This is a genomic window from Streptomyces sp. NPDC002588 (genome assembly GCF_040295925.1).
Classification (GTDB): Bacteria; Actinomycetota; Actinomycetes; order Streptomycetales; family Streptomycetaceae; genus Streptomyces.
Map to the genome: position 1 here is coordinate 229594 of NZ_JBEOWF010000005.1, position 54739 is coordinate 284332.

Consider the following 54739-nt stretch of genomic DNA (forward strand, 5'->3'; position numbering starts at 1 on the left):
GAAGGTGAACGCCTGCGCGAAGCGGGCCTCACGCACCACGTGCAGCGTCTGCTCGAAGTCCTCTTCGGTCTCGCCGGGGAAGCCCACGATGATGTCGGTGGTGATCGCGGCGTGCGGGATGGCGGCGCGGACCTTCTCGATGATCCCGAGGTAACGGTCCTGCCGGTAGGAGCGGCGCATCGCCTTGAGGACCGTGTCCGAGCCGGACTGCAGGGGCATGTGCAGCTGCGGCATCACGTTCGGGGTCTCGGCCATGGCGGCGATCACGTCGTCCGTGAAGTCCCGCGGGTGCGGGGAGGTGAAGCGGACGCGCTCCAGGCCGTCGATCGAACCGCACGCGCGCAGCAGCTTCCCGAAGGCCTCGCGGTCGCCGATGTCGGAGCCGTAGGCGTTGACGTTCTGGCCGAGCAGGGTGATCTCGGAGACGCCCTCGCCGACCAGGGCCTCGATCTCGGCGAGGATGTCGCCGGTGCGGCGGTCCTTCTCCTTGCCTCGCAGGGCCGGGACGATGCAGAAGGTGCAGGTGTTGTTGCAGCCGACGGAGATCGACACCCATGCCGCGTAGGCGCTCTCGCGGCGCGTCGGCAGGGTGGAGGGGAAGGCCTCCAGGGACTCGGCGATCTCGACCTGGGCCTCTTCCTGCACGCGCGCGCGTTCCAGCAGGACTGGGAGTTTGCCGATGTTGTGGGTGCCGAAGACGACGTCCACCCAGGGCGCCTTCTTCACGATGGTGTCGCGGTCCTTCTGCGCGAGACAGCCGCCGACCGCGATCTGCATGCCCGGACGGGAGGCCTTCCTCGGCGCCAGCCGGCCGAGGTTGCCGTACAGCCGGTTGTCCGCGTTCTCCCGGACGGCGCAGGTGTTGAAGACGACGACGTCCGCGTCGCCGTCCGAGCCCTCGGGGGCGCGCACGTAACCGGCCTCTTCGAGCAGTCCGGACAACCGCTCGGAGTCGTGGACGTTCATCTGGCACCCGTAGGTGCGGATCTCGTAGCTCTTGGGTGCGTGAACGTCCACTGCCGGGCTCCGGTCGCTGCTGCTGGTCATGGCTCAAGGGTAGGCGGTCGCGGGCGAGCCCCTGCCCGGGCTCCCGCGGCACGAGACGCCGCTTGCTCCGGGAACACCGGGGCACGCGGCTGCCTGGGCGGTCGCGAGCGTGCACGGTCCATCCGGTGGTCCGGGAGTCGTCGGGAGTCACCGCCCCGCCCCAGCGTTCGACGACGGTGTGGACGGCCGCTTCGAAGCCTCCGTCAGGAGCCGGCTCGCCCTGGTCCAGGCCGTCTCCGTCGCACCCCGCGCCGACGTCGAGGCGATCGAGAACTCTGCGAGCCCTACACCCCCGGCGCTCACATCCGCGGGACGCGTTCGGGCTCGCATCGACCCCGCATGCCCAGGTGGGCGCAGGTCTGACGGGCCTCGACGATCGCCGGGCCCGTGGTCCGCATGTGCGCCGCGGCCTCAGACCGCCGCGGTTCGCCCCTCCCGGGACCTCATCAGCGGCTGGATGCGGGTGCCGAAGTTCTCCAGCCCCTCGATGAAGTCGTCGAAGACCAGCATGATCCCCTTGGTCCCGGGCACCCCGGCGATCTCGTCGAGCATCCCCGCGACGGTCTCGTAGGAGCCGACGAGCGTGCCCATGTTGAAGTTCACCGCACCCTCGGGCAGCACGATGGTCCGGGCCGTGGAGGAGTCGTCGGCCGTGGTGTCCGTGGCCGACTCTCCCGCCATGTACGCGAGTGCCGCGCGGTCGGCGTTGTCGTGGTAGTCCTGCCACTTGGCGCGGGCGGCGGCGTCGGTCTCGTCGGCGATCACCATGAACAACGACAGTGCACCGACGTCACGGCCGCTCTCCCGCGCCGCCTCCATCAGAGAGGATGTGGTGTCGGCGAACGCGAGCGGGGTGTTCACGCCACTGCCCAGGACGAAGTTGTAGTCGGCGTGCTCGGCGGCGAACCGTATGCCGGTGCCGCTCTGCCCCGCGGCGACGATGTCGATGTGCCCGTCCGCCGGGCGCGGGGACAGCACGCAGTCGTCCATCTCGTAGAACTCGCCCTTGAAATTGCTGACGCCCTCGCGCCACAGCTCCTTCATGACGGTGACGTACTCGACGGCCCGGGCGTAGCGGTTGCCGAAGTGGTCGTCGCCGGGCCACAGGTCCATCTGCGCGTACTCGCCCGGTGCCCAGCCGGTGACGATGTTGACGCCGAAGCGGCCGGGGGCGATGGAGTCGACCGTGACCGCCATGCGCGCGACGATCGCCGGCGGCAGGGCCAGGATCGGTGTGGAGGCGTAGAGCTTGATCCGCTCCGTCACCGCGGCCAGGCCCGCCATCAGGGTGAACGATTCGAGGCAGTGGTCCCAGAACTCCGTGTCGCCGCCGAAGCCCTTCAGTTTGATCATCGAGAGAGCGAAATCGAGTCCGTGCTCCTCGGCCTTCTGCACGACGGCCTTGTTCAGTTCGAAGGTCGGCATGTACTGCGGGGCGCTCTTGGAGATGAGCCAGCCGTTGTTGCCGATGGGGATGAAGACACCGATGTCCATGCCGCTCCTCGTGACGTCATGAGCTCATGACGTCATGACCTCATGACCTCATGATCGGAACCTGTCCGTGCGACGGCACGGTACACGGACCGACTTTGATCAATTCACCTCCGCTTTCCGGCCGTTGACGAACAGAAGTGGCAGGAAACCATCGGAGAGAATGCATGAAAAAGGTTTCCTACGAGAACGGGAACGATAGGTTCCCGGTATGAACGCACGGCTCGCTCTGCTCGGCACGGTGGCCCCCGGAGTCACGGAGAGCGAGGTGTTCCGCCTGGCGCTGCAACACGCGGTGGGCGAGTTGGGCGCGCTCGGCGCCGCCGTGCATCTGCGCGGCCCGATGTCCGCGTTACGCCTGGTCTCGACCGTCGGCCTGCCCCCCGCCCTCACCCGTTCCTGGGAGATCATCGACCAGGAGGGCCCCTTGGCCCCCGCCCGCGCGCTCCACCAGGGCAGCGGCGTCTGGATGCCACTGAGCTCCACCGGACCCGCACCGTCCGCCGCCCCCGCGCCATCCGCCGACGCCGCGCCGCGCACCTGTGCCGGTCCGTCCCCCGGACCCGAGTGTTCGACCCGGCCCACGGAATCCCCGGCCCCCGCCCCGGCCTCCTCCCCCGACCCCGATGCCGGCCCGGTCCCGTGGCCCGGCACCGGCCTCGCCGCCCTCCCCGTGTTCAGCGGCCGACGCAGCATCGGCGCGCTGACCGTGCTGGCCGGTGAGCGGGGCGAACCCACGCCGGAGCACTGGGAGTTCCTGCGGGCGGTCGTCGACTGGACCGAGGACCGGATCGCCCAGGCACCCCTGCCGGCCGGCCCCGCGCAGACTGAGCTGAGCGGACAGCGGCTGCGGCAGGCGCTGAAGGAGGTCAGGGTCGGCTCCTGGGACTGGGACGTCCGCAACGGAGACCTGATCTGGGACGAAGCGGCACTGGAGCTGTACGGCACCAGGCCGGCCGACTTCACCGGCAAGATCGAGAACTGGATGCGGATCGTCCACCCCGACGACCTGGCGCCCACACTGGCGGCGGCGCAGCGGGCCATCGTCGACCGCTCCGTCTACGAGGCGGAGTACCGGGTGCGGCGTCTGGACGGCACGTACGGCTGGACGCAGGCCCGAGGCCGGGCCACCTACGACGAGCAGGGCGAACCGCTCCGGATGATCGGCGTGGGCTGGGAGAGCAACGAGTCGCGCACCGCCCGGGACGCGCTCAGCCGGGCTCTGCGGCACATGAGCGACGGCTTCCTGGCAGTGGACGAGGAGTGGCGCATCACCTTCGCCAACCTGGAGGCGGAGCGTTTCCTCGGCTTCTCGGAGGAGGAGCTGTTCGGGCGGCTGCTGTGGGACCTGCCCGCCGCACGGCAGGTGACCGGCCTGGCGGACCGGTGCCGGCAGGCCGCGGCGGAGGAACGCCCCGCGGGTTTCGACGTGGTGATGCCGGACTCCGGTCGGCGTTACCACCTGCGGCTGGTGCCGGGGCCCGACGGACGCACCCTCTACTTCACCGACGTCACCGAGAAGCGGCGTCTGGAGGAGGAGCGGCAGGCGGGCGAGCGGGCGGCGGCCGAGCGGTCGGCGCGGATCGCGGAGCTGGCCGCCGAGCTCGCCAAGGCCACCACCGCGCAGGACGTGGTGGACTCGGTCGCCCGGCGGGTGCTGCCGCCGTTCGCCGCCACCGGCGTCGTGGTCCAGGTCATCGAGGACGAACGGCTCCACTGTGTCGGAGCGGTCGGCTACCGCGACGACTTCGTGGACCTGATCGACCGTCGCCGCAGGGCGGAGGGCGGCCCGGCGTGGGACGCCATCACGACCGGCACCCCGCTGTTCTTCTGTTCGCCGCAGGAGCTGATCGCGTCCTCACCCGAGCTGGCCCACCTGTCCGAACGCTCCGGCAAACAGTCCTGGGCGTTTCTGCCGCTGACCGCGTCCGGACGCACGTTCGGGGTGTGTGTGGTGGCCTTCGACCGCCTTCGGCTGCTCAGCGCCGAAGAGCGCGCCCTGCTCACCACCATCAGCGCCCTCGTCGCCCAGTCCCTGGAACGGGCCCGGCTCTACGACGCCGAGTACACCCGGTCCCGCGAACTCCAGCGCAGTCTGCTCCCCCAGGCGCTGCCGGACCTGCCCGCGTGCACGGCCGCCGCCCGCTATCTGCCGGCCGGGCAGGGTGCGGCCGTGGGCGGCGACTGGTACGACATCATCCCGCTGTCCGGCGGACAGGTCGCGCTCGTCGTCGGCGACGTCATGGGCCACGGCCTGCCGGAGGCGGCCACCATGGGCCGGCTGCGCACCGCTGTCCACACCCTGGCCGACCTCGAACTGCCGCCCGGCGAGATCATGAGCCATCTCAACGACATCGTCGGCGGCATGGGCGAAGGGTCGTACGCCACCTGTCTTTACGCGCTCTACGACTCCACCACCCGGGTCTGTTCCCTCGTCCGGGCCGGTCACCCGCCACCCGCGCTGGTCCGTCCCGACGGCACCGTGCACTTCCCGGAGCCGGACGCGGATCCTCCGCTCGGCGCGGCCGAACCGCCGTTCGAGACGGTCGAGCTGCACGTGCCCGAGGGCAGCCTGCTGGTGCTCTACACCGACGGCCTGGTCGAGTCGGCGAAACGGGACATCGACGAGGGCATGGCGGAGCTGGCCCGGCTGCTGGCCGGCGCGCAGGAGGCCGGCGCCCTCGACACCGCGGCGGATCTGGACGCCCTGTGCGACACGCTGACGGCGGGTCTGCTGCCCACCGGCCAGCAGGCGGCCGACGACGCGGCGTTCCTCGTCGCCCGGCTCCACCCCCTGCCCAGCGACCGGATGGCCTCCTGGTCGCTGTCCGAGGACCCGAAGGCGGCCGGCCAGGCCCGTCGCCATGTGCGCGAACAACTCGCCTCCTGGGGCCTGGACGACCTGGTCCCCACCACGGAACTGCTGGTCAGCGAACTCGTGGGCAATGTCGTCCGGCATGCAAGGGGCCCGGTCCGGCTGCGTCTGCTGCACAGCGCGGAACTGGTCTGCGAGGTCTACGACGGCAGCCAGACGATGCCCCGGATCCGCCGTGCGACGGAGACCGACGAGGGCGGCCGCGGACTACAGCTGATCACGGCGCTGTCCGGGCGGTGGGGGGCGCGCTTCACCCCGACGGGCAAGTGCATCTGGACCGAACAGCCGCTCCCCGGTCCGGACGGCCCCCGGGGCGGGTCGGACGACGCGCCGGAGCCGATGTTCCTGACCACGGCGGACTTCGGCCAGGACTGGGACGCCGTCCTGTGAACTCCGGGGCTGCGGAGCCCTTCACGGGTCGACGAGGCCGGCCCGGACGGCATGGCGCGTGAGTTCCAGGCGGTCACGCATGCCGAGCTTCTGGAGAAGGTTGGCGTGGTGCCGTTCGACCGTCCTGGCGCTGATGAAGAGCAGAGCACCGAGTTCCCGCGAGGTGTGGCCCTCGGCGACGAGCTCGAGGATCTCCTCCTCGCGCTCGGTGACGGGCCGCTCGGGCAGCCCGTCGGCCCCGTCCCCGCGGGCCCTTTCCGCGCCCGGGTAGATGAACGGCTCGTCGCGCGCCACCGCCCGGCAGGCCTCGACCAGGTCACGGTCGGCGGCCGACTTCAGGACGTAGCCGCCCGCTCCGGCCCTTGAGGGCCTCGAAGAAGTACTGCTCGTGGCCTGCATCGTGAGGATGAGGATGCGCCGGTCCGGCAACCGCCTGGAGAGTTCCCGGGCCGCCTCGGTCCGGTCATCCGCGGCATGGCCACGTCGAGCACGGCCAGGTCGACATCCCCGGCCCAGGCCCGCTCGACCGCCTCGGCCCCGTCCCCGGCCTCCAGACCGGGTTCCCCGATCAGCAGCGCCCCGTCGGCATCGCAGGCGGCGCAGACGCGCGCGGGCGACTGAACGCAGGCGCCCGCGGGCGGCGGCCGGGTGCGGGGCGGCGGGGCGCACGAGGGACGGCCGGGACGGCACAACTGCCCGGCCCCCTCCGAGAGCCCCGCCGCCCTCACTCGCATCCGTCCCGTCCGGCCTCCGCGCCCGGTGGCGCACGTCACATCGCACCGTGGCCGAATCGTGGAGCACCGGCGGGGGCACTCATGGCATGCTCATGGCTCGTTACCGGCCAGTAGGATTCAGCTGCCCGGCCGGTCCCCCTTTCTCACCCCCCACCTCCAGGACTGACCTTGCGCAGACGCACGAGGCACACCCGTGCCCTCATGCCCGCCTTAGCCGCATCCGCCCTCCTCTTCGCCGCGGGCTGCTCCTCCGCCCCATCGCAGGCCGAATCCCCCGCCGCCGCCACCAGCCGGCAGGCCGAGGCCTCGGCCTCCTCCGCCGGCCGCTCCCTCGCCGTCGCCGCCGCTCCGGCCGGCACCGCGACCGCCGCCGCCCACCCGGGCACCGCCGACGGCAAGGCCCGGCGGACGAAGCTCAGCGTCGCCTCCTACGACAGCAGGACCCGACGGGCCGTCATCGCCTCGACGGACTCCAACGGCTCCAATGGCGGCTCCGGTACGGCGAGTTCCACACCATCCCCGAGCCTCTCCGCCGCGAGTCCGACCGCCCCGTCGTCCTCCCCGTCCTCCCCCGCCCCGAGCGCCTCGGCGACCGCGCACCGCACCGTCGTCGGCGACGTCATCGCCAGCGCCCCCGCCCCCGGCGCCCCACAGGGGCTCCTCGCCAAGGTCACCAAGGTGATCGGCGAGACCACCGAGGGCACGGAGGTGCAGACCGAACCGGCACAGCTCAACGCCCTGCTCGGCGACGACACCGCCAACGGCAGCGTGCCGGTCGACCCGTCCGCCTTCGACGTCGACAAACTACTGCCCGACGTCGACGTCTCCTGGTCACGCACGGGCGACGTGCACGTCGGGCCGGAGGGCGCGACGGTCCCGCTCGGCAGTCTGCGGCTCGACGTCCGCGCCGCGCTGCCGACCGTGAGCCGGGGAACCGCCTCGGCGGACGCGTCCGTCGAGGGCTTCGTCCAGGTCGCGCCGCAGGTGGACTTCCGCTACGGCGGCGAAGGCGCCGACGCCGCACCCGCCTCGGCCTACCTCGGCGTGTCCGGCGACTGGACCTCGGGCTGGTCGCTCAAGGGCCGGGCAGGCGCCTCCGCCACCCCCCTGCGCATCCCCTTCGCGACCCTGCACGCCGACCCCGTCCTCCAGGTCGGCCCCGTGCCCGTCGTGGTCAACCTCGACCTCACCTGCTATGTCGAGATCAGCGGCGACGGCAGGATCACCGTCGACGTGGAGCAGAGCCTCAAGGGCGACTTCAAGGCCGGCGGCACCTTCGGCCCCGCCCAGGGCTGGACCCCCGTGAGCTCCTCCGACATGACGAGCACTCCGGTCCGCACCACCGTCTCCACCGCGGGAAGCGTGAAGGCGGCCCTGGGCGCCCAGGCCACCGTCGGCCTGTACGGCAGTGTCGGCGTCGTCGCCGACCTGGCTCCGTACGTCCGCGGCGAGGGCACCGGCACGATCACCGGCACCGACGACGCGTTCGAAGCCGACGGCTCCTGGGCCGTCTACGGCGGTGTCGACCTCAGCGGCACCCTGCGACTACAGCTGACGATCTTCGGCACCCCGGTGCTCCAGAAGGACATCCCGCTGGGTGCGCTGCACCGCGAGTGGAAGCTCGCGGGCGGCCAGGCGCCGTAGCCCACCGCCCCCGCGTCACGCTGCGCCGCCGCCCCCGGGTATCCACCCCTGGCGGCGCAGCACCGCCGACACGTCCGGCGCCTCGTAGTGCTCCCCCTTGAGGACCTTGCCGTCGTCGCGGCGGGCCACCTGGCCGTCGGGGCCGATCTTGGTCATGTTGGAGCGGTGGATCTCGGCGATCACCGCGTCGAGGTCGATCCCGTGCACGAGCGCCGTGCCGTACGCGACGTAGACGACGTCGGCCAGTTCGTGCGCCAGTCTGTCCAGCGGGCCGCTCACCGAGACCTCGGCGACCTCCGCGGCCTCCTCGGCGAGCAGCTCACCGCGGTGTGCCGCGAGGCGGGGCGACACCTCCGTCGGCGTACTGCGGGTGTCCAGCCCGAAGGCACGGTGGAACTCACGGACCAGGTCGGCGGGCGAGGAAGAACTCATGCACCGACTGTAACGACGGCCACTGACAGTCCCGCCCGCGAGCGGCCTCCGGGCCCCACACTGGTCAGCACCGCGCGCCGGCTGGCAGGATCGCGGACATGTCCAAGGTCTTGGCCCGTATCGGCAGGCGCCGGGCCCTGCAGGGCGCGGCCGCCGGTGTCGTCGCCCTCGGGTTGTCGCTGTGGTGGCTGCTGCCGCTGGGCGAGGACCCGCCGAGCGGCTCGATCAACTTCAGCACGGGCAGCCCCGGGGGTGTCTACCAGGACTACGGCGAGAGGCTCCACCACGAGCTGGCCAAGGACATGCCGAACCTGAAGGTGACGCTGAAGCCCAGTCACGGCTCGCAGGACAACGTCAAAAGCGTGGCGGACGGCACCTCCGACTTCACCATCGCCGCGGCGGACGCGGTTCAGACGTACGAGTCGCAGCACAAGTGCTCCTCGGCCCGGTTGCGCGGCGTGGCCCGCCTCTACGACGACTACGTGCAGTTGGTGGTGCCGAGAGACTCGGACATCAGTTCCCTGAAGGACCTGCGAGACAGGAAGGTGGGGACCGGGCTGTCCGGCTCGGGCGTGCGGCTGATAGCGGAACGGGTGCTCAAGGCGGCCGGCCTGGACCCGGCCAAGGACATCACAGCCGTGGAGGCGGGCATCAACACCGCTCCCCAGCAGCTGAAGGACGGGAAGATCGACGCGTTCTTCTGGTCCGGCGGGTTGCCGACGGGCGGTCTGACCGCGCTGGCGAAAACCTTCGACTTCCGGTTCGTGCCCATCGACGCCTCCCTGGTCGCGAAAATGCACAACCAGGACAGTTCCACCGGCTACTACCGGGCCACGAACATGCCCGAGTCCGCGTATCCGAGCATCCAGCACGGCAGGACCGTACCGACGATCGCGGTGGCGAACCTGCTGATGACCCGCACCGACATGGACCCCCGGCTCACCGAGTGGCTGACCCGGACCGTGATCAAGAGCCGGGACACCATCGGCCATGAGGTCCACTCCGCCCAGCTGGTGGACCTGCGCACGGCCATCTACACCGACCCGCTCCCCCTGCACGAGGGCGCCCGCCGCTACTACCGCTCGGTCAAACCGTAGAGACGCGAAACGGGGCCGGAGGCGCCCAGGTCAGGCCGTGGGCCGCGACCTCGGCACCGACACCGTCACCGTCAGACCGGTCGGCTCGTGACGGTCGTACGACAGTGAGCCGCCGCCCGCCGCGAGCAGGGTGCGGGAGATGGACAGCCCGAGGCCGGAGCCCTTGATGTTCTGGTGGCGGCCGCTGCGCCAGAAACGGTCGCCCACGCGCGCGAGTTCCTCGTCGGTGAGGCCGGGGCCGTTGTCGGTGACGACGACGGTGGAGGTCGCGCCGTCCACCGCGACCGTCACCCCGACGCTCTCCCCCTCCGGGGTGAACTTCACGGCGTTGTCGATCACCGCGTCCAGCGCGCTGGACAGCGTGACCGGATCGGCCCACGCTGTGGTCGGCGGGCAGTCGCCCACCAGCCGTACCCCCTTGGCCTCGGCGGTGGGCGCCCAGGCGGCGACCCGCTCGGCGGCCAGCGCGCCGATGTCGGTGACCCTCAGATCGGCCTCGGTGTGCTCGGCCAGGGCCAGGTCGAGCAGGTCGTCCAGGACCTGGGCCAGGCGTTTGCCCTCGCTCTGGACGGAGGCGATCTCCTCGTTGCCCTCCGGCAGCTCGTAGGCCAGCAGTTCGATGCGCAGCAGCAATGCGGCGAGTGGATTGCGCAGTTGGTGCGAGGCGTCGGCGACGAAGGCGCGCTGCTGCTCCAGGACGTCTTCGACGTTGTCCGCCATCTCGTTGAACGACCGGGCCAGCCGTCTGAGTTCCGGCGGCCCGCCGGAACTGGCGACCCGGGACTTCAGGCGCCCGCTCGCGATCGCGTGCGTGACGAAGTCCAGGACCCGGACCGGCTTGAGCACCCAGCCGGTCAGCCTGAGCGCGGCGCCGATGGCCAGCAGCATCGCGGCGATCTCACCCGCGCCGATGAGCACCCAGCCGTGCAGGATCCGCGACCGCATCGGCCCGGTGGGCGAGTCGGTGACGACGACCGCGACGACGTCACCGTCGCGGATGACCGGCGACGCGACGACGAGGCGATGGCGCTGCCACGGCCATACCTGCTGCGGGTCGTGGCTGCGCCGGCTGAGCAGCGCCTCCTGGAAGGCGTCCCGCATCTCGCCCTCCTGGGGGACGGTCCAGTCCTTCGGCGCCACGGCCAGAGCGGCGCGCGTGGGGTAGAAGACCCCGGCACGAATGTCGTAGACGTCGTGGTAGTTGGTGAGTTCGCGCTCCAGGGTCTCCAACTGCTCGTCCGCGGACGAGGACAGGGAACCGTCCGTCTGCGACGAGACGGTGACGAACTGGGCGAGCGCCGCGAAGCGCGCGGTGTCGTCGATCCGGTCGACGACCACCTTCTGCTGCTGCGCCCCGGCGAAACTGACGGCCAGCGGCACACCGAGGGCCAGCAGTACGGCCGCCATCAGGACGATGAGCAGCGGCAGCAGACGTGTGCGCAACGTGCCCCGCTACTGGCCCGCCGGGGCGACGAGCCGGTATCCGACGCCGCGCACGGTCTCGATCAGGGCGGGCATGCGCAGTTTGGCGCGCAGTGAGGCGACGTGCACCTCCAGGGTGCGCCCGGTCCCCTCCCAACTGGTGCGCCACACCTCGCTGATGATCTGCTCCCGGCGGAAGACGACGCCGGGGCGCTGGGCGAGCAGCGCGAGGAGGTCGAACTCCTTGCGGGTCAGCTGGACGACCGAACCGTCCACCGTGACGCGTCTCGTGGGCAGTTCGATCTGCACGGCGCCCAGCCGCAGCGCGTCTTCCCCGGCCCGCGGGTCCTCGTGGACGGTGCGCCGGCTGACGGCGTGGATCCGGGCGAGCAGCTCTCCGGTGTCGTACGGCTTCACCACGTAGTCGTCGGCGCCCAGGTTGAGGCCGTGGATGCGGGAGCGTACGTCGGCGCGGGCCGTCACCATGATCACCGGGGTGGCGGTGCGCTTGCGGATCTTGCCGCAGACCTCGTAGCCGTCCTGGTCGGGCAGGCCCAGGTCGAGCAGGACGACCCCGAAGCCGGGGCCTTCCGGAACCAGGGCCTGGAGCGCCTCCTCGCCGTTGCGGGCGTGCGTGACGTCGAAGCCGTGCCGCTTGAGGACCGCGGACAGCGCGGCGGCGACATGGTTGTCGTCCTCGACGAGGAGCAGTCTCATCCCCGGCCCCCTCCGATTCATCGGCCGTTCGGTCTGGAATCGTGCGCAAGGTGAGCACACGTGCGTGTGCATCATGGCAGTCACGCTGATGTACGAGGACGCAGTCAAGCGGGTTCCGGTTGCGCGCCGCCTCAGTTATCCGCCCGAGACGCGCGCTGGTCGGAAGTGCTACGACATGTGTCCGATTGCTATCGGATCGTGATGCTCAGATTCCCCTCAGATGTAATGACGCTGGTCTTGGCCGGTCACTACTGTCCTCCGAAACCGAGGAGGACGGAGCCTGAGAGCGATGACCGAAGTATCGGTGGCCAAGGAAGATGCGGCCCCGCCCGGCGAACTCGTCGTCCTGAAGAATGTCAACAAGCACTTCGGCGCGTTGCACGTGCTCCAGGATATCGAACTGACAATCGACCGTGGTGAGGTCGTCGTGGTCATCGGGCCCTCCGGGTCCGGTAAGTCGACCCTGTGCCGCACCATCAACCGTTTGGAGACGATCGACGCGGGCAGCATCACGATCGACGGGAAGCCGCTGCCCGAGGAGGGCAAGGCGCTGGCCCGGCTGCGGGCCGACGTCGGCATGGTCTTCCAGTCGTTCAACCTGTTCGCGCACAAGACCGTGCTCGAGAACGTGATGCTGGGCCAGATCAAGGTCCGCAAGGCGGACAAGAAGCAGGCCGAGGACAAGGCCCGTGCTCTTCTCGACCGGGTCGGCGTGGGCACTCAGGCCGACAAGTACCCCGCCCAGCTCTCCGGTGGCCAGCAGCAGCGCGTGGCCATCGCCAGGGCGCTGGCGATGGACCCGAAGGTGATGCTCTTCGACGAGCCGACCTCGGCCCTCGACCCCGAGATGATCAACGAGGTCCTCGAGGTCATGCAGCAGCTCGCCCGGGACGGCATGACCATGATCGTCGTCACCCACGAGATGGGCTTCGCACGATCGGCTGCAAACCGCGTGGTCTTCATGGCGGACGGGCGGATCGTCGAGGAGGCTGCGCCCGACCAGTTCTTCAGCAATCCGCGCAGTGATCGTGCCAAGGACTTCCTGTCGAAGATCCTGCACCACTGAATCTCCGGGTGCGGACGACGCGCCGCCGGCGGAACCCGCACCCCCCTCAGTCCTTCATCACTGTCCTTCATCATCCTAAGGAAGTCGACATGAAGCTTCGCAAGGCCACCGCCGCCTCGGCCGTCGTGCTCGCCCTCGCCCTCTCCGCCACCGCCTGCGGCGGCGACAACAAGGACGAGGGAAGCAGCAGCTCGAGTGGTGGGAGCGGCGGCGGCAAAATCAAGATCGGCATCAAGTACGACCAGCCCGGCCTCGGCCTGAAGAAGCCCGACGGTTCCTTCGCGGGCTTCGACGTGGACGTCGCCACCTACGTCGCCAAGCAGCTCGGCTACGAGCCGGACCAGATCGAGTTCGTCGAGACCAAGAGCGCCGACCGCGAGAACGCCCTCGCGCGCGGTGACGTCAAGCTGATCGCGGCCACCTACTCGATCACCGACGAGCGCAAGCAGAAGGTGGACTTCGCCGGCCCGTATCTGCTGGCCCACCAGGACCTGCTGATCAAGACCGACTCCGACATCTCCAAGGGCACCGACCTCAACGGCAAGAAGCTGTGCTCCGTGACCGGTTCGACCTCTGCGCAGAACGTGCAGAAGTCGATCGCCCCGAAGGCGAACCTGAAGGAGTACGGCACCTACTCGGAGTGCATCGCCGGCCTCCAGAACGGAGCCGTGGACGCGGTCACCACCGACGACTCGATCCTCGCCGGCTTCGCCGCCCAGGACCAGTACAAGGGCAAGTTCAAGCTCGCGGGCCTGAAGCTGAGCAACGAGAACTACGGCATCGGCGTCAAGAAGGGCGACACCGCGACCGTCGACAAGGTCAACAAGGCGCTGGAGCAGATGGTCAGCGACGGCTCCTGGCAGAAGGCGGTCGACGCCAACTTCGGCCCGGCGGACTACAAGAACGAGCCCGCCCCGAAGATCGGCGTCATCGTCCCGAACGCCTCGTAGTCACAGCCCAGCCCAGCGGGGTTCCCGCGGTGCGCCGCCGTCCGTCGCGATCACGGCGGCGGCGTGCCCGCCCTCCTCGTACGCCACCCAGCCGGAAGCGCGGGAGATCGTGTTCGACTTTCTTGAAGGTTACGACGTCCTCGGGGCGTTCTGGATGACGGTGAAACTCACCGCCCTCTCCGCGGTGGGCTCCCTGATCTGGGGCACCCTGCTGGCCGCGATGCGGGTCAGCCCGGTCCCGCTGATGCGCGGGTTCGGCACCGCCTACGTCAACATCGTCCGCAACATCCCCCTGACGGTCATCATCCTGTTCTGTTCGGCGGGCCTCGCCGACGTCTTCGGCATGACCCTGGGTTCCGAGGACTTCAAGATCCAGGGCTTCCGGCTGGCCGTGCTCGGACTGGTCGGCTACACCGCGGCCTTCGTCTGCGAGGCGATCCGCTCCGGAATCAACACGGTGCCGCTCGGCCAGGCGGAGGCAGCCCGGGCCATCGGCCTGAGCTTCAGCCAGATCCTGAGGCTCGTGATCCTGCCGCAGGCCTTCCGCGCGGTCATCGGCCCGCTGGCCAACGTCCTGATCGCGCTGACCAAGAACACCACGGTGGCGGCCGCCATCGGCGTCGCCGAGGCCGCCTACCTGATGAAGACGATGATCGAGAACGAGGCGCAGACGCTGCTCATCGGCGCGGTCTTCGCGTTCGGGTTCGTGGTGCTGACCCTGCCGACCGGCCTCATCCTGGGCTGGCTGGGCAAGCGACTGGCGGTGAAGCGATGAGCTCGGTCCTCTACGACGCGCCCGGCCCCCGCGCCAGGCGGCGCAACGTCCTCCTCACGGTGGTCTTCTCCGTCCTCCTCGCCCTCCTCCTGTGGTGGATGTGGCAGAAGATGGACGAGAAGGACCAGCTCACCTCCGCCCTGTGGAAGCCCTTCATCGAGTCGGAGGCGTGGACCACATACCTGCTGCCCGGCCTCGCCAACACGCTGAAGGCCGCCTCGCTCGCCATGGTGATCGCCCTCCCGCTGGGCGCGTTCTTCGGTATCTCCCGCCTGTCCGACCACCGTTGGGTGCGGGCCGCGGCCGGCACGGTGGTCGAGTTCTTCCGGGCCATCCCGGTGCTGCTGCTGATGCTGTTCGCCAACGAGTTCTACGCCCGCTCCACGGACGTCACCAGCGAGGACCGGCCCCTCTACGCCGTCGTCACCGGCCTGGTGCTCTACAACGCGGCCGTCCTCGCCGAGATCGTCCGGGCCGGCATCCTGGCCCTGCCCAAGGGCCAGACGGAGGCGGCGTACGCCATCGGCCTGCGCAAGGGGCAGACGATGGGCAGCATCCTGCTTCCGCAGGCGGTCACGGCGATGCTCCCGGCGATCGTCAGCCAGCTGGTGGTCATCGTGAAGGACACCGCGCTCGGCGGTGTGATGATCGGATTCACCGAGCTGCTCAACTCGCGCGGCACGCTCGCGGCCAACTACGCCAACGTGATCCCGAGCTTCATCGTCGTCGCGGTCATGTTCATCGTGCTGAACTTCATCCTGACCAGCTTCGCGGGCTGGCTGGAGCGCCGTCTGCGGCGCAGCAAGCGCAGCACGGGCGCGGTGCTCGGCGCCGAGAAGGTCGACGACCTGAACGCGGCCGAGGTCGGCGGCTCCTACGGCACCGGTGCGGGAGGCGGCGACTTCGGAGGCGGCTTCTGACGCATGATCCCGGCGGCATCTGACGCATAATCAAGAGATGTGACCTGTACGGAGGCAGTGGCCCGCGCGCCGCTGCCTCCGTCGCTTGACGCAAACAACGCCAATGGGTTGCATACGTTCTGTGATCGTGCACCCTGCTCCAACCTGTTGTTCACTCACGCCCGCGAGGACGCCGTCGAAGGCAGGGAGTGCCGCGCCGTGGACCCGGTGATCATCGTCGGAGCGGGGCCCGTGGGGCTCACGCTCGCCCTGGCGCTGGCGCGCCAGGAGGTGCCGTCCGTCGTGCTCGACGAGGGTCCGGGCAAGGACGAACCGCGGCTCGCGCGCACCGTCGTGCTGCGCGAGGACACCGCCGCCCTCGTGGAGCGCCTCACCGGTGTGCCGCTCGACGGGGCGGGCTTGCGCTGGGCTGGCTGGCGGGCGATGCGGCGCAGGCAGGTGACGCGCGAGGTCACGTTCGGCGATGAGGAACCCGCCCCCCTGCACATCGCCCAGCATGTGCTGAGCGGCATTCTGCGCACCGCCGTCGAGGGCGAACGGCTGGTCAGGATGTGCGTCGACAGCCGCCTCGACACTGTGGAGCAGGAACCTTCCGGTGTCACGGCCCACACCCGCGGCCCCCAGGGCACCTGGTGGCGCGGCAGCTATCTGATCGGCTGCGACGGCCCCCGTTCCACGGTCCGCAAACTCCTCGACATCCGCTTCCCCGGCCGTACGGCGGTGGAGCGACACGCCGTGGCCGCGCTGCGCGCGGAACTTCCGTGGGACGGCGAGGCGTTGCTCCATCGGACACCGCCGTGGCGGACGTCCGGTCCCTTCGCCGGGGAAATCACCGGACGCCCGCTCCCGGACGGCGTCTGGCGTCTGGACTGGCTGCTCCCGCCCGGCAAGGACCTGGTCACGCCCGAACTGCTACTGGCCCGGGTCCGCGAGACCCTCGCGGGCTGGAACGACGGCCCGACCCCGGCGTACGAGCTTCTCGACACCGGCGTCCACACGGTGCACCACCGGCTGGCCCGCCGCTGGCGAGCGGGCCGGGTGCTCCTCGCCGGGGACGCGGCCCACCTGCTCGGCGCGTTCGGCACGCACGGGCTGGACGAGGGGCTGCGGGACGCCGACAACCTCGCCTGGAAGCTGTCCCTGGCCTGGCACCACGGACCGCACGAAGCGCTGCTGGACAGCTACCAGACCGAGCGGCGCGCCGTGGTCGCGGCCCGGCTGCGCGCGGCCGACCAGGCGCTGCCGCTGCTGCGCGGTGGTGGGGGCATAAGGGCGTACGTTCCCGGCACCGCCCGCGGCCACCACCTGCTGCTCGGCGACGGTCACCTGGGACGCGGCCCACTGGGCGCGCCGGGCACCTACGCCGGCTCCCCGCTCGCACCCCGGCACCTGGAGGCGGAGGTGCCGGTGCACACGCCCCCGGGCGCCCCCGTCGAGGACGTCCTCGTCACCGCCGAGGACGGCTCCTTCGTACGGCTGCGCGACCGGCTCGGCCGGGGCGCGCTGCTCGTCGTGCTGGTCGCGCCGGGCACCGGCGTGTGGGAGCGCCGGCACTGGGTGGGCGCCGGACTCATGCCCCGGCTCGCCGCCGCCGTGACGGCCCTGCCCAGCCCGGCCGAACTGCTGGTCGCCGAGAGCTACCCCGGCGCGGCCGCCCACACCGTGCTGCTGATCCGCCCCGACGGGCATCTGGTCACCGCGTTGACGGGGGTACGCCCCGCCGACCTGTACGCGGCGGCGGAGGCCGCGGTGGGCGGGAAACCGGCGGACGCGACGGAGGACGCGAAGGAGGCCACGGCCGGTTCGACGGCCAACTGATCCCCGTCACCCCGTACGACCAGCACGGGAACCTCCGCGTGTCCGCCCTGCCGTCCGCATGGTGACAGCGAGTTGACCGGTCGGCACCGGCATGGTGTACTCCGCATCGTGACCGACACCTGTGTGCGCCTGTGGCGGAGGGTCCATATGGACCTCGTCCGCTATGCGGGCTGCGTGTGTCGCCCGTCCTTCTGAACTCGCCCCATTTCCCACCGGCGCGCGCCGCCGATGAGCAAGTGCGTTCCTTCGCCGCAGCGCGCTCCCCGCGAACGTTCCCAGGACGGTACCCGTGTCTGTCTCCCCCGCCATGTCTCCCGCCGCCACCGCGCCCACCCAGGCGGAGCTCCTCGACTTCGTCCGGCGCACGGCCGCCGACAACGAGCTGATCGCCTCCCTGCCACTCGACCCCGAGGGCCGTACCTGGGTGCGTCTGGAGGGCCCGGGCGGCAGCGAGGCCTGGCTGATCGGCTGGCCGCCCGGCACGGGCACCGGCTGGCACGACCACGCCGACTCGGTGGGCGCCTTCGTGACCGCACAGGGCGAGCTGAAGGAGTACTCGCTCGCCGTGCGTCTGCCCGCCGACGGCTGGAAGACCCTGGAACTGGCGGACGACGTCGACCGGGAACGCACCCTGCCGGCCGGCCGGGGCCGGGCCTTCGGACGGCACCACGTCCACGAGGTCCTCAACGGGTCGACCGAGGAGCACGCCATCTCGGTCCACGCCTACTACCCGCCCCTGCCGCTCATCCGCCGCTTCAGCCGCACCGGCCGGCTTCTGCGCCTGGAGCACGTCGAGCGCCCGGACGACTGGCAGTGAGCACGCCGGTGGCGTCGTGACCGGTGCCCGCCCGGGCGGGCACCGCGCCGTCGGCGCTCATTCCCTGGCCGTGGCCACCGTCACCGCGCGCACCCGCAACGCCACCCGGCCGGGCACGGCGGTGGCGACCAGCGCCAGGAGTCCCGCCACGGCGACCACGACGGCGTAGCCGAGCGGGGCGACCGACGGCGCCGCGCGGCCCGTCATGCCGACGCTGAACGCGGTCAGGACGGCCAGCGCGACAGCGCTGCCGAGGGCGGTGGCGAGCAGGAGCACGGACAGCGCCTCGGTGCGCAGCATGCGCAGCACCTGTCGCCGGGTGGCCCCCGCGAGACGCAGCAGCGCGAACTCCCGGACCCGTTCGGAGACCGACATGGCGAGCGTGTTCACCACGGCGATGGCGGTGAAGGCCAGGACGAGTCCCATGGCGAGGAAGCGGACCTCCGAGTCGGCCTGCTGCCGCTCCGCCTGGAGCGAGTCGGCGGCTTCTGGGGACATCACCGCGAGTCCCGGGAACTTACTCAGCGTAGTCGCGAGTTGTGTCTGTGTACGGTCCGTGGCGACGAGGAGGGAGGAGGAGAGCGGGTTGTCGACGTGGCGGGCGAGCAGGTCGTGCGCGAAGGTGAGGTCTCCGAAGCCGAGGCCCCTGGCGTAGACGGCGGCGACGGTGAGTGTGGCGGGCGTGCCGTCGCCGAGCGTGAGCCTCAGGGTGCCGCCGGGCTTCAAGTGGAGTTGGTCCGCGGCCAGTTCACTGACCGCGACGGTGTTCTCGCCGAGTCTGCCGAGCGAGCCCTCGGTGACGTCCGGGTCCCAGGTGCGGGCGAGTCCGGCCGGGCTGACTCCCTGCGCTGCGTACTTGTCGAGGCCCACCCGGACGGTGGTGCGGACGACCTCGGTGACGACGTCGTTTCCCGTGCGTAGCTGCCGTGCCGCCTGCGCCGGTACGCCGGGCCCCCGGGAGGCGACGACCCAGTCCGCGCGGACGCCCTCGCGGGCCTGGGCCCGGGCCGCGTCGCCGAGGGTGGGCTGCACGAACAGCACCGTGCAGGTCATACCGATGAGCAGGGTGAGGGGGGTGACGACGGAGGCCATCCGGGCGGCGTTGCCGCGGAGGTTGGCGGTGGCGAGCCTGCCGCCGTGGCCGGTCAGCCGCAGCGGGCCGGCGAGGAGGAAGGCGGCCGCCTTCACCAGAAGCGGCCCGAGCAGGGCGACGGAGGTGGACAGGACGACAACGGCGAGGAAGGTGACCGGTGTCGACGCGGGCTCGGTCCGCAGCACACTGAGCACGGCTACCAGGGCGGCGCCGCCGGCGAGCATCAGCAGGCCGGCGAGGAGCCGGCCCCGGGCGGTGCGGGGGCGTTCGGCCCGGGCCTCGGTGAGCGCCTCCGCCGGCTTGGTCCGGGCGACCCGGCGGGAGGCGATCCGTGCGGCGGCCCAGGCGCCGGCCAGGGTCGTGGCGAGGGCGGCGAGCGGCGGGAGGACACCGGCGGTGTGCTGGAGCGTGGCGGGTACGGCGCCCAGGGCGACGAACCTGCCGTGCAGCCAGCCGCCCAGGGGAAGCCCCAGGCCGGCCCCGACGGTCCCGGCGGCCACTCCGACGATCAGGGCCTCCCTGCCGAGGAGCCTGCGGATCTGCCCGGAGGTGGCGGCGACGGCGCGCAGCAGGGCGAGTTCGCGGTGGCGCTGCTGGACCGAGAGCGCGAAGGTCCCGACGACCACGAGAACCGCCACGAGCAGCGAGGTGCCGCCCATCGCGCCGCCCATGCTGACGAGTTTGGTGCGGGCCGCGGCGGCGTCCAGGAACTCGACCGGGCCACGGGCGTCACCTGCGCTGACCTGTGCCCTGCTGCCGCGCAGCGCCTCGGCCAGGGCCCGGCGCAGCCCCTCCGGGGAGGTGCCCGTCTTCGGGAGCACACCGAACGCGCTGACCTCGCCGGGATGTCCCGCGAGGCGGCGGGCCTCGGCCGCGGAGAAGAAGAGCGAGGTCTGGTGGTCCACCGCGGTGGCGGGGGCGGCGACACCGGAGACGCGGTAGGTGCGCGGGGCCTGCGTCGACTGGACGGTGAGCCGGTCGCCGGGGGTGAGGTGGGCGCGCCCGGCGAGGTCGCGGTCGACGACGACGTCCGTGGCGCCTCGCGGGGCGGTGCCCTGGGTGAGCCGGTACGGCGTGAGCGCGGCGGAATCCCAGGCGTGCCCGTAGGCGGCCCGGCCGTCGCCGCCCTGTCGGCCTTCGGTGCCGTCGGGGAGCAGCGGCTCGGCGAGGAAGGTGAGCTCCGGAACGACGCGGGCGACCCCCGCGGTGCGGGCGATCGTGTTCCCGAGGCCGGCCGGGAGCCAGGCGCGCTCGGCGATGGGCTTGGCCTTGTGTTTGACCTTGGTCTTGCCCTTCTTGTGCCGCACGGTGGTCTGGTGGACGTTCTGGTCGGCGGAGACCACGACCGGGGCGGCCGCGTAGCGCTCGGTGCGGATGCCGCCGCGCAGTCCCGTCTCGAGCAGGGTGCCGCACGCGGTGATCAGGGCGGCCGCGCACATCAGCGCGAGGAAGGCACCGAGGAAGCCGGCCTTGCGGGCGCGGACGGTCTTCAGGGCGTAGCGCAGCATCATGACGGACCGGTCTCTCTTCTGTTGTGCGCGGCGTTGCCGCGAGCGGGAGCGGGGTGGGCCATGAGCCGGGTGAGGACGGTGCGCGCGCCCGGCGGGGTCTCGGACTCGGGGCGCTTGTAGCGGTTGAGGAGGGCGATGTACTCCTCGAAGAACTCCCGGAGTTCGGGCAGTGTGAGCCGGATGCTGCCGCGCGAGTAGGGAAAGGCGTCCGCCCAGGGGTCGCCGTCGGCGGCCTCCCGCTGCAGCCGCTCGAAGAGGTCCAGGTCGGCGGCGTAGGCATGGTGGTTCAGCTCGTCCATGGCCTGTCGCATCTCGGGGCTCTGCCGGCTGCGTGGCGGGAAGCGGCGGTCACCGGGGACGGCTCGCCACCAGCGCTCGCGATGAGCGGACGGCTCAGTGCCCCGCTCTGCGCGCGGCTGTCCGTCCGTCTCCTCGACGAGGCCGTACCTGGCGAGTTCACGCAGGTGGTAGCTGGTGGATCCGGTGTTCAGGCCGAGGGCCCGGGCCAGCTTCGCCGAGGTGGCCGGGCCGTGCAGGGTGAGATGTTCGAGCATGCGCTGGCGGCGGGGCTGGGCCAGCGCCTTGAGGGCGTCGAGATCACCGATTTCGACGGGCGCCGAGGGGATGTGGCCGGTCCGTCGGGGCTCGCCGGTACCGGGTTCCGGAGGCGTGCGGGTCATGCGTACACCGTCGCCTGTGCACAGACGTCTGTGCACTGCGGTGACCCGGCGTCCTCAGCGGGGGGTTATCCCCACCCCGGGGCTGAACTGCGGCGTCCGCCTCCGTCCTCGCAGGACGGGCGCACGCCCCCGTCCTCGCAGAGCTCAGAAATCGTCCTCCGCCAGGAATTCCGTGTCCTCGCCCTCCTCTTCCAGCGCCTGCCGGACCACCCGCAGGGCCATGCCCTGGGCGTAGCCCTTGCGCGCGAGCATGCCCGCGAGGCGGCGGAGCCGTTTGTCGCGGTCGAGGCCACTGGTCGAGCGCAGTTTGCGGGCGACGAGCTCGCGCGCGGTCTCCTCCTCCCGCTCGGAGTCGAGCTGGGCGACGGCCTCCTCGATCAGCGCCGAGTCGACTCCCTTGGTCCGCAGTTCCTGGGCGAGCGCCCGCCGGGCCAGCCCCCGGCCGTGGTGCCGGGACTCCACCCAGGCGCCGGCGAAGGCACCGTCGTCGATCAGCCCGACCTCCTCGAACCGCGAGAGCACCTCCTCCGCCACCTCGTCCGGGATCTCCCGCTTGCGCAGGGCGTCCGCGAGCTGCTTCCGCGTGCGCGGGGTCCCGGTGAGCAGGCGCAGGCAGATCGCCCGCGCCCGCTCAGCCGGGTCCGCTGAAGGCTCTTCCTTCTCGGCCCTCGACGAGGAGGAAGCGCCTCCGTCCTCGGTGGACGGTTCTCCGAAGCCGCGGCGACGACGCCCACGCCCGCCGCGCTCGCCACCGCGTCCGGCCCGACGGCCGCTCCGGTGCGGACCGTCACCGTCCACACCGTCACCGCCGTACGAGACGCCCTCACTGCCGTACCTGTCGCTGTCGCCCGGTCGGTCGCCGCCGCCCCGGGCGGGGCCGCCGATCCCGCTCCCCGGCTCCCGGGGGGTGCCGGGGTGGGCGTCGTACTCGGCCCAGTCCGTTCGTCGTGTCACGGATCAGCTCTTGGCGGTCGCGGCCTTGGTCTTGGCGGTCTTGGCGGCGGAAGCCGGAACCGTCTTGGCGTCGTCCACGGGCGTGCCCGGCGCGGTCACGGTGGTCGCCGCGTCGGCGCCCGGCTCCGCGGCGGGCTTCTCCGGGCGCACGCCGACGCCCAGCTTCTCCTTGATCTTCTTCTCGATCTCGTCGGCGAGATCGGGGTTGTCCTTCAGGAAGTTGCGGGCGTTCTCCTTGCCCTGGCCGAGCTGGTCGCCCTCGTACGTGTACCAGGCGCCGGCCTTGCGGACGAAGCCGTGCTCCACGCCCATGTCGATCAGGCCGCCCTCACGGCTGATGCCGTGGCCGTACAGGATGTCGAACTCGGCCTGCTTGAAGGGCGGCGCGACCTTGTTCTTGACGACCTTGCACCGGGTGCGGTTACCGACCGCCTCGGTGCCGTCCTTCAGGGTCTCGATGCGGCGGATGTCGATACGCACCGAGGCGTAGAACTTCAGCGCGCGGCCACCGGTCGTGGTCTCCGGGGAGCCGAACATCACGCCGATCTTCTCGCGGAGCTGGTTGATGAAGATCGCGGTGGTCTTCGACTGGTTGAGTGCGCTGGTGATCTTCCGCAGCGCCTGGCTCATCAGCCGGGCCTGCAGACCGACGTGGCTGTCGCCCATCTCGCCCTCGATCTCCGCGCGCGGGACGAGCGCGGCGACCGAGTCGATGACGATGAGGTCGAGGGCGCCGGAGCGGACCAGCATGTCCACGATCTCGAGGGCCTGCTCGCCGTTGTCGGGCTGGGAGAGGATCAGGTTGTCGATGTCGACGCCGAGCTTCTTCGCGTACTCGGGGTCGAGGGCGTGTTCCGCGTCCACGAAGGCGACCTGGCCGCCGGCCTTCTGTGCGTTGGCCACGGCGTGCAGGGTCAGCGTGGTCTTGCCGGAGGACTCCGGGCCGTAGATCTCCACGACACGGCCGCGCGGCAGACCGCCGACGCCGAGGGCCACGTCGAGCGCGGTCGACCCGGTCGGGATGACCTCGATGGGCTCGTTGGACCGCTCGCCCATGCGCATGACCGCGCCCTTGCCGAACTGCCGTTCAATCTGTGCGAGAGCGGCGTCCAGGGCCTTCTCGCGGTCGGTTCCTGCCATGGGTTCCACCCGATTTGCTTGAGTCGATCGCTTCACGTCAAAGACGCTAACGCCTGCCACTGACAATGCGCCCCGACGCCGGTCCGGCCTGTGGATAACTCAGGAACATACCGGAACAAACCGGGATGCAGCCCTCGTCGAGAACCTTGCCGGAGCCTCAATAAGAATGGATGTTCGATTTCGGTGTCAAGCGCACCATGCGGCACGGGCCGCGCTTCTTCCCCGCTGCTTCCCCGGGCGTACGACGGGTGTCTCCGGCCGGACGACGACGGGGTCCGGCGCACCCGCGAGGCTCGGTCAGTGGACGAGAAGAGCGAGAAGAGCGAGAAGAGAATGACCGTGGACGCGGCCACCGAGGCAGGCACCGGACGACCAGGCCCGGTCCTCCGCCGCCTCTACGGGGCGACCGCTCTCCTCCTGGTCCTCTCCGGCCTCGCCCACCTGGTGGTGTTCGCCGTCGACGGCGGCCCGTGGAACGGCCCCGTCTCCTGGCGGAAGCCGGTGACCTTCGGGCTCTCCTTCGGGATGACGCTCTTCGCGGTCGTCCAGGTCACTTCCTTCGTCCGTGTCGGACAACGGCTGCGCTCGACGCTGCTGACGGTGTTCGCCGCCGACTGCGTCGTGGAGGTCGGCGGCATCACGCTCCAGGCCTGGCGGGGAGTTCCCTCGCACCTGGACATGGAGACGCCCTTCGACACCGCGGTGTCCATGACGCTCGCGGTCGGCGGTGGCGTCCTGGTGGTGGTGTCGGCCGTGTTCGCGGTGGCGTCCTTCGGACACCGGCCTTCGGGGCCGGCCGGCATGGCGCTCGCGGTCCGTGCCGGCTTCGCGATCCTGCTGGTCGCCCTCGCCTCGGGAGCGGCGATGATCGCGCGGGGGGTCTTCCTCACCCGTACCGGCCACCAGGAGGCCGCGTACCGGTCGACGGCCTCCCTCAAGCCCCTGCACGGGGTGAGCCTGCACGCCGTCCTGGTCCTGCCCGCACTGGCCTGGCTGCTGTCCCGTACGTCCTGGAGCGAGGTGGTACGCCGAAGGATCGTGGGTGCGGCGGTGATCTGTTACGCGGCGGCCGTCACCGCGGCCGGGGCGTGGGCGGTCCTCACCTACTGATTGCCCGACCGGGTCGCACGCTGCCGGACCCCGTTCCACAGGCGCCGCACGCGCGCGAACGGGCCCGGCCCCTCACCGCGGCCGCGGTGACCGTGGACACGCGGGTCGTCGGTGACGTCGTAGCGCTTCACGTACGCGCCCAGGAACGCCTGGAGGGTGGCGACCGCCGGGATGGCGATCAGGGCGCCGACGGCGCCCAGGAGGGCGGTGCCGGCGACGACCGAACCGAAGGCGACCGCGGGGTGGATGTCGACGGTCTTCGAGGTCAGCTTGGGCTGCAGCATGTAGTTCTCGAACTGCTGGTACACCACCACGAAGATCAGCACCCACAGCGCGTACAGCGGGGAGACCGTGAACGCGATCAGCATGGGCAGGGCGCCCGCGAGGTACGTGCCGATGGTGGGGATGAACTGCGAGACCACACCCACCCACACGGCGAGCACGGGCGCGTACGGAATGCCGAGGGCCTCGAGCAGCACATAGTGCGCGACGCCCGAGATCAGCGCCATCAGCCCGCGCGAGTACAGGTATCCGCCGGTCTTGTCGACGGCGATCTCCCACGCTCGCAGCACCTCGGCCTGCCGGGCGGGCGGCAGGACTGAGCACAGGGCGCGGCGCAGACGCGGCCCGTCGGCGGCGAAGTAGAACGAGAACAACCCGATCGTCAGCAGCCGGAAGAGTCCGCCCAGAACCTGGGTGGAGACGTCCAGGACACCGGCGGCGCTGTTCTGCGCGTACTTCCTCAGCCAGTCGGAGTGGAGCAGGCCCTCCTGGATGTCCACGCGCCGCAACTCGGTGTGGAACGTGGTGTTGACCCAGTTGATCACGGAGTCGAGGTAGTCCGGGAAGCCCTCGATCATCTTGATGATCTGTCCCGCGAGCATCGAACCGAGCAGCGTGAAGAACCCGGCGGTCACGATCAGCAGGCCGAAGAAGACCAGGAAGGTAGCGAGTCCCCTGCGTATCCCGCGGGCCGCCATCCGGCTCACCGCGGGTTCCACCGCGAGGGCCAGGAAGAACGCGATGAGTATGTTGAGCAGCAGGCCGATGAGCTGGTGGAAGGCCCAGGTGCCCAACTGGAACGCACCGAAGAGGGCGAACGCGAGCACCATCGCGCGCGGGAGCCAGCGCGGCATGCCGCCGCCCCCGGCGACGGCGCCGTCGGCCGGAGGCCGGTCGGGCGGCGTCGTGCCGGACGGGGGTGCGTGCCGGACGGCCTGCCCGGTCTCTTCAGTGGGTTCCACGGACCAAGTCTCGCCTACGCCACCGACAATCCGGGACCCCCCTGGTGATCTTCCTCGCGGATCAGCGCATCTCCTGTGGAACGTTCATCACCGCGCAGACCACGCGCCACACGTCCTTGGCGTCCCACCCCTGTGCGAGCGCCTCGTGCACGGTGCGTCCGCCGAGTTCCGTCATCACGTGATCGCGCGCGAAGGTGTCGGCGTACCCCGTGCCGAAGTGCTCGTCCATCCGCTGCCAGAAGACCGTCAACCGCATGACACCAGTATCCCGCCCTCGGGGGTGGCACCCCTCGTGGCAGCCTGCCGGGACCGCTTTCCGCCCTACGGTCTGACCCATGGACGAAACCGGAGCATCCCCACTCCCCCCGTCGCCCCCGGCGCGCTCCCCGCTCTTCCGCGCCGAACAGTTCGTCTGGCTCACCGCGCGCGTGCTGGAACAACACCTCTTCGCCCACCTCTTCCTGCACGGCGGCGCGGACCCGGTGGACACCGCGCTCGACGCCTACCGCAACGAGGACGGCGGCTACGGCCACGCCCTCGAACCCGATCTGCGCGGCCCTCTCAGCCAGCCGCTGCACACCGCGCACGCGCTGCGCGTCATGGACTCCGTCGGCCGCCTGGGCGGCCGGCGCGTGGAACAGGTGTGCCGCTACCTCACCTCGGTCTCCACCGCCGAGGGCGCGCTCCCGGCGATCGATCCCCGCCAGCGCGGATACCCGGCCGCACCCTTCGTCCCGATCGTGGACGACCCGCCCAGCGCGCTGCTGACCACCGGCCCGGTGGTGGGCCTGCTGCACCGCAACGACGTATGGCATGCCTGGCTGTTCCGGGCCACGGACTACTGCTGGCAGGCGGTGGACTCCCTGGAGAGGTCCCACCCGTACGAGATCGAGGCCGCCGTCACCTTCCTGGACTCCGCCCCCGACCGCTCGCGCGCGGAGGCGGCCGCCGACCGCCTGGGCCGCCTGGTCCGCGCCCACCGGCTGGCCGCGCTGGACCCCGGCCACCTGGACGCCTACCCGGTGGCCCCGGGCTACGCCCCGCAGGAGCACCACTTCCCGCACGACTTCGCGCGCACTCCGGGCTCCCTCGCGCGCGCGTGGTTCACGGACGACGAGATGGCGCGTTCCCTGGACCACCTGGCGGCCGGGCAACAGCAGGACGGCGGCTGGCCGATCCGATGGCGCCGCTGGGCACCGGCCCCCGCCCTGGAGGCGCGCCCCATGGTGACGATCGAGGCGCTGCACACCCTGAGGGCGTACGGCCGCCCCATCGGCTGAGCGCCTGTCTTGCTCACCCGCCGAGGGCCCGCACCCCCGCCGTGACCCCCACGGCGACCGCGACGACGAGCAGGAAGGGCGCTCGCAGCACCAGCGCCACGGCGGCGGCGGCAAGCCCCGCGGCCCGCGCGTCCAGTGCGAGCGCATGACCGTCGGCAAAGGTCTGCTGAGCCGTGAGAGCGGCCAGCAGGGCCACGGGAAGCAGCCCGGCGAGCCGCCTGACGAGAGGCCGCTCCAGCACACCCGCGGGCACGAGCAGCCCGGCGAGCTTGACGAGGTAGCACCCCGCACACGTGGCGACGATCGCGACCCATGTGCTCATGACTGCCGCCCGCTCCTGCGCCGTCCCTCGGCGTACAGCACAGCGGGCGCGGCGAGCGCGGCCACCAGCACCGGCACCCCGGCCGGCAGCACGGGCAGCAGCCCAAGCCCCAGCAGCACGGCGAGCCCGGCGACGGCCCGCTCGACGCCGGTCCTCAGCATGGGCGCGAGCAGCGCCAGAAAGACGGCGGGCCCGGCGGCGTCAAGCCCCCACGCATCGGTGTCCCCGATGGCCTCGGCCCCCAGGGCACCCAGCAACGTGGTGAGGTTCCAGAGCACATAGAGGCTCAGTCCGGTGACGGCGAAGCCGATCCGCGCAGCCCGCCGCCCGGGCTGCCCCAGCGAGACGGCGGTGGTCTCGTCGATCACCCACTGCGCGGCGAACGGGCGCACCGCGCGCGGGAGGGCCAGCACCTGCGACAGACGCAGGCCGTAGAAGGCGTTGCGCACCCCCAGGAAGAAGGCGCCGGCGGCCGCGGTGAGCGGACCGCCTCCCGCGGCCAGGGCGCCCACCAGCGCGAACTGGGGCGCGCCGGTGAACACCAGCAGGCTGAGCGCGCAGCTCTGCCACACGGAGAGCCCGCTGCCCGCCGAGGTCACTCCGAAGGCGAACCCGGAGAGTCCGACGGCGACACCGACCCCGAGGGCGTCCCGGACGACGGCGGAGTCCGCCTTGCCGGCGCCCGCCTCTGCGAGAACTGTCTGTTCCTGTCGCACGCCTCGGACGATAGGAGGGCCCCCACGGGCGCGTCTTGTACGTTCTTGCGCTCCCGCTGGTACGCCCCCGGAGGCACACCCACGATCCGCGCGAAGTGCCGGTTGAGGTGCGGCTGATCGGTGAAGCCCACCGCGAGGGCCACCTCGGCGGGTCCCGTCCCCTCGTCCAGCAGCAGCCGCGCGCGCCGCACCCGGGCATCGGTCAGCCAGGTGTGCGGCGGCATCCCGTAGACGTCACGGAACGCCCGCAGCAGAGCGAACGGACCGACCCCGAGCTCGCCCGCCAACTGCTCCAGAGTCGGCGGTTCAGCCATCCGTTCCTCCAGTGCGGCCCGCGCCCGGGCAGCGGCCCGCGCCCCCGCCGTACGCACCTTCCGCTGCGTCAGCGTCCCCCCGTTGAGCCGGAGCAGCCGCGTCACGGCCACCCTCAGCAGGGTGTCGGCGGCCAGCGCGTTCCCCTCCTCGGCGGCCCGCAGCACCTGGTGCACCAAACGCACGGTGTACGGATCGTCGAGCACGGGACGGACGAACCCCGGCGTCCCCCGCAGCCGGGTCGTCTCGGCGGCTATCGTGGCCACCACCTCCGGCGAGGGATACACCGCCCCGTACCGCCACCCCTCGGGCACCCCGGCCCGCCCGGTGTGCGGGGTGTCCGGATTCACCAGGGCGAGCGCCCCGGCCCCCGCGTACTGATCCCCGCCGCCGTGCTGAAAGACCTCCACACCCTCGACGACCGCCGCGATGACGAAGTTCTCGTGCGTGTGGCGGACGAACGACTTGCGCACATACCGGGCCCGCAACAGATCGACCCCGGGCAACTGCCCGTACCGCCAGTGCCGAGCCACCTCGCGAGATCCACCCATTCCCCCATTCTCCGCGCCCCCGTTCCCCGCGGTGGGCCCCGGCTCCGGCCCGCTCCCCCACGAGCCGAGGCGGTGACGGCTCGAAACCCCGGCTCAGGACCGTTGTCAGTGCCGGGGTGCAGGATGGACGCATGGCGAGCTCCACACCTCGAGCCCTGGACGGCTTCTCTCCCGCGACCCGCGGCTGGTTCACGGGGGCGTTCAGCACGCCCACGGCAGCCCAGTCCGGCGCCTGGCAGGCCATCGCGGCGGGCTCGGACGTGCTGGTGGTGGCGCCCACCGGCTCCGGCAAGACTCTCGCCGCCTTCCTCGCGGCCCTGGACCAACTCGCCTCGACGCCCCCACCCGCCGACCCCAGGAAGCGCTGCCGAGTCCTGTACGTCTCCCCCCTCAAGGCCCTCGCGGTCGACGTGGAGCGCAACCTCCGCAGCCCCCTGACCGGCATCCGCCACGAGTCGGTCCGTCTGGGTCTGCCCGAGCCCGAGATCAAGGTGGGCATCCGTTCCGGCGACACGCCGCCCGCCGAGCGCCGCGCCCTGTCCACCCGTCCACCGGACATCCTGATCACCACCCCCGAGTCCCTGTTCCTGATGCTGACGTCGGCCACCCGGGACGCCCTGACGGGCATCGAAACGGTCATCCTGGACGAGGTGCACGCGGTGGCGGGCACCAAGCGGGGCGCCCACCTCGCCCTCACCCTGGAGCGCCTCGACGAGCTCCTCCCGAGGCCGGCCCGCCGCATCGGCCTCTCCGCGACCGTCCGCCCGGTCGACGAGGTGGCCCGCTACCTGTCCCCCCAGCGCAAGGTCGAGATCGTCCAGCCCCGGTCCGGCAAGGAGTTCGACCTCTCCGTCGTGGTCCCGGTGGAGGACCTGGGCGAGCTGGGCGGCTCCCCGGCATCCGACGCCTCCGAGGGCCAGAACCAGGAGCGTCCCTCCATCTGGCCGCACGTCGAGGAGCGCATCGCCGACCTGGTCCAGTCCCACCGCTCCACGATCGTCTTCGCCAACTCCCGCCGTCTGGCGGAGCGCCTGTGCAACCGCCTCAACGAGATCGCGTACGAACGCGCGACCGGCGAGCCCCTCGGCGAGCACCACGCCCCCGCGGAACTGATGGGCGGCTCGGGTGCCGCCCAGGGCGCCCCACCGGTGATCGCGCGGGCTCACCACGGATCGGTCTCCAAGGAGCAGCGCGCCCTGGTCGAGGAGGACCTCAAGGCGGGCCGTCTCCCCGCGGTGGTCGCCACCTCGAGCCTCGAGCTCGGCATCGACATGGGCGCCGTGGACCTGGTGATCCAGGTCGAGTCCCCGCCCTCCGTGGCCTCCGGCCTCCAGCGCGTGGGCCGCGCGGGACACCAGGTGGGAGCGGTGTCCACCGGGGTGGTCTTCCCCAAGTACCGCGGAGACCTGGTCCAGGCGGCGGTGGTCACCGAACGCATGCGCACCGGCTCGATCGAGTCCCTCAAGGTCCCGGCCAACCCCCTGGACGTCCTCGCCCAGCAACTGGTCGCGATGACGGCCCTGGACACCTGGCAGGTGGACGATCTCCTGGCGACGGTCCGCAGGGCCGCGCCCTTCGCGTCCCTCCCCGAGTCCGCCTTCACGGCCGTCCTGGACATGCTCGCCGGCCGCTACCCGTCGGACGCGTTCGCCGAGCTGCGCCCGCGCGTGGTGTGGGACCGCGTCGCCGGTACGGTCACGGGCCGCCCCGGCGCCCAGCGGCTCGCCGTCACCTCCGGCGGCACCATCCCGGACCGCGGCCTGTTCGGCGTCTTCCTGGCCGGCTCCGACCCGAAGAAGGGCGGCGGCCGGGTCGGCGAGCTCGACGAGGAGATGGTCTACGAATCGCGCGTGGGCGACGTCTTCACCCTCGGCACCAGCTCGTGGCGCATCGAGGACATCACCCGCGACCGCGTCCTGGTCTCACCGGCTCCGGGTGTCCCGGGCCGCCTTCCGTTCTGGAAGGGCGACCAGCTGGGCCGCCCGCTGGAGCTGGGCCGCGCGGTGGGCGCGTTCCTGCGCGAGGTCGGCTCCCTGCCGAAGGACGACGCCCGGCTCCGCCTGCTCGCCGCGGGCCTGGACTCGTGGGCGGCCGACAACGTGCTGTCCTATCTGGACGAGCAGCGCGAGGCCTGCGGTCACGTCCCGGACGACCGCACGATCGTCGTTGAGCGGTTCCGCGACGAGCTGGGCGACTGGCGGGTCGTCGTCCACTCCCCGTTCGGTGCCCAGGTCCACGCCCCCTGGGCCCTCGCGCTGGGGGCGAAGCTCTCCGAGCGGTACGGCATGGACGCCCAGGTCATGCACGCGGACGACGGCATCGTCCTGCGCCTGCCCGACGCCGATCTGATGGGCCTCGACCTCCTCGACCAGGAGCCGATGACGGCCGGCACGGAGTACGACGCCGAACAGGCGCCCGTCGGTGCGGCGGACGTCGTCTTCGACAGGGGGGAGGTCGACCGGATCGTCACCGACCAGGTCGGCGGTTCGGCCCTGTTCGCGGCCCGCTTCCGCGAGTGCGCCGCCCGCGCTCTTCTGCTGCCCCGCCGCAACCCCGGCAGGCGCACCCCGCTCTGGCAGCAGCGCCAGCGCGCCGCGCAACTGCTCGAGGTGGCCAGCGAGTTCGGCTCCTTCCCGATCGTCCTGGAAGCGGTGCGTGAGTGCCTCCAGGACGTCTTCGACGTCCCTGGCCTGGTCGAGCTGATGGGCGACCTGGAGTCACGGAAGGTCCGCCTGGTCGAGGTCACCACCCCCGAGCCATCCCCCTTCGCCCGCTCCCTCCTCTTCGGGTACGTCGCCCAGTTCCTCTACGAAGGGGACTCACCGCTCGCCGAACGCCGCGCCGCCGCCCTCTCCCTGGACTCACGTCTGCTGGCCGAGCTGCTGGGCCAGGCGGAACTGCGCGAGCTGCTCGACGCCGAGGTCCTCACCGAGCTCGAACAGGAACTGCAGTGGCTCACCGAGGACCGTCGCGTCAAGGACATCGAGGGCATCGCCGACCTCCTCCGCCTTCTCGGCCCGCTCACCGAGGCGGAGCTGGCCGAGCGCGGCGCCGAACCGCACTGGGCGCGGGAACTCTCCTCCGCCCGCCGCGCCATCCGGGTCCGCATCGCCGGCGCCGACCACTGGGCGGCGGTCGAGGACGCGGGCCGTCTGCGTGACGCGCTCGGCACGGCGCTGCCCGTGGGCGTGCCGGAGGCGTTCACGGAACCGGTCAAGGATCCCCTCGGCGACCTCCTCGCCCGCTACGCCCGCACCCACGGGCCCTTCACCTCCGCCACCGCGGCCACCCGCTTCGGTCTCGGCGTCGCCGTCACGGAGGGCGCCCTGCAGCGGCTGGCGGCGAGCGGCCGTGTCGTCCAGGGCGAGTTCCACCCGGCCGGCATCGGCCAGGAGTGGTGCGACGCGACGGTCCTGCGCAGACTGCGTCGCCGCTCCCTGGCCGCGCTGCGGCACGAGCTCGAACCAGTGCCGTCCCCGGCCCTCGCCCAGTTCCTGCCCCAGTGGCAGCACATCGGCAAGGCGCACTCGCTGCGCGGCGTCGACGGCCTGGTGCGCGCGGTCGAGCAGCTCCAGGGCGCCTCGGTGCCCGCCTCGGCGCTGGAGAGGCTCGTCCTGCCCTCCCGTGTCAGGGACTACACCCCGGCCCTGCTCGACGAGCTCACCGCCGCCGGAGAGGTGGTCTGGGCGGGCGCAGGCGCGCTCCCGGGCAAGGACGGCTGGATCTCCCTCTACCTGGCGGACGCGGCCCCGCTCCTCCTGCCCCCGCCCCATCCCCTGGAGCCGACGGCACTGCACCAGTCCGTGCTCGACGCCCTGTCCGGGGGCTACGGCCTGTTCTTCCGCCAGATCGCCGACCAGGTGCGCGCCACGACCCACCCCGACGCCACCGATCCGCAGCTCGCCGACGCCGTGTGGGACCTCGCCTGGTCCGGCCGCCTCACCAACGACACCCTGGCACCCATGCGTTCCCTGCTCGGCTCCGGCCGCACCGCCGGGTCCACGGCCCACCGCGCCAAGCGCACGGTCCCACGCGGCCGCTACGGCTCCCTGACGGCGGCCGCCCGTCCGGCCTCCCGCGGCGGCCCCCCGACCGTCGCCGGCCGCTGGTCGCTCCTCCCGGCCCATGAGCCCGACCCCACCGTCCGGGCCCATACTCTCGCCCGTACGCTCCTCGACCGGCACGGCGTGGTCACCCGGGGCGCGGTCGCCGCCGAGGGTGTCGAGGGCGGCTTCTCCGCGGTGTACCGCATCCTGTCCGCCTTCGAGGAGAGCGGACAGGCGCGGCGCGGCTACGTCGTCGAGGGGCTGGGCGCGGCGCAGTTCGCCATGGACGGCGCCGTGGACCGGCTGCGCGCGGTGGCGGGCGCCCGTGACCGGGGCGAACCCCTGCCCGGTCCGGCCGCCGACCGGAACGCCGCCTCCTTCGCCGACGGCCACCCGTCCGACGACCTCCAGTGGGACACCCCCGCCCCCGGCGACCTCTTCGCCGCCCCCGGCGCAGGGGGCCCGCGTGGCACCGGCAGCGGCTTCCCCCACACTCCGCCCGCCCCATACGGATCCACCGCCCCGAACCGCCGTCGTACCCCCACCCCCTCCTCCGCGTCCCGGGCGGTCGTCCTGGCCGCCGCCGACCCGGCGAACGCCTACGGAGCCGCTCTGTCCTGGCCCGAGCCGCCCACCGGGGCCGGGCACAAGCCGGGCCGCAAGGCGGGCTCCCTGGTGGTGCTCGTCGACGGCGAGCTGACGCTCTACATGGAGCGCGGCGGCAAGACCCTCCTGGCCTGGCCCGCCGCGGACGGCGAGGACCACCCCTCCGACGACCCCCGTCTGCACGCCGCGGCGGAGTCCCTCGCGCTGGCCGCCCGCGCGGGATCCCTGGGCACGGTCACGGTGGAGCGGATCAACGGCGCGGCGGCCCTGACCTCCCCGATCGGCGCCCTTCTGGAGGGAGCGGGCTTCATCGCGACCCCCCGAGGCCTGAGGCTGCGCTCATGACAACCGCGCCGCGGGTAAGGCGAGCCGCGTGCCACCCTTGACCCATGCCCGAAGGTGACACGGTCTGGCAGGCCGCGAGGCGCCTGCACGACGCGCTCGCGGGCGAGGTGCTGACCCGCAGCGACTTCCGCGTGCCCAAGTACGCCACGGTGGACCTGACCGGCCGGCACGTCCTGAACACGGTCCCGCGCGGCAAGCATCTCCTCACCCGCGTCGAGGGCGGCCTGACCCTCCACACCCATCTGCGCATGGAAGGCGCGTGGAAGGTCTTCGGCACCGGTGAGCCCTGGAAGGGCGGCCCCGCGCACCAGATCCGAGCGGTCCTCGGCACGTCCGACCACACCGCCGTCGGCTACCGCCTCCAGGTCATCGAACTGCTGCGCACCACCGACGAGGAGCGCGTCGTGGGCCACCTCGGCCCCGACCTGCTCGGCCCGGACTGGGACCCCGGCCCGGCCCTGGCGAACCTCCTCGCCGATCCGGCCCGTCCTCTGGGCGAGGCCCTTCTCGACCAGCGCAACCTCGCCGGCATCGGCAACGTCTACAAGAGCGAGCTGTGCTTCCTGCTCGGCGCGACCCCCTGGCTCCCGGTCGGGGCCCTCCCCGCCGACCGCGCGGCCAAGCTGCCCGGCCTCGCCCAGCGGCTGCTGGAGGCCAACCGCGACCGCGTGATCCGCCGGACCACGGACCTGCGCCACCAGGATCTGTTCGTCTACGACCGCGCGCCCCGCCCCTGTCTGCGCTGCCGCACGCCGGTCCGCGTGGCCGACCAGGGCGACGGATCGCAGCAGCGCCCCACCTACTGGTGCCCGGGCTGCCAGACGGGCCCCGCCCCCGCGCCGGGTTCCCCGCAGCGATGGCGCGAGCGTTACCACCGTACGACTAATTGACGATCCGTCAGAAACGCTCGTACCGTCCTTTCATGGCCGTGAAGGCGTACGACCTCACCGGACGCACCGTGTTCGTCACCGGCGCCGCGAGCGGGATAGGCCGCGCCTGTGCCGTACTGCTCGCGCAGGCCGGCGCCACCGTGCACGGCGCGGACCGGGACGAGCGGGGGCTGCACGAGACGGCGGCTCTGATCAAGGAGCAGGGCGGTGTCGGGCACACCCACGTTCTCGATGTCACCGACCGCGCCGGGGTCCGCCGGGCCGTCGAGGCCTGCGAGCGCCTGGACGTGATGGCCGCCGTCGCCGGGATCATGCACCGCAGCACGGTCCTGGAGACCCTCGACGAGGATCTCGACCGGGTCCTGGCCGTCAACTTCAAGGGCGTGCTCTACGCCTGCCAGGAGGCCGCCCGTCTGATGCTGGCGCGGGAGACTCCCGGCAGCATCGTCACCATGGCCTCCGGCGCCGTGGACACCGGCGGCCCCGGCCTGCTCTGCTACGGCGCCGCCAAGGCGGCCGTGGTCCAGCTGACGAAGACCCTGGCGACCGAGGTCGGCCGGTACGGCATCCGCGTCAACGCGGTCGCGCCGGGGTGGATCCGCACCCCCATGACCGACCGCCACGACGCCGGCGCGCAGGCGCGCACCGAGGCGCTCATGGCCCGTATGTCACCCCTGGACCGGGTCGGCGAGCCGGAGGACATCGCGCACGCGGTGCTGCACCTGGCCTCGGACGCGTCGGCGTTCACGACGGGACAGATCCTCCGCCCGAACGGCGGCGTGGCGATGCCTTGGTAGCCGCTTCCGGCTCCCCGCTCCCGCCCTCCGCGGCAGCCGCCCAAGCAGCCCTCCACCGGCCGGTTCCCATCGCCCCCGCGGCCCGCGCCCTGGCCGCACAGTGCACCGGCAGCAGACTCAGCCCCCACCCCCCGGCGGCGACCGCCCCTTCCAGCGCCCCGGCACCCGGCGTCACCGCGAGCCTGGCCACGGCCCACCACCACACGGCACCGAGCCCGAGCAGCACCCCCCGGCGGACTATCGCACCCGTCACCCGTTCTCCGCCTGGAACATCCAGTGGTGCTTCTCGAGGTCGGCGGTGATCTGGATGAAGATGTCCTGGCTGACGGGGTCGGCCTGCTCCGTCGCCGCGACCCGTTCCCGCATCCGGGTGATGACCGCGCCCAGCGCCGTCACCAGTCTTCCCACCGCGTCGGAGTCCTTGATCCAGCCGTCCGCCACCGCGCCGATCCCGCTGCCGGCCGCGACCGTGGCCGCCCGGCCGTCCGGCGGGACCCCCAGCGCCGAGGCGCGCTCCGCCACGGTGTCGGAGTGGACACGGGCGACGTCCACCACCTCGTCGAGCTGAAGATGGACGGACCGGAAGCGCGGCCCGACGACGTTCCAGTGGACCTGCTTGGCGACCAGCGAGAGGTCGACCAGGTCGACGAGCGCCCCCTGCAACGCGTCGGAGACGGTCTTCAGGTCGGCGTCCGGCAGCGGGCTCTTCACGACGTACATCCCTACCTCCGGTGTCCGGCGACCGTCGTGCTCCTCCACCATGACCGCAGCGCCCGGCACCGGCAAACGGACGCGAAAAACCCCGACCGCACCCCTCCGGATCTCCCGGAGGGGCCCCGGCCGGGGCCTCACACCCGCGCGTCGGCAATCAGCCCACGCGCGTGAACCTCACGCGGCGACCACGTCCACCGCCTCGGCGGGTGCCTTGATGGTCACCCGCTCCGGCGGCACACCGGTCACCGACACGGAACCCAGCATCGGACGGACCGACGTGGGCACAGGCTCGCTGGGGGTGGCCGCTGCAGACTGGGCCAGCTCGGCGAGGGCGAGCTCGTCGCTCACTTCCCGCATGAGCTCGGACATCCGTACGTCCAGCGCGTCGCAGATGGCGGAGAGCAGCTCGGAGGAAGCCTCCTTCTGCCCCCGCTCCACCTCGGAGAGATAGCCGAGTGAGACTCGGGCGGACGAGGAGACTTCGCGCAGAGTACGGCCCTGGCGCTGGCGCTGCCGACGCAGCACGTCACCCAGCAGGCGACGGAGCAGAATCATCGGTGGCTCCCTCCTCGGACCGCGTAGCCGCATCCTTCACGCCCCACCGTACCGCCTCGCGCTGCGGCCGTGCGGGGAGCGATGTCGTGTTCACTCAGGGCTGCAAACATCAAAACCCCCCGTTCTGTTCCGTATCCTGTGCCCGCTCATTCCCGGTGTGTTCGCCCGCAAGCTCTGTCAGAAGCAGTGCGAGTACGCTCCGTACACTCTCTCTACGAATTTCCGCGCGGTCGCCGTTCAACCGCAGGGCCACCACTTTTCCGCCAGAGGCGGAACCGGAGTCCGGTCCGAACGCGCCGTCCACGGCCACGTAGACGGTCCCGACGGGCCGCCCGTCCTGCGGGTCGGGGCCGGCGACACCGGTGGTCGCGATGCCCCAGTCGGCGCCGAGCACCTTGCGCACTCCGGCCGCCATCTCCTTCGCGACCTGCGGATCCACCGCCCCGCGCGCGCCCAGCAGGTCCGCGTCCACACCGAGCAGTTCCTGCTTCAGCTCGGTCGCGTAGGCGGTGACCGAGCCCCGGAAGACCTTGGACGCCCCGGGAACCGATGTGATCTCGGCCGCAACCAGGCCACCGGTCAGCGACTCGGCCACAGCGAGCGTCCCACCCTTCACCGTGAGTAGTCGCACCACGTCGGTGGCGGTGGAATTCACGCTTCCGTCTCCTCCGACGCCGCCTTGCGGTCGGCGATTCCCTGCCTGCGCAGCACAATGGCCTGTCTTACGTAGTCGAGCCCGGTCACCACGGTCAGAACGACCGCCGCCGCCATCACCCACCACCTCAGGGTGGCCAGCCATCCCGTCAGCGCCAGGACGTACATGCCTACGGCGACACCCTGGGTGAGCGTCTTGAGCTTGCCGCCCCGGCTCGCCGGGATGACGCCGTACCGGATGACCAGGAAACGCATCAGAGTGATGCCGAGTTCCCTGCCGAGGATCACGATCGTCACCCACCACGGCAGGTCGCCGAGCGCGGAGAGGCAGATCAGCGCCGCTCCCATGATCGCCTTGTCGGCGATGGGGTCGGCGATCTTCCCGAAGTCGGTGACGAGGTCGTACGTCCGCGCCAGATGGCCGTCGAACAGGTCGGTGATCATGGCGATGGCGAAGGCCGCCCAGGCGAGCGAGCGCCACGCCGGGTCGTAGCCGCCATCGGCCAGCATCAGCGCGACGAAGCCCGGCACCAGGATCAGCCGGAGCATCGTCAGCAGGTTGGCGATGTTCCAGACGCTGGCCTGGTTGACGGCCGCGGCGGCCAGTTTCCCGCCGCGCGGCGACTTCCCCGCGGCATCCTGCGCATCGGCGTCGGCGTCGGAGGAACCCGCGGCACCGGAGGCGCCGACGGTGACGGCCGGGTCAGCGGCTGCGGGCACGCCCGCGGGGTCGGGGGCCGTCTGCTTCGCCCGCGAGGAACCGCCCGCGGCCGATGCCGGAACACCCGTCATCTGCCCGCCTCCTCACTACACCCGAACGAGCCCTGCAGGGGTTCGGCCACCAGGTCGACACCCTCCGTACCGACCACCTTCGCCTCGACCATACGGCCGATCGTCAGACCTTCGCCCGACGTGAGCAGCACCTGGCCGTCCGTCTCCGGCGCCTGGTGCGCCCCGCGGCCGTGGACACCGTCCTCGTCCACGGACTCCACGAGGACGTGGACCGTCTCACCGAGGCGCTCCTCCGCGCGCTGCGAGACGAGTTCCTCGGCGAGCCGGGAGACCCGGGCGAGCCGCTCGGCGACGACGTCCTCGTCGAGCTTGCCGTCGTAGCCGGCGGCCTCGGTGCCCTCCTCGTCGGAGTACCCGAAGACACCGATCGCGTCCAGCCGCGCGCCGTTCAGGAACCGCTCCAGCTCGGCCAGGTCGGCCTGGGACTCCCCGGGGAAGCCCACGATGAAGTTGGAGCGCACGCCCGCCTGGGGCGCCTTGCTCCGGATGGTGTCGAGCAGCTCCAGGAACCGGTCGGTGTCGCCGAAGCGGCGCATCGCGCGCAGCACGCCGGGCGCGGAGTGCTGGAAGGACAGGTCGAAGTAGGGCGCGACCTTGGGCGTGGAGGTCAGCACGTCGATCAGACCGGGCCGCATCTCGGCCGGCTGGAGGTAGCTGACGCGGACCCGCTCCAGGCCGTCGACCTCCGCGAGCTCGGGCAGCAGGGACTCCAGCAGACGGATGTCGCCCAGGTCCTTGCCGTAGGAGGTGTTGTTCTCGGAGACCAGCATGATCTCCTTGACGCCCTGCTCGGCCAGCCACCGCGTCTCGTTCAGCACATCGCTCGGCCGGCGTGAGATGAAGGAGCCGCGGAAGGACGGGATGGCGCAGAAGGAGCAGCGCCGGTCGCAGCCGGAGGCGAGCTTCACGGAGGCGACGGGTGCGCCGTCGAGCCGCCGGCGCAGGGGCGCGCGGGGCCCGGACTGCGGGGCCAGTCCCTCCGGGAGGTCCGTCGGGGCGCCGTGTCCCGGCAGGGCCACGTCGGTCGCCGTCTGCCGCTCGGCCGGGCTGATCGGCAGCAGCTTGCGGCGGTCGCGCGGAGTGTGGGAGGCGTGGATGCCGCCGTTCAGAATGGTCTGGAGGCGGTCGGAGATGTCCGCGTAGTCGTCGAAACCGAGCACGCCGTCGGCCTCGGGGAGGGCTTCGGCGAGTTCCTTGCCGTACCGCTCGGCCATGCAGCCCACCGCCACGACGGCCTGGGTTCTGCCGTGTCCCTTGAGGTCGTTGGCCTCCAGGAGGGCGTCGACGGAGTCCTTCTTGGCGGCTTCGACGAAGCCACAGGTGTTGACGACGGCGACGTCCGCTTCCTCGGCGTCCTCCACGAGCTGCCAGCCGTCCGCCTCCAAACGGCCTGCGAGCTCCTCCGAGTCCACCTCGTTACGGGCGCAGCCAAGGGTGACGAGTGCGACGGTACGGCGTTCAGGCATGGGCTCAAGACTACTTTGTCCCACCGACAGCGAACGTCGACGGGGTTGGCGAAGATCGCCAACCCCGTCGTGCGCACAACCGGGGTCATCCGGCCTGCGGGTCGCCCTTGGTGTAGGTGAGCCGCTCCACCGCTCCCGGCTGGAAGTTGTCGTCGATCTTCTTGCCGTTGACGAACAGGTCGATCGCCCCGGCGTCGCCGAGGACGAGGTTGATCTTCTCGCTGTCCTGGAAGGTCTTGGAGTCGCCCTGCTTGAGCAGGCCGTCGAACAGGAGCCGGCCGTTGTGGTCCTTGGCGGAGATCCAGCTGCGGCCGTCGGCGGCGCTGACCTGGACGGTCACCTTGTCCTGAGGAGCCGCGGCGATGGCGCTGTCGGAGGCCTCGGGCTTGATGCCGTCGGACTTGTCGGTCTTCGGCGTGGGCGAGGCGGGCGCGCTGGTCGAGGGTGCGGCGTCCCCGGCGACCGCCTTGGAACCGCTGTCGTCGCCGCCGTTGAAGGCGGTGAACCCGACGAAGGCGACCACGGCGACGATCGCGGCGACCATCGCCGCGGTCCAGTTCGGCCCGCGCCGCTCGGGTCGGATGCGTTCCGCCTCGAACAGCGGGGCGGGCGCGGTGGGTGCCGGACGGCCGCCGTGGGTGGCGTCGAAGCGCTCGATCAGTGGCGCGGGGTCGAGGTGGACCGCCCTGGCCAGGGTCCGGATGTGGCCGCGCGCGTAGACGTCTCCGCCACAGGGAGCGAAGTCGTCCGACTCGATGGCATGGATGATGGCGATGCGGACCCGGGTGGCGGTACTGACGTCGTCGACGGTCAGCCCGGCGCTGATGCGCGCCTGGCGCAGGGCACGACCGATGGAGAACTGGGCTTCCTCGGACGGGTCTTCGAAGGGACGCTCGTCTTCTGGGGAATTGCCGATGGACACGGGGGCGCCTTTCGAGCGTGTAGCCACCTGTGCTGGAGGTTCAGTCTAGGGGGGGTGCCAAAGGGAGGGGCAACCGGACGGTGGGACTTTGTACGCCATCGGAATGGCCGGTCAGGCCGATGACGGGCCAGGCACGGCTCTCGCTTGAAAGCTGTACCTGTCCTCTCGCTCAACTGGACGTACGCCAAAGGGAAACGGTTGCCCTGCGGTTTCTAACGGGTGAGTCACGCTCGCCGGCCTCCCTCCACAGCACGTCTACCCCTCAGACTCCCCCCGGATCACCGCGAGCACGCCGTCCAGCTCATCGGGTTTCACAAGAACGTCACGAGCCTTCGAACCCTCGCTGGGTCCGACGATGTTGCGCGACTCCATGAGGTCCATCAGCCGGCCGGCCTTGGCGAAGCCGACGCGCAGCTTCCGCTGGAGCATCGACGTCGAGCCGAACTGGGTGGAGACGACCAGCTCGGCCGCCTGGCACAACAGGTCGAGGTCGTCGCCGATGTCCTCGTCGATCTCCTTCTTCTGCTTGGTCCCCACGACGACGTCGTCCCGGAAGACCGGCGCCATCTGGTCCTTGCAGTGCTGGACGACCCCCGCGACCTCGGCCTCGGTCACGAAGGCGCCCTGCATACGGGTCGGCTTGTTCGCGCCCATCGGCAGGTACAGCCCGTCGCCCTTGCCGATCAGCTTCTCGGCGCCCGGCTGGTCGAGGATGACCCGCGAGTCGGCGAGCGAGGAGGTGGCGAAGGCGAGCCGCGAGGGCACGTTCGCCTTGATCAGACCGGTCACGACATCGACCGAGGGCCGCTGGGTGGCGAGCACCAGGTGGATGCCGGCCGCGCGCGCGAGCTGCGTGATCCGCACGATCGCGTCCTCGACGTCACGCGGGGCGACCATCATCAGGTCGGCGAGCTCGTCCACGATCACCAGCAGATACGGGTACGGCTGCAGCTCGCGCTCGCTGCCCTCGGGCAGCTTGACCTTGCCGTTCCTTATGGCCTCGTTGAAGTCGTCGATGTGCCGGAAGCCGTACGCCGCGAGGTCGTCGTAGCGCAGGTCCATCTCGCGTACGACCCACTGCAGCGCCTCGGCGGCCCGCTTCGGGTTGGTGATGATCGGCGTGATCAGGTGCGGGATGCCCTCGTACGCGGTCAGCTCGACGCGCTTGGGGTCGACGAGGACCATCCGCACGTCCTCCGGAGTCGCCCGGACCATGACCGACGTGATCAGGCAGTTGATGCACGAGGACTTACCGGAACCGGTGGCTCCGGCGACCAGGATGTGCGGCATCTTCGCCAGATTGGCCATCACATAGCCGCCCTCGACGTCCTTGCCGAGCGCCACCAGCATCGGATGGTCGTCCTCGGCCGCGTCCGCGAGCCGCAGCACGTCCCCGAGGTTGACCATCTCGCGGTCGGTGTTCGGGATCTCGATGCCGACCGCGGACTTGCCCGGGATGGGGCTGATGATCCGCACGTCCGGGCTGGCGACCGCGTACGCGATGTTCTTGGTCAGCGCCGTGATCCGCTCGACCTTCACCGCGGGGCCGAGTTCCACCTCGTAGCGGGTGACCGTCGGCCCGCGCGTGAAGCCCGTGACGGCGGCGTCGACCTTGAACTCGGTGAACACGTTCGTCAGCGAGGCGACGACGGCGTCGTTCGCCGCGCTGCGCGCCTTGCCGGGGCCGCCGCGCTCCAGGAGGTCCAGCGACGGCAGCGAGTAGGTGATGTCGCCGGAGAGCTGGAGCTGCTCGGCGCGGGCCGGCAGGTCGCGCATCTGGTCCGGCGGCGCCTTGGTCAGGTCGGGGACCGCGCCGCCGGTCTTGAGCTTCTCCTGCTTGGGCCGCGCGGCCGGCACCGGCGTCGGCGTGGTCGCCTCACGGTCGCCGCCGCGCACCCCCTGGGTGAGGTCGGCGACGATCGGCGACGGCGGCATGCCGTGCATGACGGCGCCGTCGAGGTCGGCGGCGGCCGCCGCCGCGATGTCCACGGCGTCCATCTCCCGGTCCATCGCGGGCTGCGGCACGGCCGAGCGCCTGGGGCGCCCGCGGCGCTGCGAGAGGGCCTCCTGCTCGGCGTCGTCGGGGTCCTGCGCCGGCCGGCCGGCCGAGCGGCGGCGGGGGCGCCCCGGCAGCGCCTCGCGCCACTGCTCGTCGTAGCGCGCGTCGTCGTCGGAGAGATCGTCGTACCCGTCCGCCTCGGGGTCGTGCAGCACGCCCAGGCGCACCCCGAGGTGCCGCAGCCGCTGCGGGATCGCGTTGACCGGAGTGGCCGTGACGACCAGCAGCCCGAAGATCGTGAGCAGCACCAGCAGCGGTACGGCGAGCATCTCGCCCATGGTGTACGTCAGCGGGGTGGCCGCGCCCCAGCCGATGAGACCGCCGGCGTCCCTTATCGCCTGCATGCCGTCGCTGCGGGCGGGCGCGCCGCACGCGATGTGGACCTGGCCGAGCACGCCGATGACGAGCGCGGACAGACCGATCACGATGCGGCCGTTGGCCTCGGGCTTCTCGGGGTGGCGGACGAGGCGCACGCCGATGACCGCGAGCAGGATCGGCACGAGCAGGTCGAGGCGGCCGAAGGAGCCGGTGACGAGGATCTCGACCAGGTCGCCGACGGGTCCCTTGAGGTCGGCCCAGGTGCCCGCGGCGACGATCAGCGCGATCCCGAACAACAGCAACGCGATGCCGTCCTTGCGGTGGGCGGGGTCGAGGTTCTTCGCGCCGTTCCCTATCCCGCGGAACACCGCGCCCACGGCGTGCGCCACGCCCAGCCACAGGGCGCGCACGAGCCGGTAGACGCCCCCTGTGGGGCTCGGCGCCGGTTTTGGCGCCGGAGCCGCCTTCTTGGCCGCGGGCTTCCTGGCGGACGCCTTCTTCGCCGGAGCCTTTTTCGCGGCGGCCTTCTTCGCCGGAGCCTTCGCGGGAGCAGCCGCCTTCTTGGCGGGCTGCTTCTTGGCTGCGGGACGTGAGGCCATGGGTGTGAGGTTACCGGGGGAGACGACAGCGGACACGTGTGCCCACTGCTTCACCCGTTCGTGTCGCCCTCATTCGGGCGCGGAACTGACGCGTCCGCATGGCAGGGGCGTGAGACCGGCGCATCCGCTCCGTGACGGCGGGAAGCTGATGCCCGCTCACGCCCAAGTGTGCCGCCCTTCGCGTCAGTTCTGCGACGGCAGCGACGCCGCGCCGTTCCCGGTGCCCGGCTCCAGGGCGTCCAGCGCCCGCCGCAGACCGGTGAGTTTGCGCTCCAGATGAGCCGCCGTGGCCACCGCGGCCGCGTCCGCCGACTCGTCGTCGAGCTGCTTGGACAGCGCCTCCGCCTGCTCCTCGACGGCCGCGAGTCGCGCGGAGAGCTCGGCCAGCAGCCCGGCGGGCTCCTTGGCACCACCCGCCGCCGCCTTGCCACCGCCCTCCAACTGCAGGCGCAGCAGCGCCGCCTGCTCCCGCAGCTGGCAGTTCTTCATGTACAGCTCGACGAACACGGAGACCTTCGCCCGCAGCACCCACGGGTCGAACGGCTTCGAGATGTAGTCCACCGCGCCGGCCGCGTACCCACGGAATGTGTGGTGCGGGCCGTGATTGATCGCGGTGAGGAAGATGATCGGAATGTCCCTGGTGCGCTCTCGCCGCTTGATGTGCGCGGCCGTTTCGAAACCATCCATTCCCGGCATCTGGACGTCCAGCAGAATGACCGCGAAGTCGTCCGTCAGCAGTGCTTTGAGCGCCTCTTCCCCGGACGATGCCCGCACCAGCGTCTGATCGAGCGCCGAGAGGATCGCCTCCAGCGCCAGCAGATTCTCCGGCCGGTCATCGACCAGGAGGATCTTGGCCTTCTGCACCATGGCCCGCCCTCCTCGCCCCGGCAGTGCACCGGGCGCCGCCCCTGGGGACGACTCCTTAGCGCCGCCCTTCCTTGTGCCGGTCATGGTAGCCGCACCCCGACCGTCGCCACACCCTGTCACCGTGATGTCACTGTGCACGTAGCAGGAACGCAGCGGGAGATCAGAAGGTTCCCCGGATCCCGCCCCGCTACACGACCGTGGCGACCTCCGCCGGCAACCTTCACGCCTCCCGCATCCACTGCTCCATCACCGCCAGCAGATGATCGGGATCGACCGGCTTCGTCACATAGTCGGAAGCACCCGACTCGATCGCCTTCTCCCGGTCGCCCTTCATCGCCTTCGCCGTCAGCGCGACGATCGGCAGCCCGGAGAACTGCGGCATCCTGCGGATCGCCGTCGTCGTCGCGTAGCCGTCCATCTCGGGCATCATGATGTCCATCAGGACGACCGCGACGTCGTCGTGCTGCTCCAGCACCTCGATGCCCTCCCGGCCGTTCTCCGCGTACAGCACGGACAGACCGTGCTGCTCCAGGACGCTCGTCAGCGCGAACACGTTGCGGATGTCGTCGTCGACGATCAGCACCTTCTCACCGCCGAAGCGGATGTTGCGCTGCCCCTGCGGCGCCGCCCACTGCTCCGGCCGCCCGACCTGCTCGCCACCGTTCACCGACCGCCTGCGCCGCCGGAAGAGGGCCGCGGGCCCGTTCTGCGTGTCCTGGTACGACCTCACCTCGGCCGGCATCCGGATCTCCGCCTCGGACAGCTCGGACAGCTCGATCGCCCTGTGCTCCGAGGCCACCAGGTCGCCGGCCTCCAGCGCGGGCACGACCTGCTGGTAGCCCTGCGGCGGCAGCTCGCTGGGGTGCAGCGGCAGGTACAGCGTGAACGTCGAACCACGCCCCGGCTCGCTCTGCGCGTGGATCTCCCCGCCGAGCAGCTGGGCGATCTCCCGCGAGATGGACAGCCCGAGGCCCGTACCGCCGTACTTGCGGCTGGTCGTGCCGTCCGCCTGCTTGAACGCCTCGAAGATCACCCGCATCTTGCCGGCCGCGATCCCGATACCGGTGTCGGTCACCGAGAACGCGATCAGCGGCGCGTCCGGATCCGTCAGCGAACCGGCCTCCAGCAGCTGTTCCCGGATCGCCACCGGAACATCCGCCCCGGACGGCCGGATGACCAGCTCCACCGACCCGGAGTCGGTGAACTTCACCGCGTTCGACAGCAGGTTGCGCAGCACCTGCAGCAACCGCTGCTCGTCCGTGTGCAGCGTCGCCGGCAGTTCGGGCGACACCCGCACGGACAGGTCGAGCCCCTTCTCCGCGGTCAACGGCCGGAAGGTGGCCTCCACATAGTCCACGAGCTGCACGAGCGCGATCCGCGTCGGCGAGACGTCCATCTTGCCCGCCTCGACCTTCGACAGGTCCAGGATGTCGTTGATCAGCTGCAGCAGGTCCGAACCCGCCCCGTGGATCGTCTCGGCGAACTCCACCTGCTTCGGCGAGAGATTGCCCTCCGCGTTGTCCGCGAGCAGCTTCGCCAGGATGAGCAGCGAGTTCAGCGGCGTACGCAGCTCGTGCGACATGTTGGCGAGGAACTCGCTCTTGTAGCGCATCGACACCGCGAGCTGCTCGGCCCGCTCCTCCAGGACCTGGCGCGCCTCCTCGATCTCGGTGTTCTTCACCTCGATGTCCCGGTTCTGCTGCGCCAGCAGCTCGGCCTTCTCCTCCAGCTCGGCGTTGGACGCCTGAAGGGCCTTCTGCCGCTGCTCCAACTCCGCCGACCGCTCCCGCAACTGCTCGGTCAGCTCCTGCGACTGCTTCAGCAACAGCTCCGTCTTGGTGTTGACGGAGATGGTGTTGACGCTGGTCGCGATCATCTCGGCGAGCTGGTTCAGGAAGTCCTTCTGGATCTGCGTGAACGGCGCGAACGACGCCAGCTCGATCACCCCGAGCACCTGGCCCTCGAACAGCACCGGCAGCACGATCACCTGCGCCGGCGGCGCCTCACCGAGCCCGGAGGAGATCTTCAGATAGCCGCTCGGGGCGTTCTCCACGAGGATCGTGCGCTTCTCCTCGGCAGCCGTCCCCACCAGCGCCTCACCCGGCCTGAACGAGGTCGGCATCGACCCCATCGAGTAGCCGTACGACCCCAGCATCCGCAGCTCGTACGGATCGTCCGTGCCCTCGGGCGACGGCATCGCGAGGAAGAACGCGCCGTGCTGCGCGGCCACCAGCGGCGGCAGCTCGCTCATGATCAGCGAGGCCACGTCCTCCAGATCGCGCCGCCCCTGCATCAGCGCGGACACGCGCGCGAGGTTGCCCTTCAGCCAGTCCTGCTCCTTGTTGGCGATCGTGGTGTCGCGCAGGTTGGCGATCATCTTGTTGATGTAGTCCTGCAGCTCCTGGATCTCGCCGGCCGCGTCCACGTCGAGCTTCAGGTTCAGGTCGCCCCGGGTCACCGCGGTGGCCGCGCGCGCGATGGCACGCACCTGCCGGGTCAGGTTCCCGGCCATCTCGTTCACCGACTCCGTCAGGTCGCGCCAGGTGCCGTCGACGTCACGCACGCGTGCCTGCCCGCCGAGCTGCCCCTCGGTGCCCACCTCGCGGGCCACCCGTGTGACCTCCTCGGCGAACGACGACAGCTGGTCGACCATCGTGTTGATGGTCGTCTTCAGCTCGAGGATCTCTCCGCGCGCGTCGATGTCGATCTTCTTCGTCAGGTCACCCTTGGCGATGGCCGTCGTGACCATGGCGATGTTGCGCACCTGACCGGTCAGGTTGGACGCCATGCCGTTCACCGAGTCGGTGAGGTCCTTCCACGTGCCCGCCACACCCGGCACATGCGCCTGACCGCCCAGGATGCCGTCCGTGCCCACCTCACGGGCCACCTTGGTGACCTGCTCGGCGAACGAGCTCAGCGTCTTCACCATGGTGTTGAAGGTGTCGGCGAGCTGCTGGACCTCGCCGCGAGCCTCGATCGTCACCGTACGGGTCAGGTCGCCGTTGGCGACGGCCGCGGCGACCTGGGAGATGTTGCGGACCTGCATGGTCAGGTTCTTGGCCATCAGGTTGACGTTGTCGGTGAGGTCCTTCCAGATGCCCGTGACGCCCGACGCGTGCGCCTGGCCGCCCAGGATGCCCTCGGTGCCCACCTCACGGGCCACCCGGGTCACCTGCTCGGCGAAGGAGGACAGCTGATCGACCATCGTGTTCACGGTGGTGACGAGCTCGAGGATCTCGCCCTTGGCGTCGACCGTGATCTTCTTCGACAGGTCGCCCTTGGCGACCGCGGTCGTGACATCGGCGATCTGGCGCACCTGGATCGTCAGGTTGTTCGCCATGAAGTTCACCGACTGCGTGAGGTCCTTCCAGGTGCCGGAGACACCCTGCACCTCGGCCTGACCGCCGAGCTGTCCCTCCGTACCCACCTCACGGGCCACCCGCGTGACCTCCTGGGCGAACGACGACAGCTGATCGACCATCGTGTTCAGGGTGTTCTTCAGCTCCAGGATCTCCCCGCGCGCGTCCACGGTGATCTTCTGGGACAGGTCACCGCGCGCCACCGCGGTGGCCACCTGTGCGATGTTGCGCACCTGGGCGGTGAGGTTGCCGGCCATGCCGTTCACCGAGTCGGTCAGGTCGCGCCACACACCCGCCACACCCGGCACCTGTGCCTGACCGCCGAGACGGCCCTCGGTACCCACGTCCCGCGCCACCCGGGTCACCTGGTCGGCGAAGGCGGAGAGCTGGTCGACCATCGTGTTGATGGTGTTCTTCAGCTCCAGGATCTCGCCGCGCGCGTCCACGTCGATCTTCTGCGACAGGTCACCCCGGGCCACGGCCGTCGTCACCTGCGCGATGTTCCTCACCTGAGAGGTGAGGTTGCCCGCCATCGAGTTGACGGAGTCGGTGAGTTCCTTCCACGTACCCGACACACCGTCCACACGCGCCTGACCACCGAGCCGCCCCTCGGTGCCCACGTCCCGGGCCATCCGCGTCACCTGGTCGGCGAACGACGACAGCTGGTCCACCATCGTGTTCACGGTGTTCTTCAGCTTGAGCATCTCGCCCGAGACGTCGACGGTGACCTTCTGCGACAGGTCGCCGTTGGCCACGGCCGTCGTGACCTGCGCGATGTTCCTCACCTGTCCGGTGAGATTCCGGAACGCGGTGTTGACGGAGTCCGTCAGGTCCTTCCACGTGCCCGCCGCGCCCGACACCTGTGCCTGGCCGCCCAGTTCACCCTCGACACCGATCTCACGTGCCACTCGGGTCACTTCGGCACCGAACGCCGACAGCTGGTCGACCATCCCGTTGACGGTGTTCTTCAGCTCCAGCATCTCGCCGGCCACGTCCACCGTGACCTTCTGCGACAGATCGCCGCTGGCCACCGCCGTCGTCACCGCCGCGATGTCCCGCACCTGAGTGGTGAGATTGCGGAACACGGTGTTGACGGAGTCCGTCAGGTCCTTCCACGTACCCGCCGCCCCGGGCACGTTCGCCTGGCCGCCCAACTGCCCCGCGGCCCCCACCTCGTTGGCCACCCGCGTGACCTCGTCCGCGAAGATCCGCAGCGTCTCGGTCATCTGATTGATCGTCTCGGCGAGCTGCGCGACCTCACCGCGCGCCGGCACGGTCACCTTCCGCGACAGATCACCATTGGCCACCGCGGTCGTCACCTCGGCGATCTGACGCACCTGGGCCGTCAGATTGCCGGCCATGGTGTTCACCGAATCGGTGAGTTCCTTCCACACACCGTCGACACCCGACACCTGCGCCTGGCCGCCGAGCACGCCGTCGGTGCCCACCTCACGCGCCACCCGGGTCACCTCGGAGGAGAACGCGGAAAGCTGATCCACCATCGTGTTGACGGTGTTCTTCAGCTCGAGCATCTCCCCCTCGACGTGAACCGTCACCTTCCGTGACAGATCACCCTTGGCCACCGCCGTCGTCACCAGCGCGATGTCCCGCACCTGGGCCGTCAACCGGTACGCCATCGTGTTGACGGACTCCGTGAGGTCCTTCCACGAACCGGACATACCGCGCACCTGGGCCTGTCCGCCCAGTTTGCCCTCGGTCCCCACCTCACTGGCCACCCGCGTGACCTCGTCGGTGAACGTGGACAGCTGGTCGACCAGGTTGTTGACCGTCCGCCCGACCTTCAGGAACTCCCCGCGCAGCGGATGCCCGGCCCCCTCCGGCACATGCGTCCTGAGCTCCATCCGCGGCGACAGATCACCCTCCGCCACCGCCGACAGCACCCGCGACACCTCGGACACGGGCCGTACGAGGTCGTCGACCAGCGCGTTCGAGTTGTCGATGGCCGTCGCCCACGAGCCCTCACAGGCACCCGTCTCCAGCCGCTCGGTGAGCTTGCCCTCCCGGCCCACCATGCGACGTACGCGCGACAGCTCACCCGTGAGGTGGAGATTGCGGTCCGCCACCTCGTTGAAGACCGCCGCGATCTCCGACATCACGCCGTCGCCGGACACCGTCAGACGCTTGCGGAAGTTCCCCTCCCGCATGGACACCAGGGCCGCCAGCAACCGGTCCAGGGCCGCCGTGTCCACGGTGGTGGTACCACCGCGTGGAGCACGCCTGCTCTGGGACTGTCCGCCTTTCGCGCGCGCCTTAGTGCTCCGCGTCGCTGCGCCAGACTCCACTTGTCCCTCCCGCAGGGATTCGACCGTTACCGCTGTGCTGGGGTGCCATTACTCGCCGTGCCTGTCACCACTGGGTCCGCCGCCCGATGAAACCAGGCGAACCCCCGGGGCTGCTGCCCCGTGTGCTCAGAAGACACCCAGTCTGCCCGGACCTTCACAACAAGCTTGCCCAGTGTTTCACCCTTGCCGAACCCGGCCATAACAGTTCGGCAGCTTCACACACCGTCCGCACACCCTCAGGGCGGAAAACACCGGTGATCGGCATCCGCACGGGCGGGGAAGGTAAGTAACCTTGCATGCGGCTGTCCAGCCGCGCCGGTTCGACCGGCCTGGGCGGTGGCACGAGGCACGAGCGGGCATCGGAGGGGCGGCCGCACACATGACCACCGGACTGATTCCTGGGGAACAGCCCCCGGACCCCCGGTCTTCCAGCATGCGCCCACCGCACCAGCGGCAGGGCGGAGACGGCCAGGGGACCCCGCACGTCGACAACCGGTCGAGGAGTTCTGTGATCACCGCGCGCGCGGCCGCCAGCTTCGAGCCCGTCGGGCGCTCCGTGGCGACCGCCCGTTCCTTCGTCCGCGACACCCTCCAGGGCTGGGGTTTCGCCGACATCATCGACGACGCCGTGGTCCTCACCAGCGAACTGGTGACCAACGCGGTCGTCCACGCGGGCACCCACGCCGACGTCCTCTGCCTGCGCAGCGACGACGGTGTACGCATCGAGGTCGCCGACCGGTACCCGGAACGGGAGATCCCCCTCCAGGGCTCCCTCGCAAGCATGGGAAGCCCCGACCGCGAGGGCGGCCGCGGCCTGCAGCTGTGCGCGGCCATCGCGGGCCGCTGGGGCGTCGACTACACCCCCACCCACAAACACGTCTGGTTCCAGCTCGACCTCCCCGACCGCCCGGTCGGCACCCGCGCCGCCGGCCCGTCCCTGCCCGCGGACCTCCTCCCGCTCGCCGACAGCCGCGTCCGCGTGGCGGTCGTCCAGATCGACCGCACAGGCGCCATCTCGGCGTGGAACGAGGACGCCGAGGAACTCTTCGGCTACCCCGCCGACCAGGTCACCGGCAAGCCCCTCACCGATCTCGCCGCCTGGCCCCACACCCCCGGCACCGGCACCGGCGTCGCCGAGGCCCTCCAGCTCTCCCGCTGGGAGGGCAGCTACGGCATCCGAGGCATCACCGGCCGGGTCACCCCGGTCTACGCCTCCCATCTGCGTGTCCGCGACACCGACGGCGAGCCCTCCACGGTCTGTCTCCTGGTCCGCGACCACGAACGTGCCGTCCTGCAGACCCCGTTGCGCGTCCCGGCTTCCGACACGGCCCCCGCCGACGGCCAGAGCGCCGACCCCTTCGAGGTCTTCATCGGTTCCCCGGCCCCGGACGACCTCGACGGCCTCCTCCAGCGCACGGTGGAGCGTGCCCGCGACATGCTCGACGGCGACTCCGCCTTCCTGCTCCTGGCGACCGACGACGAGACGGAACTCGAGGTCCGCGCCTCCACCGGCCTGCCCTCCGCCCGCCAGCGCTTCGCGCGCGTACCCGTCGAAGCGGGCCCCGGCCGCTACGGCTCGGCCCGGATGCCGGCCGTCCACGAGGACCTGGCGGCCGTCCCCGGCGCCGTACCCCTCCTGAACGGCACGGGCATGCGCTCGGTCGTCACCGTCCCCCTGAAGGTCGAGGGCCGGCTCACCGGCTCCCTCGGCGTCGCGGCCGAGGGAGCCGGCCGCTACTCCAACGAGGAGGCGCTGCGCCTGCAGTTCGCCGCCGACCGCATCGCCCTGGCCGTCGAATCGGCCCGCCTGGGCGAGCTGGAACGCCTGCGCCGGGGCTCGCTCAGCTTCCTCGTCGAGGCCTCCGACCTCCTCGCCGGCACACTGGACCGCGATCAGACCCTTGCGCTGATGGCCCAGATGACGGTCCCGACCCTGGCCACCTGGTGCGCCGTCTACACGATCGCCGACCAGGCCTCCGAGCCGTACCTCTCCTACGTCCTGCACGAGGACGAGGAACTCATCGACGGCATCAAGTCGTTGCTGTCGAAGGTCTCGCCGCCGGACCCGGTGCCCACCCCGGGCGCCCGCGTCTGGACGGCCCCCGGCGAGGCCGCCCACGAAGCGGCCCTGCGCAAGTCGATGCGCAGCCTCGGCCTGACCGGCGGCCCCACCCACCAGGTGGCCTCGGGTATCGGCCCCACGCTCGCCACGGCCCACGCGGTGGGCGGCGAGACGGTCGTCCTCCCCCTGGTCGCCCGCAACCGTGTCATCGGCATGCTGACCCTCGGCAAGCCCACCGACGAACACTTCCGCCAGGAGATCCTGGAGCTGGCCGAGGACCTGTCCCGCCGCGCCGCGCTCGCCCTGGACAACGCCCGCCTCTATTCGGAGCGCACGGCCATCAGCCAGTCCCTCCAGCGCAGCCTCCTGCCGCCGGGGCTTCCCACGATCGACGGCGTGGAGGTCGACGTCATCTACCGGGCGGCCGGCGAGGGCAACGAGGTGGGCGGCGATTTCTACGATGTCTTCCCGATCAGCGACGGCGCCTACGGCTTCGCCATCGGCGATGTCTGCGGCACCGGCCCGCACGCGGCGGCGGTGACCGGCCTGGCCCGGCACGCCCTTCGGCTGCTGGCCAGAGAGGGCCTCAGCGGCCCGGCGGTCCTGGAGCGCCTCAACTCCGCGATCCTCGACGAGGGCGACCGCAGCCGCTTCCTGACGCTCCTCTACGGAGAGATGCGCCCTCAGGAGGACGGCAGCGCGAAGCTCAAGGTGGTCTGCGCGGGGCACCCCCTTCCGCTGCGCCTGCGCCAGGACGGCACTGTCGAGCCCGCCGCCGACCCGCAGCCTCTCCTCGGTGTGATCGAGGACCTGGAGCTCTACGAGCAGACGATCACCCTGGACCCGGGCGACGTCCTGCTCTGTGTCACCGACGGCGTCACCGAACGCCGGGAGGGCACCCGCATGCTGGGCGACGACGGCCTCGCCGACGTCCTTTCCACCTGCACGGGCCTGACGGCCGGCGCGGTCGCGGCCCGCATCATGCGCGCGGTCGAACGTTTCGCGTCGGACGCACCGTCCGACGACATGGCGATCCTGGCGATGCGCGTGGCCTGAGAGCCCCGGAAACGAGAAAACCCCCCGCCCGAAAGGGCGGGGGGTTTTTCTGTGGAGCCCCCAAACGGAATCGAACCGTTGACCTTCTCCTTACCATGGAGACGCTCTGCCGACTGAGCTATAGGGGCCGGTTGCTTTTCGAGGTTTCCCCCGCGGCAACGCAATAGATCATACCCCGAACAGGCCCGTGCTCCCAAACCGTTCAGAAGGCCGGCTGCAACAGTCCGCCGAGCGCATTGCAGGCGGCCACGATCCGCTGCATGTCCCGTTTCGTCAACGAAGCGTCGACCGGCAGGGCGAGTGTCTCGTCCGCGGCCAGCTCGGTCTCCGGCAGCGATACGTACCGCCGGTACTCGGGCAGCCGGTGCAGGGGCGTCTTCACCGGCACCCGGCACTCAACTCCCCTGCCTCGCAGAGCCCGGGCGAACGCGTCCCGGTCCGGCCGGCCGTTGCCCGGCACCCGCACGACGTACTGCTGGTAGGAGTGCCCGTCCCCGCCATCGGGTGTCCGCACGCCCCGCAACCGCGTGTCCAGGTAGGCCGCGCGCTCCCGCCGCCGGGCGATCTCGTCGTACGGCGCCTCGGACTCGGCCTGCTCCAACACGAGCAGCCCGTGCCGCTGCCCGAGTGCGTGCAACCGCGGCACATCGGCCGGCCGCCCGAAGCGGTGTACGACAACGACGGCCGCGGTACGTGGAGTTACGGCCGCTGCGACGGCGGCCGGGTCCAGGCAGTACGTCACCGGATCCACGTCGGCGAACGCCGGCAGTGCACCCGCGAGGGTGACCGCGCCGGCGACTTCGGCGTTCCCGAAGGCGGGCACGATGACCTCGTCACCGATCCCGACACCGGCGGCCCTGAGCATTGCAGCAGTACCCATGTCGTGGATGCTGAGGGCGCAACGTGAACTGCAAGTGACAGAAAGCAAAAAAGGGTTGGACCCTGAACCAAAGTTCAGGACCCAACCCTCTGAATGATTGTTCGGCGGTGTCCTACTCTCCCACAGGGTCCCCCCTGCAGTACCATCGGCGCTGTAAGGCTTAGCTTCCGGGTTCGGAATGTAACCGGGCGTTTCCCTCACGCTATGACCACCGAAACACTATGAAGTTAGACCGGAAAAAACACAGTCGTTGCCTCAGAACTAACACAGTGGACGCGAGCAACTGAGGACAAGCCCTCGGCCTATTAGTACCGGTCACCTCCACACGTTACCGTGCTTCC

The 54739-nt window shown here is 71.1% G+C and carries 40 protein-coding genes, 1 tRNA gene, 1 rRNA gene and 2 pseudogenes (1 of these 44 cut by a window edge); 16 read left to right on the top strand and 28 right to left on the bottom strand.

Features of this window, described 5'->3' with window-relative positions; translation table 11 throughout:
• Both miaB and rutA read right to left on the bottom strand, forming a co-directional pair.
• Positions 1 to 1047, bottom strand: partial view of a tRNA (N6-isopentenyl adenosine(37)-C2)-methylthiotransferase MiaB gene (miaB, locus tag ABT057_RS08130; protein WP_352341630.1) — the 5' portion only. The gene continues 483 nt to the left of window position 1, outside the view; the window shows 1047 of its 1530 coding nt (coding positions 1-1047); it begins with the start codon at positions 1045 to 1047; the stop codon falls past the left edge of the window.
• Positions 1048 to 1458: 411 nt separating this feature from the next.
• Positions 1459 to 2541: a pyrimidine utilization protein A gene (gene rutA / locus ABT057_RS08135; RefSeq protein WP_352341631.1), complete on the bottom strand. Its 1083-nt coding sequence runs from the start codon at positions 2539 to 2541 to the stop codon at positions 1459 to 1461.
• A 208-nt stretch (positions 2542 to 2749) separates the two neighbouring features.
• On the opposite strand from rutA, the gene ABT057_RS08140 reads away from it, so the two are divergent.
• Positions 2750 to 5803, top strand: a complete 3054-nt coding sequence (locus tag ABT057_RS08140; RefSeq protein ID WP_352341632.1) for a SpoIIE family protein phosphatase — start codon at positions 2750 to 2752, stop codon at positions 5801 to 5803.
• Between the two features lie 21 nt (positions 5804 to 5824).
• On the opposite strand, the pseudogene ABT057_RS08145 reads toward ABT057_RS08140, so the two are convergent.
• A pseudogene (locus tag ABT057_RS08145) lies at positions 5825 to 6537 on the bottom strand (response regulator).
• Positions 6538 to 6738: 201 nt separating this feature from the next.
• On the opposite strand from ABT057_RS08145, the gene ABT057_RS08150 reads away from it, so the two are divergent.
• Positions 6739 to 8181: a hypothetical protein gene (locus ABT057_RS08150; RefSeq protein ID WP_352341633.1), complete on the top strand. Its 1443-nt coding sequence runs from the start codon at positions 6739 to 6741 to the stop codon at positions 8179 to 8181.
• Between the two features lie 15 nt (positions 8182 to 8196).
• Here the strand turns inward: ABT057_RS08150 and ABT057_RS08155 are convergent, their stop codons facing one another.
• Complete coding sequence (locus ABT057_RS08155) at positions 8197 to 8613, bottom strand: pyrophosphohydrolase domain-containing protein (RefSeq protein ID WP_352341634.1); 417 nt, start codon at positions 8611 to 8613, stop codon at positions 8197 to 8199.
• A 98-nt stretch (positions 8614 to 8711) separates the two neighbouring features.
• Between ABT057_RS08155 and ABT057_RS08160 the strand changes: the two genes are divergently transcribed.
• Positions 8712 to 9710: a TAXI family TRAP transporter solute-binding subunit gene (locus ABT057_RS08160; protein ID WP_352341635.1), complete on the top strand. Its 999-nt coding sequence runs from the start codon at positions 8712 to 8714 to the stop codon at positions 9708 to 9710.
• Positions 9711 to 9740: 30 nt separating this feature from the next.
• Here the strand turns inward: ABT057_RS08160 and ABT057_RS08165 are convergent, their stop codons facing one another.
• Entirely contained in the window at positions 9741 to 11153 is a 1413-nt protein-coding gene (locus tag ABT057_RS08165; RefSeq protein ID WP_352341636.1) for a sensor histidine kinase, read from the bottom strand.
• A 9-nt stretch (positions 11154 to 11162) separates the two neighbouring features.
• On the bottom strand, positions 11163 to 11849 hold the full coding sequence (locus tag ABT057_RS08170; RefSeq protein ID WP_352341637.1) for a response regulator transcription factor: 687 nt from the start codon (positions 11847 to 11849) through the stop codon (positions 11163 to 11165).
• Between the two features lie 289 nt (positions 11850 to 12138).
• Between ABT057_RS08170 and ABT057_RS08175 the strand changes: the two genes are divergently transcribed.
• From ABT057_RS08175 to ABT057_RS08205, 7 genes are all read left to right on the top strand, one after another.
• Positions 12139 to 12915: an amino acid ABC transporter ATP-binding protein gene (locus tag ABT057_RS08175; RefSeq protein WP_352341638.1), complete on the top strand. Its 777-nt coding sequence runs from the start codon at positions 12139 to 12141 to the stop codon at positions 12913 to 12915.
• An 89-nt stretch (positions 12916 to 13004) separates the two neighbouring features.
• Positions 13005 to 13865 carry a glutamate ABC transporter substrate-binding protein gene (locus ABT057_RS08180; RefSeq protein WP_352341639.1) on the top strand — a complete coding sequence of 287 codons (861 nt, stop codon included), beginning with the start codon at positions 13005 to 13007 and terminating at the stop codon, positions 13863 to 13865.
• A gap of 109 nt (positions 13866 to 13974) precedes the next feature.
• A complete protein-coding gene (locus tag ABT057_RS08185; RefSeq protein WP_352341640.1) occupies positions 13975 to 14640 on the top strand; it encodes an amino acid ABC transporter permease in 666 nt (221 codons plus the stop codon).
• Positions 14637 to 15560 carry an amino acid ABC transporter permease gene (locus tag ABT057_RS08190; RefSeq protein ID WP_352341641.1) on the top strand — a complete coding sequence of 308 codons (924 nt, stop codon included), beginning with the start codon at positions 14637 to 14639 and terminating at the stop codon, positions 15558 to 15560. The genes ABT057_RS08185 and ABT057_RS08190 overlap by 4 nt, the downstream gene beginning before the upstream one ends.
• 198 nt (positions 15561 to 15758) lie before the next feature.
• Positions 15759 to 17378: an FAD-dependent monooxygenase gene (locus ABT057_RS08195; RefSeq protein WP_352341642.1), complete on the top strand. Its 1620-nt coding sequence runs from the start codon at positions 15759 to 15761 to the stop codon at positions 17376 to 17378.
• 123 nt (positions 17379 to 17501) lie between these two features.
• Positions 17502 to 17573 carry a putative leader peptide gene (locus ABT057_RS08200; protein WP_318658241.1) on the top strand — a complete coding sequence of 24 codons (72 nt, stop codon included), beginning with the start codon at positions 17502 to 17504 and terminating at the stop codon, positions 17571 to 17573.
• A 112-nt stretch (positions 17574 to 17685) separates the two neighbouring features.
• Positions 17686 to 18195, top strand: coding sequence for a cupin domain-containing protein (locus ABT057_RS08205; protein ID WP_352341674.1), 510 nt, complete (start codon positions 17686 to 17688; stop codon positions 18193 to 18195).
• Between the two features lie 57 nt (positions 18196 to 18252).
• Here ABT057_RS08205 and ABT057_RS08210 read toward each other — a convergent pair whose 3' ends face one another.
• The 4 genes from ABT057_RS08210 to recA all read right to left on the bottom strand — a co-directional run bounded on the left by ABT057_RS08210 (position 18253) and on the right by recA (position 23573).
• Complete coding sequence (locus ABT057_RS08210) at positions 18253 to 20799, bottom strand: ABC transporter permease (RefSeq protein WP_352341643.1); 2547 nt, start codon at positions 20797 to 20799, stop codon at positions 18253 to 18255.
• Positions 20796 to 21479, bottom strand: a complete 684-nt coding sequence (locus ABT057_RS08215) for a helix-turn-helix domain-containing protein (protein WP_352341644.1) — start codon at positions 21477 to 21479, stop codon at positions 20796 to 20798. The genes ABT057_RS08210 and ABT057_RS08215 overlap by 4 nt, the downstream gene beginning before the upstream one ends.
• A gap of 144 nt (positions 21480 to 21623) precedes the next feature.
• Complete coding sequence (recX, locus tag ABT057_RS08220) at positions 21624 to 22433, bottom strand: recombination regulator RecX (RefSeq protein ID WP_352341645.1); 810 nt, start codon at positions 22431 to 22433, stop codon at positions 21624 to 21626.
• A gap of 3 nt (positions 22434 to 22436) precedes the next feature.
• Positions 22437 to 23573, bottom strand: coding sequence for a recombinase RecA (recA, locus tag ABT057_RS08225; protein ID WP_352341646.1), 1137 nt, complete (start codon positions 23571 to 23573; stop codon positions 22437 to 22439).
• A gap of 333 nt (positions 23574 to 23906) precedes the next feature.
• On the opposite strand from recA, the gene ABT057_RS08230 reads away from it, so the two are divergent.
• A complete protein-coding gene (locus ABT057_RS08230) occupies positions 23907 to 24683 on the top strand; it encodes a hypothetical protein (protein WP_352341675.1) in 777 nt (258 codons plus the stop codon).
• Here the strand turns inward: ABT057_RS08230 and ABT057_RS08235 are convergent.
• Positions 24677 to 25927: an AI-2E family transporter gene (locus ABT057_RS08235; protein ID WP_352341647.1), complete on the bottom strand. Its 1251-nt coding sequence runs from the start codon at positions 25925 to 25927 to the stop codon at positions 24677 to 24679. The two genes, ABT057_RS08230 and ABT057_RS08235, sit on opposite strands and share 7 nt — an antisense overlap.
• A gap of 61 nt (positions 25928 to 25988) precedes the next feature.
• Entirely contained in the window at positions 25989 to 26183 is a 195-nt protein-coding gene (locus ABT057_RS08240) for a DUF3046 domain-containing protein (protein WP_352341648.1), read from the bottom strand.
• A gap of 79 nt (positions 26184 to 26262) precedes the next feature.
• Here ABT057_RS08240 and ABT057_RS08245 point away from each other — a divergent pair, with 79 nt between their 5' ends.
• Positions 26263 to 27207: a hypothetical protein gene (locus ABT057_RS08245; RefSeq protein WP_352341649.1), complete on the top strand. Its 945-nt coding sequence runs from the start codon at positions 26263 to 26265 to the stop codon at positions 27205 to 27207.
• Between the two features lie 13 nt (positions 27208 to 27220).
• On the opposite strand, the gene ABT057_RS08250 is transcribed toward ABT057_RS08245, so the two are convergent.
• The 3 genes and pseudogenes from ABT057_RS08250 to ABT057_RS08260 form a co-directional block, all read right to left on the bottom strand.
• Positions 27221 to 27529 (bottom strand): AzlD domain-containing protein, encoded by a 309-nt coding sequence (locus ABT057_RS08250; protein ID WP_352341650.1) that lies wholly within the window; start codon positions 27527 to 27529, stop codon positions 27221 to 27223.
• Positions 27526 to 28245 (bottom strand): AzlC family ABC transporter permease, encoded by a 720-nt coding sequence (locus tag ABT057_RS08255; RefSeq protein WP_352341651.1) that lies wholly within the window; start codon positions 28243 to 28245, stop codon positions 27526 to 27528. Before ABT057_RS08255 ends, ABT057_RS08250 begins: the two co-directional genes overlap by 4 nt.
• Positions 28131 to 29108: pseudogene (locus tag ABT057_RS08260) on the bottom strand (AraC family transcriptional regulator); the annotation flags it as partial. The gene ABT057_RS08255 and the pseudogene ABT057_RS08260, both read right to left, overlap by 115 nt.
• Positions 29109 to 29239: 131 nt before the next feature.
• Here ABT057_RS08260 and ABT057_RS08265 point away from each other — a divergent pair.
• Genes ABT057_RS08265 through ABT057_RS08275 form a run of 3 tightly spaced genes read left to right on the top strand, consistent with a single transcriptional unit; the run spans position 29240 to position 35792 of the window.
• Positions 29240 to 34105 carry an ATP-dependent helicase gene (locus ABT057_RS08265; RefSeq protein WP_352341652.1) on the top strand — a complete coding sequence of 1622 codons (4866 nt, stop codon included), beginning with the start codon at positions 29240 to 29242 and terminating at the stop codon, positions 34103 to 34105.
• Positions 34106 to 34149: 44 nt separating this feature from the next.
• Positions 34150 to 34995, top strand: a complete 846-nt coding sequence (locus tag ABT057_RS08270; protein ID WP_352341653.1) for a DNA-formamidopyrimidine glycosylase family protein — start codon at positions 34150 to 34152, stop codon at positions 34993 to 34995.
• Between the two features lie 32 nt (positions 34996 to 35027).
• Positions 35028 to 35792, top strand: a complete 765-nt coding sequence (locus ABT057_RS08275; protein ID WP_352341654.1) for an SDR family NAD(P)-dependent oxidoreductase — start codon at positions 35028 to 35030, stop codon at positions 35790 to 35792.
• Here the strand turns inward: ABT057_RS08275 and ABT057_RS08280 are convergent.
• From ABT057_RS08280 to ABT057_RS08325, 10 genes are all read right to left on the bottom strand, one after another.
• The gene (locus ABT057_RS08280) at positions 35740 to 36033 is read right to left on the bottom strand and encodes a hypothetical protein (protein WP_352341676.1); all 294 of its coding nucleotides are present in this window, start codon (positions 36031 to 36033) and stop codon (positions 35740 to 35742) included. The two genes, ABT057_RS08275 and ABT057_RS08280, sit on opposite strands and share 53 nt — an antisense overlap.
• Positions 36034 to 36041: 8 nt before the next feature.
• Positions 36042 to 36512, bottom strand: a complete 471-nt coding sequence (locus ABT057_RS08285) for a Dps family protein (protein ID WP_352341655.1) — start codon at positions 36510 to 36512, stop codon at positions 36042 to 36044.
• A 168-nt stretch (positions 36513 to 36680) separates the two neighbouring features.
• On the bottom strand, positions 36681 to 37061 hold the full coding sequence (locus ABT057_RS08290) for a helix-turn-helix domain-containing protein (RefSeq protein ID WP_015657463.1): 381 nt from the start codon (positions 37059 to 37061) through the stop codon (positions 36681 to 36683).
• A 109-nt stretch (positions 37062 to 37170) separates the two neighbouring features.
• Positions 37171 to 37716 (bottom strand): CinA family protein, encoded by a 546-nt coding sequence (locus ABT057_RS08295; protein ID WP_352341656.1) that lies wholly within the window; start codon positions 37714 to 37716, stop codon positions 37171 to 37173.
• Positions 37713 to 38507 (bottom strand): CDP-diacylglycerol--glycerol-3-phosphate 3-phosphatidyltransferase, encoded by a 795-nt coding sequence (gene pgsA, locus ABT057_RS08300; protein WP_352341657.1) that lies wholly within the window; start codon positions 38505 to 38507, stop codon positions 37713 to 37715. Before pgsA ends, ABT057_RS08295 begins: the two co-directional genes overlap by 4 nt.
• Positions 38504 to 39973, bottom strand: a complete 1470-nt coding sequence (rimO, locus tag ABT057_RS08305; protein WP_352341658.1) for a 30S ribosomal protein S12 methylthiotransferase RimO — start codon at positions 39971 to 39973, stop codon at positions 38504 to 38506. The genes pgsA and rimO overlap by 4 nt, the downstream gene beginning before the upstream one ends.
• 85 nt (positions 39974 to 40058) lie before the next feature.
• Entirely contained in the window at positions 40059 to 40895 is an 837-nt protein-coding gene (locus tag ABT057_RS08310; protein ID WP_352341659.1) for a helix-turn-helix domain-containing protein, read from the bottom strand.
• Positions 40896 to 41150: 255 nt separating this feature from the next.
• Entirely contained in the window at positions 41151 to 43871 is a 2721-nt protein-coding gene (locus tag ABT057_RS08315; protein ID WP_352341660.1) for a DNA translocase FtsK, read from the bottom strand.
• Positions 43872 to 44054: 183 nt separating this feature from the next.
• Positions 44055 to 44738 carry a response regulator gene (locus tag ABT057_RS08320; protein ID WP_352341661.1) on the bottom strand — a complete coding sequence of 228 codons (684 nt, stop codon included), beginning with the start codon at positions 44736 to 44738 and terminating at the stop codon, positions 44055 to 44057.
• Between the two features lie 220 nt (positions 44739 to 44958).
• Positions 44959 to 50400: a HAMP domain-containing protein gene (locus tag ABT057_RS08325; protein WP_352341662.1), complete on the bottom strand. Its 5442-nt coding sequence runs from the start codon at positions 50398 to 50400 to the stop codon at positions 44959 to 44961.
• A gap of 379 nt (positions 50401 to 50779) precedes the next feature.
• Between ABT057_RS08325 and ABT057_RS08330 the strand changes: the two genes are divergently transcribed.
• Positions 50780 to 53518, top strand: a complete 2739-nt coding sequence (locus ABT057_RS08330) for a SpoIIE family protein phosphatase (protein ID WP_352341663.1) — start codon at positions 50780 to 50782, stop codon at positions 53516 to 53518.
• A gap of 52 nt (positions 53519 to 53570) precedes the next feature.
• Here ABT057_RS08330 and ABT057_RS08335 read toward each other — a convergent pair.
• From ABT057_RS08335 to rrf, 3 genes are all read right to left on the bottom strand, one after another.
• Positions 53571 to 53646, bottom strand: a tRNA-Thr gene (locus ABT057_RS08335).
• Positions 53647 to 53720: 74 nt separating this feature from the next.
• Positions 53721 to 54383 carry a DegT/DnrJ/EryC1/StrS family aminotransferase gene (locus ABT057_RS08340; RefSeq protein WP_352341677.1) on the bottom strand — a complete coding sequence of 221 codons (663 nt, stop codon included), beginning with the start codon at positions 54381 to 54383 and terminating at the stop codon, positions 53721 to 53723.
• Positions 54384 to 54497: 114 nt separating this feature from the next.
• A 5S ribosomal RNA gene (gene rrf / locus ABT057_RS08345) occupies positions 54498 to 54614 on the bottom strand.
• Positions 54615 to 54739 lie beyond the last annotated feature (125 nt).

Coding starts and splice junctions, on each gene's coding strand:
- rimO (WP_352341658.1), bottom strand. CDS start 39,973: ATGCCTGAACGCCGTACCGTCGCACTCGTCACCCTTGGCTGCGCCCGT.
- ABT057_RS08150 (WP_352341633.1), top strand. CDS start 6,739: ATGCCCGCCTTAGCCGCATCCGCCCTCCTCTTCGCCGCGGGCTGCTCC.
- ABT057_RS08190 (WP_352341641.1), top strand. CDS start 14,637: ATGAGCTCGGTCCTCTACGACGCGCCCGGCCCCCGCGCCAGGCGGCGC.
- ABT057_RS08160 (WP_352341635.1), top strand. CDS start 8,712: ATGTCCAAGGTCTTGGCCCGTATCGGCAGGCGCCGGGCCCTGCAGGGC.
- ABT057_RS08170 (WP_352341637.1), bottom strand. CDS start 11,849: ATGAGACTGCTCCTCGTCGAGGACGACAACCATGTCGCCGCCGCGCTG.
- ABT057_RS08320 (WP_352341661.1), bottom strand. CDS start 44,738: ATGGTGCAGAAGGCCAAGATCCTCCTGGTCGATGACCGGCCGGAGAAT.
- ABT057_RS08140 (WP_352341632.1), top strand. CDS start 2,750: ATGAACGCACGGCTCGCTCTGCTCGGCACGGTGGCCCCCGGAGTCACG.
- ABT057_RS08275 (WP_352341654.1), top strand. CDS start 35,028: ATGGCCGTGAAGGCGTACGACCTCACCGGACGCACCGTGTTCGTCACC.
- ABT057_RS08265 (WP_352341652.1), top strand. CDS start 29,240: ATGGCGAGCTCCACACCTCGAGCCCTGGACGGCTTCTCTCCCGCGACC.
- ABT057_RS08290 (WP_015657463.1), bottom strand. CDS start 37,061: ATGATTCTGCTCCGTCGCCTGCTGGGTGACGTGCTGCGTCGGCAGCGC.
- rutA (WP_352341631.1), bottom strand. CDS start 2,541: ATGGACATCGGTGTCTTCATCCCCATCGGCAACAACGGCTGGCTCATC.
- ABT057_RS08285 (WP_352341655.1), bottom strand. CDS start 36,512: ATGTACGTCGTGAAGAGCCCGCTGCCGGACGCCGACCTGAAGACCGTC.
- ABT057_RS08245 (WP_352341649.1), top strand. CDS start 26,263: ATGGACGAAACCGGAGCATCCCCACTCCCCCCGTCGCCCCCGGCGCGC.
- ABT057_RS08175 (WP_352341638.1), top strand. CDS start 12,139: ATGACCGAAGTATCGGTGGCCAAGGAAGATGCGGCCCCGCCCGGCGAA.
- ABT057_RS08205 (WP_352341674.1), top strand. CDS start 17,686: ATGTCTCCCGCCGCCACCGCGCCCACCCAGGCGGAGCTCCTCGACTTC.
- ABT057_RS08240 (WP_352341648.1), bottom strand. CDS start 26,183: ATGCGGTTGACGGTCTTCTGGCAGCGGATGGACGAGCACTTCGGCACG.
- ABT057_RS08340 (WP_352341677.1), bottom strand. CDS start 54,383: ATGCTCAGGGCCGCCGGTGTCGGGATCGGTGACGAGGTCATCGTGCCC.
- recA (WP_352341646.1), bottom strand. CDS start 23,573: ATGGCAGGAACCGACCGCGAGAAGGCCCTGGACGCCGCTCTCGCACAG.
- ABT057_RS08155 (WP_352341634.1), bottom strand. CDS start 8,613: ATGAGTTCTTCCTCGCCCGCCGACCTGGTCCGTGAGTTCCACCGTGCC.
- ABT057_RS08315 (WP_352341660.1), bottom strand. CDS start 43,871: ATGGCCTCACGTCCCGCAGCCAAGAAGCAGCCCGCCAAGAAGGCGGCT.
- ABT057_RS08250 (WP_352341650.1), bottom strand. CDS start 27,529: ATGAGCACATGGGTCGCGATCGTCGCCACGTGTGCGGGGTGCTACCTC.
- ABT057_RS08330 (WP_352341663.1), top strand. CDS start 50,780: ATGACCACCGGACTGATTCCTGGGGAACAGCCCCCGGACCCCCGGTCT.
- ABT057_RS08215 (WP_352341644.1), bottom strand. CDS start 21,479: ATGACCCGCACGCCTCCGGAACCCGGTACCGGCGAGCCCCGACGGACC.
- pgsA (WP_352341657.1), bottom strand. CDS start 38,507: ATGACGGGTGTTCCGGCATCGGCCGCGGGCGGTTCCTCGCGGGCGAAG.
- ABT057_RS08210 (WP_352341643.1), bottom strand. CDS start 20,799: ATGATGCTGCGCTACGCCCTGAAGACCGTCCGCGCCCGCAAGGCCGGC.
- ABT057_RS08230 (WP_352341675.1), top strand. CDS start 23,907: ATGACCGTGGACGCGGCCACCGAGGCAGGCACCGGACGACCAGGCCCG.
- ABT057_RS08180 (WP_352341639.1), top strand. CDS start 13,005: ATGAAGCTTCGCAAGGCCACCGCCGCCTCGGCCGTCGTGCTCGCCCTC.
- ABT057_RS08270 (WP_352341653.1), top strand. CDS start 34,150: ATGCCCGAAGGTGACACGGTCTGGCAGGCCGCGAGGCGCCTGCACGAC.